Source organism: Veillonella sp. R32, assembly GCF_010093125.1.
In the GTDB taxonomy this organism is placed as follows: Bacteria; Bacillota; Negativicutes; order Veillonellales; family Veillonellaceae; genus Veillonella_A.
The window spans coordinates 1-57,671 of record NZ_NMZQ01000003.1 but is presented as its reverse complement, the minus strand read 5'-3'; the positions used below and the strand labels follow the sequence as shown (position 1 = coordinate 57,671).

Below are 57,671 nucleotides of genomic sequence, written 5' to 3'. Positions count from 1 at the left end.
AAACACTGGAGGTGTTTTTTTGTGGAAATGAATGGTTTGTATCTTGTAATCGCCTCGGCGTGTATCCTCGTCTTAGCGTATCGCTTTTACGGGGCATTCCTCGCGTCGAAGGTATTGGTGTTGGACCAATTCCGTCCTACACCAGCGGTCGTTCACAATGACGGCCACGACTATGTACCGACTAATAAGTGGGTAACATTTGGTCATCACTTTGCCGCTATTGCAGGCGCTGGTCCACTTGTTGGTCCTGTTATTGCTGCTCAATTCGGCTATTTACCAGGTTTACTTTGGATCTTAATTGGTTCTGTAGTAGCTGGTGCGGTGCATGATATGGTTATCTTATTTGCATCCGTTCGCTATGATGGTAAATCCATTGCGGATATTGCCAAAGAAGAAATTTCTAATTTAGCGAGTGTAGGCGCTATGCTTGCTACCTTGTTCTTGCTTATCATTACCTTAGCAGGGATGGCGGTAGTTGTGGCTAATGCCCTCCACAATTCTGCTTGGGGCTTCTTCTCCGTAAGTATGACAATTCCAATCGCTATCTTCGTAGGGATTTATTTACGTTGGTTACGTCCTGGTAAAATTCAAGAAGCCACTGTTATTGGGGTAGCCCTCATTTTTGCAGCCATTTTCTATGGCCCAGAAGTAGCAGCTTCTCAATATGCGTCTTGGTTTACTTATGATTTACAAACAATTGAAATCATGCTAGCTGTGTATGGTTTCTTTGCGGCTGCCTTACCAGTTTGGTTATTGTTAGCCCCTCGTGATTATTTATCCACTTATTTAAAAATTGGTACTATTGGCGCTTTAGCTCTTGGTATTATCATTGTAATGCCTGTAATTCAGATGCCAGCAGTTACTCAATTTATTCATGGTGGTGGCCCTGTCTTAAAAGGCTCTGTATTCCCATTCATCTTTATTACCATCGCTTGTGGTGCGTTGTCTGGGTTCCATACCGTTATTGCTACGGGTACGACGCCTAAGATGATTACCAACGAACGGGAAATTTTACCTATCGGTTATGGTGCAATGCTTACAGAAGCTTTCATTGCTATGATGGCTTTGATTGCCGCTACTGCATTACATCCTGATGATTATTTCGCTATTAACTCTACCGCTGAATCCTTCAAAGCTTTAGGCTTACAGGTTCACGAATTACCAGCCTTATCTGCTATGGTTGGGGAAGACTTAATGCATCGCCCAGGTGGTGCTGTATCCCTTGCTGTTGGTATGGCTCATATTTTCTCCAAATTGCCTAATATGGACCACTTAATGGGTTACTGGTATCACTTCTGTATCATGTTTGAAGCTTTATTCATCATGACCTTAATCGATGCTGGTACACGCGTAGGTCGTTACTTATTACAAGAACTATTAGGCCGTTTCTACAAACCACTTGAAAATGTTAACTGGGCACCTGGCGTATATGGCTGTGCGGCTCTTATCTGTATCATGTGGGGTTACCTCGTATTACAAGGTAACATCGGTATTATCTGGCCATTATTTGGCGTATCCAACCAGTTACTTGGCACTATGACCTTAGCTGTTGGTACTACCGTTATTATGCGCCTTGGTCACAAACGTTACGCTTGGGTAACGGGCGTGCCTTGCTTCTTCATGGCTATCATTGCTATTGCAGCGGACTTTGAAAACGTGTTCTACAGCTATATTCCTGCTGGTAAATGGACACTCGTTGCCTTCAGTGTTGTTATGTTCCTCATGATTGTTATCGTGTTGGTAGAAGCCGTACGTAGCTGGATTCGTTTGGCTAAGATGCCTCAAAGCTATCGTACACAGGCTGAAATCGAAGCAGAAAGCCTTAAAAAATATGGCACAGCTGCCAATGTAGAAGTAAAATAATATATTGGAAATTTGGTTTGAATGACAGTGTAAACTTGGTTTGAATGACATTGTTCATAGAAAGACTATCAGGGATTCTTAGGAGTCCCTGGTAGTCTTTTTTTGTTGTTTGTAAGCTAATTGTGAAATTTGCATAACAAATTTTGGAAGCGGAGCAAGAAGGAACGCCATAAGTATCTATTGAATTTGATTTTTAGTGCTGAAAATATAGTGTGTTGACGGACATAAAAATGAATAATGTATGAGTTAAAAGTATAGCTCTTTCAGAAAATACTGAAAAAATGTCTTGTGGGGGGGATTTTTGTGCTATTATTTTCTTGTAAAGCAGAGGACAAGCCCTGTGAGTGCTAAACAACCCTATCGGTAGATACGCCCCCCTAAATAATCGTTACGTGAACTAACGGTTAATACACAACACACACACAACACTTTGTGTATCTACTGACCCATACAGTGTTCACCTTGTCTTCTGTTTTCTAAATGTCGGCCATAGGTTTAGTTGTGATAAGGTGTATTGAATCGTAGAGGCTCCCATTTGTGAGACACCTCATGAATGGGCTTTTTTTGTAGCTGATAATATACTGTGTCACTATACTTTTGGCTTTATTAGAAGTATATAGCATGGATACTCTATGAGTGTTGATTGTAGAGCCGTGTTTATATAGTGTGTTTTGTAGTGAATCTTTTAAGGTGTAGGTACTGTACTACTATAAGGTTGTGACTGAGTAGGCAGGGCGTACGAGGAAAGGATGGATGAAGTGTGAATAAGATTTACAAGATTATTTGGAGCCGCACAAAGAACTGTTATGTGGTAGCTTCTGAGTTGGCTAAAGGGCAAAGCCGCAATAAGTCGGTCAGTGCTGTTAAGAAGTCAGCATTAGCGTTAGGTGTGGCACTGGCTCTAGTAGGTGTAATTCCAGTAGGACAAGTTGCTGCTGCGGGGAATTTTATTGACGATGAAAATGGGATTGCTATTGCAGGTCAACCAGCACTTAGCTACAAGATGGCAAAAGGTGAGAAATCAATTGCTATAGGTTGGACTGACCAATATGAGAATGTTACTTATCAGGTTCTTGCTAATGGTGATAACTCTATTGTATTAGGAAATGGTAGTCAGGCTAATGGTGACGAATCGTTAGCAATTGGTCGATATAGTGAAACACATTCTGATGGTGTTATTAGTATAGGTAAATGGGCAGGTTCGGGGACTGGTGGTACTTTTACAGATAAAGCTAAAAATTCTATTAATATAGGTACTGATTCGGGAGCTTTGGCTGAAAATGCAATCGCCCTAGGAACAGATACTCAGGCAAACAGTAAAAATTCTGTAGCGATAGGCTCATCTGCAATAACTAGAGGAAAAAATAGTACTGCTTTAGGCAATAATACAGTAGCTAATGGTGATAGTTCTGTTGCGTTGGGGAAAAAGGCCTTTGTTGTTGGTGCCTCTGGGATAGCAATAGGAGAGCACTCTTTGGCAGACGGTGAGCGATCCATGGCTCTAGGAGCGACAGGTGCAACGGAGTGGGATGCATTACTTGAACGAGAAGCAAATGGTGAAAAAATTTCTCCAGATGAGAAGGAAGCAGCTAGGTTGGTATGGCTTTCAGAAAGAACTACTGCAGAAGGCAAAGACTCACTTGCGATGATGAATGGTGCTAAGGCTGAAGGGGATAAATCCATTGCTATGGGAACTCATGCCAATTCTAAAGGAAATTCAGCGATTAGTATTGGTGATACTTCTAGTGCAGATGGTGAAGAGGCTATCGCTATTGGGAATAAGACTAAAACTTTATCAGGTAAAACTATTGCAATTGGTGGACAGTCTCAAAGTGATAATATTACACAAATTGGTACGAATTCAATTCTTTCAATGGCTATCGGTCAATCTGCTAATATCGGTAATAATGCACAAGGATCTATAGCATTAGGCCCTGATAGTAAAATTGATAATGGTGTTTCTTATGCTATAGCAGTTGGTAATAGTACGGTAGCTAGTGCTAGTTATTCTGTAGCTATTGGTGGTATAGCTTCAGTTGAGAATGCGTTTGGTACGGCGTTAGGTTATGGGGCGGTTGCTACTAAAGATAATGGTGTAGCTTTAGGTAATTATTCAGAAACAAATAAAGAGGCTGCTCAGATAAGTGATACAACGATTACAAAAGGTGAGGTAAGCAAGACTTTTGGAACGTATGCAGGTACAGCTGTTAGTGTAGTATCTGTTGGTGGTTCTAGTGATGTTTCTGAACGTCAAATTATTAATGTAGCCCCAGGGGAAGTATCGGCTACGTCTACAGATGCTATTAATGGCTCTCAATTGTATGTTGTGGCGGATCAAGTAGTACAAAATGCAGCGGATATTAAAGCCACTACTTCTACGGCTACATCTACAGCTACTGCAGTAGATACTAAAGGCATAACATTTGCTGGTGATAGCGGCACAGAGACTCTTAAAAAATTAGGCGACAAAATTTCTGTGACTGGTGGTAATACAACAGCCACTGCGTTAACTGACGGCAATATTGGTGTTGTAGCTGGTAGCGAAGGATTGGCTGTTAAGCTGGCTAAAAATTTAGATCTCACTGCTGATGGTGGCTTAACAGTAGGCACTACTACTATCAAAAACAATGAAGTGAAAGCTGCTGACACGACTATAGATGCAAGTGGAATTACAACCAATAAGTTAGCGATTACTAATGGTCCATCGATGGATGCAAATGGAATCAATGCAGGAAATAAAAAGATTTCTGGTGTAGCGAAAGGTGTAGCAAGTACTGACGCAGTTAATGTAGATCAATTAAATTCAACGGTTCAGAGCTCTGTTGCTAATATTAGCTTTGATTTTGCTGGTGATGTAGCTAATGCAGATGGTGGCAAAACAGAATTTACAAGAACTAATACACAAAAAATTACTGTTACAGGAGGCGCTAAGGCAGTTACCGCAAAATCTGATTTATCTGAAGGTAATATTGGGGTAGTCGTAGATGACTCAACGGGTACATTAGCAGTTAAATTAGCTAAAGATATTGATTTATCTGAAGATGGTTCCATTACTATGGGAAAAACAGTTGTTGACAAGGACCATGTAACGGTAGGCGATACAACAATTAATAGTAGTGGTGTTGCTACGAATAAAATCGCCATAACTGGTGGACCAAGTATGGATGCAACTGGAATTAATGCAGGAAATAAAAAGATTTCTGGTGTAGCGAAAGGTGTAGCAGGTACTGACGCAGTTAATGTAGATCAATTAACTTCAACGGTTCAGAGCTCTGTTGCTAATATTAGCTTTGATTTTGCTGGTGATGTAGCTAATGCAGATGGTGGCAAAACAGAATTTACAAGAACTAATACACAAAAAATTACTATTACAGGAGGCGCTAAGGCAGTTACCGCAAAATCTGATTTATCTGAAGGTAATATTGGGGTAGTAGTAGATGACACAACGGGTACATTAGCAGTTAAATTAGCTAAAGATATTGATTTATCTGAAGAGGGTTCCATTACTATTGGGAAAACAGTTGTTGACAAGGACCATGTAGCGGTAGGTGATACAACAATTAATAGTAGTGGTGTTGTTACGAATAAAATCGCCATAACTGGTGGACCAAGCATGGATGCTACTGGTATTAATGCAGGAGGCAAAAAGATTAGCGGCGTAGCTAAAGGTAAAGACGACTCTGATGCAGTTAATGTAGGCCAGTTAAAAGAGTCTTTAAGTACAGCTGTAGGAAATATTAGCTTGAATTTTGCTGGTGATATTGCAGATGAAGATGGGCATAAATTTTTTGCAAGAAAATCAGGCACAACGATTAAAATTACTGGTGGTGCTCAAGCGATTACAGATACTAGCCAATTGAGTGAAGGCAATATTGGCGTAGTAGTAGATGCTAAATCTGGTGAGTTAGCTATTAAATTGGCAAAAGACATTGGTTTAACTGATGGCAGTGTAACGACGTCTAATACAGAGGAGAAAACAAAAGGCGTACTAGCAGGAGATAAGTTAACCTTGACTGAAAATGAATCAGCTGATGGTGCATCTTTTGACAAGAAAGCGGAAATTAGCAGTGGCGAAATGAGTATGTCAGATAAAGATGGTAACAATACATCGATTAAATCTGATGGAATTAAAGTAAGTGCTGGCGATGATAAACCAAGTTCAAGTTTAGGTAATGATGGCTTACGCATTGAAAGTCCTGACGGCGATAAGAGCAAAGAAGTTTCCATTACAGATAAAGGTTTAAATAATGGTGGTCAGCAAATTAAAAATGTTGCAGCTGGCACAGAAACGTCTGATGCGGTAAACCTAGGCCAATTAACTGATAAGATTGGTGAAGCTATTGGCGATATTAGTTTAGGCTTTGTTGGAGATGATGGCAATAAAGTTGCTATTGGTGATGGTGGAATATTAGGTTTAGCCGGTGGCGTAACGGATAAAAAACAATTGTCTGATGGTAATATTGGAGTAATCAGTAATGAGACTGGTAATGGCTTTGATATTAAATTAGCTAAAGATTTAACTGGTTTAAATTCTGTAACCACTGGTAACACGACTATTAACAATGATGGTCTTGCCGTAAAAGGTAAAGATGGCAAAGATGGTGCTGTTATTACTAATGATGGCCTTGCTATTAAAGGTGAAGATGGTAAAGATAAAGTCGTTGTTAAAGGCGATAAGGTTGACATGGGTGGTAATGTAATCCACAATGTTGGCGCAGGGGAAGCGCCAAGCGATGCAGTAAATCGTGGTCAGTTAGATGCGGTAAGCGATCGTGTAGATGGGTTAACCGGTGATTTAGGTAATTTAAATGGCCGTGTGAACAAATTGAATAACCGTGTTAACGAAGTTGGTGCTGGTGCGGCTGCGTTAGCGGCGTTAAATCCATTAGATTTCAATCCTGATGATAAATGGAACTTTGCCGTAGGCTATGGTAATTATAAAAATGCGGATGCCTTTGCCATTGGTGCTTACTATCAGCCAAATGAAGATACTCGTTTCAGTATTGGTAGTACCTTAGGCAATGGCGATGAAATGATTAATGCTGGTGTAAGTATCCGCTTTGGTCAATCCAATGGCGTCTCTACGTCGCGCGTAGCGCTTGCTAAGGACGTAGAATCCTTGAAACGTATTGTTCAACAGTTAGTGGCTGAAAATGAACAATTGCGTCGTGGCGGTAATGGCATGACCTCGGGCTATCCAGATATTTCTGATCGTGAATTCCCAGATGTACCTAAGAACCATTGGGCTTATGAATATGTGGATACTATCACTAAGAAAGGCTTCACAATCGGCTATCCTGATGGCGAATTCAAAGGCGATCGTACCCTTACTCGTTATGAATTTGCAGCGGTTGTATATCGTGCCCTCAAAAATGGTGCTGAAATTGATGGTGGTATGGCTCGTGCTATCGATGAATTTGGTCCAGAGTTGGCTCGTCTTGAAGGCCTTGACCACAGTCGTGTTGACCGTGTGGCTGGTGAAGATAATGATCGCTTCAAGATTGAACGTCTTCGTGTAAATAACAAAGATAATGCAGAAACTGGTGATTATCGCGATATTTACGGAAGTAAAATTCAAAAAGAAGAAGTAGCTCAATAAGACGGCTATAATTTTTAGAAACGACTGCATAGAAGTGCCTTCTATGCAGTCGTTTTCTTATACCCATATATTGAAGTTCTTCTCATTTTGTGCTAGAGTAAGCATATAATGATATTCTATAGTATAGGAGATTTGTAACGATGAGTGCAAAACCAATGACAGTTTCGTATAATTGCCGTGAACAGCTTTGTATTGAAGCGGCGCCAGGACCAGGAGCTATTGTGATTTTTGGGGCTTCTGGTGATTTGACGAAACGAAAATTGTTACCTGCTGTATATGCTTTATTTCAGCGGAAATTATTGCCAGAAAAGTTTGCCGTAATTGGTGTAGCTCGTACGGAAATGAGTAATGAAGACTTCCAAGAGGAAGTTCGTGAGGCCATGTTGGCGAATGGTGATACCGTAACAGAGGAGTTCTTACATCGTTTTTCCTATGTGGCAGGGCAATATACGGAAGCAGATACGTTTAAGCGTTTGCAAACGGAGCTTACGCGTGTCAGTGAGGAACATGGCACAGAAGGGAATGCTCTTTTCTACTTGGCTATGCCGCCTACTATGTTTGAACCGATTGTAAAGGGGTTAGCTGAGCAAGGCTTGCTGGCTGAAGAGGATGCTTGGGCCCGTGTAATTATTGAAAAACCATTTGGTCATGACTTAGAAAGTGCTGTAGCTCTTGATAAGTCCTTAAAGCGTTATATTAAAGAATCGCAGACTTACCGTATTGACCATTATTTGGGTAAAGAAACGGTACAGAATATTTTGATGCTCCGTTTTGCTAATTCTATTTTTGAACCGCTTTGGAATCATACCTATATTGAAAAAGTAGAGATTACGGTAGCGGAAGAATTAGGCGTTGAAAAACGAGCTGGTTACTATGATAAGGCTGGTGCCTTACGGGATATGTTCCAGAATCACATGGTACAGATGTTATCTTTGATTGCTATGGAACCACCGGCCGTATTTGAAGCGGATGCGTATCGTGATGAAATTGCTAAATTAATTTCCTCGATTCGTCCGTTGGATGGGCAGGACTTAGGGCATATTTCTGTCCGTGGTCAATATGTGGAATCGGTAGATCCTGAGCGACCGGCAGCTGGGTATCGTAAAGAGGAAGGCGTTTCACCACGGTCACAAACAGAAACGTATGTGGCGTTAAAATTATTTATCGATAATTGGCGCTGGCGTGGTGTACCATTCTATATGCGTACGGGTAAGCGATTACCAAAGAAATCCAGTGAAATTGCCATTACCTTTAAGCCAATTCCCCATTCGATTTTCAAACCTATCCGCCCTAAAGATTTTAACCAGAATGTGTTGTTATTACGCATGCAGCCTCATGAAGGGATGGGCTTATCCATTGAAGTTAAGTCGCCTGGCTCTAAATTATGTGTGAATACGTTGGATATGGATTTCTCTTACAGCGATTTTATGCAAGGGGAAGATATTCCAGATGCGTACGAACGTCTTATTTTAGATGCTTTATTAGGGGACCAGACCCTGTTTGTACGCAATGATACGGTGGAAGCATCGTGGCAATTATTCATGCCATTATTGCGTGCGTGGGAGGCTAATTTAGAAAATGTGCCTCTTTGTTTCTATCCCGCTTTCAGTGAAGGACCTAAAGAAACAAATGAAATTTTGGAAGGAGGTTCCTTACAATGGCGCAAGATTTAATTCATGCTTTTGAAACGCCACAAGAAGTGGCTGAAGCGGTAGCTAATGCCTTTGTGGCTTTGACAAATCAATGTATTGCTCAGACCGGTTCTTGTGTAGTAGCCATTTCAGGTGGCACAACTCCTAATACTTTATTTGAATTATTGAATACTGATACCTATCGGACCCAATTGGACTGGGAACGCATTTATTTCCTATGGGTAGATGAACGATTTGTACCTCAAACAGACCCTGATAATAATTTTTTCCGTGCTAAAGAACGACTATTTGCTTATATTGGTGGCAGTAGCCATTTTTATCCAGTACCTACCAATGGCGGCACTGTAGAAGAAGCGGCCGAAGCGTATGAAAAAGAAGTGCTTATGGTGCTTCGCGCTTGTGAAAAAGACGGGGTTGATTTAGCGTTACTAGGGCTTGGTGATGATGGTCATACGGCCTCTTTATTTGCTCGTTCCCGTGCCCTTGATGAAACGAGCCGTGCCGTTATTCCTGTAACGGATGGCAAAGTATGGCAACGTGTGAGCATGTCGTTTCCGTTCTTAGCGAAAGCTAAACAGGTATGGTTTACGGTAGTGGGCGAGTCAAAAGCGGCTGCGTTGGGTCGTGTGCTACGGCAACGGGCTGATTATGCTGATGAAGCTTGGCAAAATCGGATTGGTCATGTCTTGCCTGGCGCTGTCCTATCTCAAGACGAAGTTGTATGGTATGTGGATAAGGCAGCAAAAAACTAATTTACTAAAGGTATATATATTTTGACAATTTGCTATGACTAATCTATAGCTATTTAGGCTCTTTTCGTGTTACACTGTAAAGAGAAACGATTGTATTGTAGCTAAACGAGGTGAAAATTATGTTTAATTTCGGAACACAAGAATTGATTTTAGTGCTAGTAATCGCACTGGTTGTGTTCGGACCAGGTAAGCTACCAGAAGTAGGCAAAGCCATTGGTAAGGGCATTAATGAATTTAAAGATGCAGTAAGTTCTGACAAGAAAAAAGAAGAAAAAGTATCTGATGTAGCCAAAGTGGAAACGATTGATGTGGAAGCGGGCGCTATTAACGATAAAAAGCATAAAGACGCAGAATAATGAATCTGTTAAGGCCTCCCTATGCCGTCAGGCCGAGGGAGGTCTTTGTGCCGTTAGCTAGGTAATATATTGTGAGCTGATTCATAGTTGAGAAGATGAATCAGAGATTGGAGGAACTTTTATGTGTAAAGATTGCGGCTGTGGCAGTACAGGCCATGCTCATCAACAAGTTTTCAATGTACCAGGGATGATGTGCAGTAACTGTGAAAATACAGTTAAAACAGCAGTGCTAGGTTTACCAGGTGTTATGTCAGCAGATGTGGATTTAAAATCTAAAGATGTAACAATTTCCTATGATAGTAATAAAGTAAATGCTGATGCTATTAAAGAAGCTATTGATGCTACTGGCTTTGAAGTGGCTTCGGTATCAGCAGCTACACATGCTCATGAGCACGGCGGTCTCATGGGTACGCTTAAACGTTTATTTAAGTAAGATGCGATGCGTCCGTTGCAGAACGGACGTATTTTTTTTGAGGTGAAGCGAATGATTAAAACCTTTGATGAAGAAAATTATACTTGGGACGGCGTGGATACCTTAGTGTATAAACAAGATGGCAGTCCTTTCAAAGATGTGACCCGTCAGGTCCTTTTCAATGGGGCCTTTGACATTCCTTGTCAGTTTCGCTATTTTGAAGTAAAGCCTGGTGGCTATTCTACCTTAGAACATCACGAACATACCCATATGGTTATGATTTTCCGTGGTCATGGTCAATGCTTATTGGGGGATGCCATTGTAGATGTAAAAGTAGGCGATTTCATTGAAATTCCAAGCCACACCATTCATCAATTCCGGGCCAACAAGGGGGATTATGTAGGCTTTTTATGTCTAGTGAATGTGGAACGGGACAAAGTAAAAATTCCGAGTGCTGAGGAAATTGAAGCATTAAAAGCTAATCCAGCGATAAAAGAATTTTTAGAAAGTTGTTAAAACCTATTCTTTGTGTTATAATTAAGCGTTATCACTGTAAGCTGTTTCAGGCAAAGGCTTGGCAAGGGCAGGGATAACGCTTTATACTGCTGCGTAATGAATCGTGCCTGCACGCTTCATTTCACACATATACTTTTGATTTGTAGCGAAACAGGAGGCATACATACATGATTCGCGAAGATATTCGTAATGTTGCAATTATTGCACACGTTGACCATGGTAAAACAACTTTGGTAGACGCTTTATTAAAACAGAGCCATATTTTTAGAGAGAATGAAAAAGTGGCAGAACGCGTAATGGACTCTAATGATTTGGAAAGAGAACGTGGGATTACCATTTTGTCTAAAAATACGGCTGTTATGCACAATGGTGTTAAAATTAATATCGTTGACACCCCAGGCCATGCTGACTTTGGTGGCGAAGTAGAACGTGTACTTAACATGGTTGACGGCGTATTATTATTGGTTGATGCTTTTGAAGGGCCTATGCCACAGACCAAATATGTACTTCGTAAAGCCTTGGAACAAAAATTAAAACCAATCGTAGTTATTAACAAAATTGACCGTCCAGATCAACGTGTTCATGAAGTAGAAGATGAAGTATTAGAATTATTCATGGAGCTTGAAGCTGACGATGATCAATTGGATTTCCCTGTAGTATATGCATCAGCTCGTGATGGCATTGCTAAAGCTAGCATGGAGGATGAAGGCAAAGATATGCAGCCTTTATTTGAAGTATTGCTTAAAGAAATTCCAGCGCCACAAGGCGATATTGATGGCCCATTACAGTTCATGGTAACAACCCTTGACTATGATGATTATGTAGGTAAAATTGCGGTTGGTCGTATCGTGCGTGGTCGCATGAAAACGAATCAACAAGTGGTTATCATGAATGGTGAAAGCACTCGCAAAGCTAAAATTGGCCGTGTATACACTTATAATGGTTTGAACCGTGTAGAAACTGACGAAATGGCTATGGGTGATATTACCGCTTTTGTAGGTATTGAAGATATTAACATTGGTGAAACTGTAGCTGATGCAGAACATCCAGAAGCATTACCAGCGATTACCATTGATGAACCTACTTTATCTATGGTGTTCTCTGTAAATAATTCGCCATTTGCTGGTCGCGAAGGGGATTATGTAACAAGCCGTCATTTACGTGACCGTTTGTACAAAGAAGTGGAAACCAACGTATCCATGAAAGTAGAAGAAACAGAATCACCAGATGCGTTCAAAGTATCCGGTCGTGGTGAACTTCATTTGGCCGTTTTAATTGAAACTATGCGCCGTGAAGGGTATGAATTACAAGTAGGTAAACCTCGCGTAATTTATAAACGCATCAATGATCAATTGTGCGAACCATTAGAATATTTAACCATTGACGTACCACAAGAATTTATGGGTACCGTTATGGAAAACTTAGGGGCTCGTAAAGCTGAATTGATTAACATGACGGAATTGGCTGGTTACTTACGTATGGAATTTATCATTCCAGCTCGTGGCCTTATCGGTTTCCGTGCTCAATTCTTAACAAGCACTAAAGGGAATGGTATTATGAACCATGTATTCCACGGTTATGCTCCATTTAAAGGGGAAATCCCAGGCCGTACCCGTGGTGCTTTAGTAGCTTTCGAAGATGGTGAAACTACACCATATGGCTTGAACTCCATTCAAGACCGTGGTACTTTATTCATCGGACCAAATGAACCAGTATATACAGGTCGTGTTATTGGTGAAAATGCTCGTGAAACAGATATGGACGTTAACCCATGTAAGAAAAAACATGTTACTAACATGCGTTCCAGCTCCTCTGATGAAGCGGTACGCTTAGTACCACCTCGTATTTTCAGCTTAGAACAAGCCTTAGAATGGATTAACGACGACGAATTGGTAGAAGTAACGCCTAAGAGCATTCGTATGCGTAAAGCTATCTTAGATCGCGCAGCTCGTGCTAAAGCGGCTAAAAACGCACGTTAAGCGATTGTTATGAATCGATGGTCAGGACGTTCGACGCGCAAGTCTGAGTCAAAGACCTATGAGTTGCGTTTAACAGGGGAAACCTTAGCCTATACGGTGACGTGGAAAGCTATTAAAAACATCAATTTGCGGGTCATGCCCAATGGCGCTGTAAAAGTATCGGCCCCTTGGCGCACGCCAGCGACGGTTATATCTCGGTTTGTTGATGAGCATAAGGGCTTCATTGCTAAGGCGCGACAACGGTTCGCAGCTTACCAGCGGCCCGAAGTCACTACCACCTATGAAACGGGTGAGCTATTTCACATTTTGGGGTATACAGCACGGTTACAAGTAGAACTGTGTGAACCACAACATGCGCCTTATGTGACTTGGAGCGAGTCTGAGCCAGAGCGGGTATATATGTATGTGAAACCGGGGAGTACCGTGATGGATAGGGCGCAACTGATGATGCGTTTTTGGTTAGACTTATGCGAATCGGCGGTGAAGGATATGTGCGATTATGTATATAATCGTTATATCGCTGCAGGCTATGATGTACCATATCCTAGTCTGCGGGTTCGCCAAGCCAAGACTCGTTGGGGTTCCTGTTCGTTGCGCACACAGCGCATTATGATTAATCAACAATTACTTAGGGGGCCTCGTCATTTCCTGGAATATGTAATGATTCATGAATTTGCTCATTTTATGCAACCAAATCATTCGCCTAAGTTTTGGCAAATTGTGGCTGAATTTATGCCACAGTGGCAGACTGTACGTCATGAATTGACAGCCTATTTCCGTGGGTATTAGGCTTATATAGCAACCATACATTTGGTGTATGTGATATAATTAAATAAGGTACAGAATTAGGACTGACCTCTTGGTCGGTCCTTTTTATATAAAATAAATCTAGCGTAAAGGAGGGAACCTATGAAACCATTTGTTCATTTGCATGGTCATACTGAATATAGCTTGCAAGATGGGATTAGTCGTTTACCCCAGATGGTAGCTCGCGCCAAAGAACTAAACATGCCAGCTTTGGCCATTACGGATCATGGGAACATGTGTGGGGCCATTTATTTTTATAAAGAAGCCGTTAAAGCGGGGATCAAACCTATTATTGGTTGCGAAGTGTATGTAACGACGGGGAGTCGTTTTGATAAAGACGCAAGTAATGCCAAGCAGGAGCGTTTGAAGCATTTAATTTTGTTAGCTGAAACGATGGAAGGGTATCAAAATTTAACGAAAATTGTATCCCGTGGTTTCACGGAAGGTTTTTATCGTAAACCTAGAGTGGATCATGAATTATTGCGTCAGCATAGCCAAGGGATTATTGCGTTGAGTGCTTGTATTCAAGGGGAAATTCCACAGTGTATTTTACAGGATAATCCAGAAGGGGCGCGCCGTGCTTTGGAAACATATCTTGATATATATGGGAAAGATAACTTTTTCTTAGAAATTCAAAATCATGGCTTACCGGCGGAAGTAAAAGCCCAAGAAGCCTTGGTAGCCTTGGCTAAAGAGTATGGTGTAGGCCTTGTTTGCTCCAATGATTTTCACTATGTCTTAAAAGAAGATGCGGATGCACAAGATATTAAAGTCTGCATTGCCACAGGGGCCAAAGTGGACGAACCGAATCGTTTAAAATTCCCTAATGACGAGTTTTATATGAAAAGTGGCGATGAGATGGCTGCTTTATTCGGCCATATTCCAGAAGCTATGGAAAACACCTTAGCCATTGCGGAGCGCTGTAATGTTACCTTCAATTTTGACGAGCATCATTTGCCACATTTTGATGTGCCGGAAGGGGAAAATGCAACTACTTACTTACGTCATTTGTGTGAACGAGAAATTCCACGCCTCTATGGGGTGGTGACCCCAGAGTTGCAGCAACGATTAGATTATGAATTGTCCGTTATTGCGCAAATGGGTTTTGATGATTACTTTCTTATCGTTTGGGATTATGTGCGCTATGCAAGGGAGCACGACATATTAGTAGGTCCTGGCCGTGGTAGTGCGGCTGGTTCGGTAGTGGCCTATTTGCTTGGTATTACGGGCTTAGATCCATTAAAATATAATTTGCTCTTTGAACGATTTTTGAATCCAGAGCGTATTAGCATGCCTGATATTGATATTGACTTTTGCTACGAAAAACGTGGCAAAGCCATTGAATATGTAACGCAGAAATATGGGCAAGCGCGGGTGGCACAGATTATTACTTTTGGTACGGAAGCCGCACGGGCCGTTATTCGTGATGTAGGGCGCGTGCTGAATCATCCGTTACCAGAAGTGAATCGTTTGGCGAAGATGATTCCTAATGAATTAGGCATTACCTTAGATAAGGCTTTAAAAGGTAAAGAATTGAAAGCGGCTTACGAAAGCAGTCCGCAGGTGAAACAGCTATTTGATTATGGCCGTAAGCTAGAAGGTATTGTGCGTAATGCATCTACTCATGCAGCGGGGGTCGTAATTTCAGCCGCCCCTTTAGAAGATCATGTGCCGATTCAAAATGCCAATGATAGTGGCTTTGTGACGCAGTATGATAAAGATAATATTGAAGAATTAGGCCTATTAAAAATGGACTTTTTAGGCTTGCGTACCTTAACGGTTATGGGCGACGCCCTAGCGTTAATTAAAGCTAATCGAGGTATTGATTTAGATTTAGATGCGATTCCGCTCGATGATAAGGAAGCCTGTGAATTGCTCACTAAAGGGGATACGCCAGGGGTGTTCCAGCTCGAATCGGAAGGAATTACTAAGTTGGTCATGGACTTACGGCCTACTCATTTTGAAGATCTAATTCCTTTAGTGGCTCTATATCGGCCAGGCCCTTTGGGCAGTGGCATGGTAGAAGACTTTATTAAACGCCGTCACGGTGAAATGGACATTACCTATTTACATCCACTGTTGGAGCCTATTTTGAAAGATACCTTTGGGGTTATTTTATACCAAGAACAGGTTATGCAGATTGCCTCCGCCATGGGCGGTTTCTCCTTGGGGCAAGCCGATTTAATGCGCCGTGCCATGGGGAAAAAGAAGGAATCGGTGCTAAAAGCACAGCGGGAATCTTTTATTGAAGGGGCCACGAAGAACGACATTGATCCAGCCATTGCGAATGAAGTATTTGATTTGCTCGTATATTTCGCAGGCTATGGCTTTAATAAATCCCATAGTGCGGCCTATGCTTATATTGCCTATCAGACGGCGTATTTAAAAGCTCATTATTATCCTGAATTTATGGCTGCTACCATGACTAGTTTTATGGCTAATGTGGATAAGCTAACCTATTACATTAATGATTGTAAGAAACATGGGGTTAAGGTCTTAGGTCCCGATGTTAACTATGGGGAACAAGCCTTTGCTGTACAGAATGGGGCTATTCGTTTTGGTTTAGGTGGCGTGAAAAGTGTAGGCGATAATGCGATTCAACAGCTTTTAATTGAACGGCAAAAGGGTGGTTTGTATACGTCTCTCTTAGATTTTTGTAAGCGCGTTGATTCAAAGGTTATTAATAAACGCTTATTAGAAAGCTTAATTCGTTGTGGCGCTATGGATAGTTTCAAGGAAAACCGTAATCAATTGTTAGCTATGTATGAAGGGGCGCAAAGTTTAGGGCAACGATTACAAAAAGAGGAAGCGCGTGGTACGATGAGTCTCTTTGGCGATGACGTAACTGTTGAGGAAACGATTGAGGTGCCTGACTTACCCGATTTGCCTTCAGAAGAAAAACTGCGTGATGAAAAAGAATATACTGGGTTCTATATTACGGGCCATCCGTTAAATGCCTTTGCTGAAGAATTAAACGGCTTGTTTGAATTAGGTAAGCTCAATGATAATCCCGAACAATACGATGGGCAGACAGTAGTTATAGGTGGTCTCATTGTGGAAAAATCCGATAAAGTTACGCGGCGTAATGATATTATGTCCGTTATACGGGTGGAAGATTTCTCTGGTTCGGCTGCTGTGGTAGCATTTCCACAGGTATTCCAGCAGAGTCAGGCCTATTTAGCCGTTGATATGGCGGTGCGTATTACAGGGCGTATTGATGCCGATGAAAAGGGCGTGCAAATTATTGCGGATTCAGTGAAGCCTTTGAAGGTGAATTATGAAAAGGCTAAGCAAGTCATTATTCATATTCGCCCTGGTTTTGATACGGCTGAAGCAAGTAATCGCTTAAAAAAAGTATTGCTTGAAACGGATGGGACGGTTCCAGTCTCTTTCTACCTACATCGACAGCGCAAACGAATTGATGTGGCGAAGGAATATTTTATTCAACCTGGGACTCAAATTTGCCAAGCTATCGAAAAAATTTTAGGCCCTGATAGTGTGGAAATTATGTAGAACACTGGTGTATAATGGGTATTATGAAGGGAAAACATAGGCTTTATATCAATCCATTATAAGTGAGGTATTCTACTATGAAGAAAACTAAGATTGTTTGTACTATCGGACCGAGCACAGACGCACCAGATGTGTTGGAACATATGTTGGAAGCGGGCATGAATGTGGCTCGTTTTAACTTCTCCCATGGCTCCTATGAAGAACATACGAAGCGTATGAATGCTGTGCGCGAAGCATCTCGCAAGACGGGGATTCCGGTAGCGCTTATGCTTGACACCAAAGGCCCTGAAATTCGCTTAGGTCATTTCAAAGACGGTAAAGTTATGCTAGAAGCAGGTAAACCGTTTACTTTGACTATGCGTGATGTAGAAGGGGATGCTACCATTTGCTCTGTCAATCATAAAGGCCTAGTTGATGATGTAACGGTAGGTTGTCAGATTTTGTTATCTGATGGATTGGTTACGTTGAATGTTGAAAAAATTGAAGGTACTGAAATTTATACAACGATTCAAAATAGTGGTCCTATGAGTGATCGCAAACGCGTTGCGGTGCCAGGGATTCCACTTAGTTTGCCACCTGTATCAGACAGTGATATGGCAGATTTGCGCTTTGGCTGTCAGCAAGGGGTTGACTATGTAGCGGCTTCTTTCATGCAACGGGGCAGTGATGTAGTAGCCATTCGTCGCATTTTAGAAGAAGAAGGCAAGGATATTAAGATTATTTCTAAGATTGAAAATGAAGAAGGTATCAATAACTTAGATGATATTTTACGCATGTCCGACGGCCTTATGGTAGCACGTGGTGATTTAGGGGTAGAAATTCCTGCTGAAGAAGTACCAGTGCTTCAAAAAATGATGATTAGCAAATGTAATAAGGCATCTAAGCCTGTTATTACGGCGACCCAGATGTTAGAGTCTATGACGAATAATCCACGTCCTACTCGTGCTGAAGCGAGTGATGTAGCTAATGCAATCTTAGATGGCACCGATGCAGTCATGTTGTCTGGTGAAACCGCAGGCGGTAAATATCCAGTAGAAGCGGTGCAGACTATGGCTCGCATTGCGGAAGTGACGGAGCATTCCACCTTGTATTGCAATATGGAACACCCATTTGTGGCTGATACGGTGCAAACTACGGAAGCTATTAGTGCTGCTACCGTAACCGTTGCTAAGAATTTGGATGCTGCCGCTATTATTACTTGCACAGAAACAGGTAAAACGGCGATGAGCATTTCTCGTAATCGTCCATTGGCAAAGATTTTAGCGGTAACACCACATGAAGAAACTGTACGACGTGTACAATTATATTGGGGCGTAGAAGCAGTGCAAGGCATGGCTCATGCTAATTCTGATGAAATGGTACACAGTGCGATTAGTGCTTCTTTAGCAGAAAATCGGATTGAGTCTGGTGATTTAGTAGTTATCACGGCTGGGGTACCATCTGGTACAGCAGGGACAACCAATATGATTCGCGTTCATGTGGTAGGGCAAGCCGTATTAGCTGGCAATGGTGTAGGCAAAGGAGCGGCTACAGGCCGAGTATGTATTGCCTATGAGGGCGCTCAAGCACAAGCTAAATTCCGCGATGGTGATATTTTAGTAGTTCGTACGTTAGAAGCGGACTTAATGCCATTTGCTAAACGGGCCAGTGCTATTATTGCCGCCGAAGATGGTTTTACATCAGCGGCTGCTATTGCAGGGATTAACTTTGGTATTCCTGTAGTATTGGGCGTGGCAAATGCAGAATTAACAATTAAAGATGGTGAAGTGATTACTGTTGATGGATCCCGTGGTAAAGTCTTTGAAGGAATTGCTAATGCTCGTTAGTTAGTTCATTGGAGTCAGTGTGCCATATATCCATGACAGTCAGAATTAAGGAGGTTTTTATGAATTACTCTATGCCAGTGAATGCTGAGCAATCGGTAGTTTCTCAAGTGGTAGCGCGTAAGTTGCGCAATTCTATGCTATGGATGGGGTGGGGGATTTTAACGACCTTTGTCACCTTATTAGCAGCTTTATTTAATCCTCAATGGCTCAATATGGCAGCGTCCAATTATAATATTATATTACTCATTGAATTGGGTGTGGTGATTCTATTTAGTGCTCGTCAGATGAGTGCTAGTTTGACCGCACTCAAAGCGATGTTTTTTGTGTATTCTATTCTTAATGGCTTAACCTTAGCCGTACTAAGTGTGGTCTATGGTAGCAGCGCCTTTTTCTACGCCTTTCTAGGTACTGTAGCCTTTTTTGGTAGCTTCGCTATTATTGGGGGCGTGATTAAAAAGGATTTGACCTCTTGGTCTACGTACTTAATTGGTGCGGTGGTAGCCCTTATTATTGTGAGCTTATTGAACATGTTCTTCTTCAATAGTGGCATTGTTAATTTAGGTCTAGGCGCCTTGGGGGTTATTATTTTCACCATTTTTACAGCGGTGGATGTAAACCGGATTAAAGGCTTATTGACCGTAGCTGCACTAGAAGATGATGATGTGTTGGAACGCATTGAATTAATCGGCGCTTTAATGCTATATTTAGATTTTATTAATATTTTCTTATCCATCTTGCGCTTTTTCCGCAGAGACTAAGGGGGCCTTGTTATGGATGAAAAAGAGTGGCAAACCTTTGTTACTGTTGTGGCGGAAGGGAATATTACCAAAGCAGCGGATAAGCTATTTCTCTCGCAACCAGCGCTAAGTTATCGCTTGCGCCATTTAGAAGAAGATTTAGGCTGTCCTTTGTTATTACGTACTAATGAAGGGATTACCTTGACGCCTCAAGGGGAAGTATTTCATGCTTATTGTCGGCGTATGCTAGAAGAAACGGAAAGTTTAAAGCAATCCATTGGTGAAATGAGCGGCGAGATTCAAGGTACTTTGAAAATTGCTTCGTCCATTAACTTTGCAGACTATCAATTGCCGCATTTATTGAGTTTATTTACTGAAAAATATCCTCATATTCATATGCAGGTAAAATCAGGTTATAGTTCTCATGTTAATAAGATGTTTAATGGGGGCGAAGTTATGATTGCCATTACTCGTGGTAATTTTAAAGAATCTACGAATTCTATTAAACTCTTTGAAGAGCCTTATTGTCTGGTCTACAAAGATAAGGTTAGTATCGATGATTTAGCCTCCTTGCCTTGGATTCAATATCGTACGGATGGCTCCATTTCGTCCATTGTAGAAAGCTGGCGCAGTGAAAACTTACCTACCAGTTTAGAACCGGCTATGGAGCTTGACTCCATGGTAACTTGCCGTCACTTTGTGCGGGAAGGCTTAGGCTGGGCTATTTTACCTTATTTAGGTCTAGGTTCTTGTAAAGATGAGGGCATCCATGTGGCACCGATTTATCACAAGGATGGAACTCCATTTATGCGTAGTACTTTATTGCATTTTAGTGAAGTCAGCACTAAGCTAATTGCCGCTAAAACCTTTATTGACTATGTGTGTGAACATTATAAGGATTACACACCCGTGGATATTGAATTTTAGTGCTGAGTTAATCAAGTTGTAATCGTGAATAATTACTTCATAAGTAAAAGCACTGACTTATGCTGATATTGCAAATTATACGATATATTTAAAGAATCTTTTCGAAAAAATCGAAAAGATTCTTTTTTTATGCTATTTTAAAGGGTATTACTCAAAGTAATGTAAAGCATGAAAAAATGTCGATAAAAAATTTATGCAGCGCATATAAGCTTTTTATTTTTCAGATGACTTATAGACCGATATAATGAGCTTACAGGTTGAGCAAGAGCATAACTTGCACGAACTTGTAGGTTGTGTTTTAAGTTTGTTATATGTATGAATTAAGGAGTTTTTACAGAATGAACAGCAGCAAATTAATTAAAATTGCAGTTATGGCGTTGATTCCGTTAATCATTTGGTTTACACCACCGCCAGAAGGACTTGAAGTAAATGCGTGGCGTTTATTTGGGTTCTATTTGACCGCCATTGTAGGCCTTGTTATTAAACCTTGGGGTGCTCCCGTAGTCTTATTAGTATCGATTGCAGCATCTTCTATTTTCTTGAATAATACGTCTGCCGTATTATCTGGTTACGCTTCTTCCACTTTGTGGTTGGTATTCTCGGCGTTTGCTTTGTCTGTTGCCTTTGTAAAAACGGGCCTTGGACGCCGTATTGCGTATCATCTAATTGGGATGTTTGGTTCTACTGTGTTACGTTTGGGTTATGTAACCGCTATTTTAGACTTTATCATCTCCCCAGTAACACCATCCAATACAGCTCGTGCTGGTGGTATCGTTTACCCAATCATCAATGCGACGGCTCGTGCGCTTGGTTCTGAACCAGGTGAAACGGCTAAAAAAGCGGGTGCTTACTTAAGTGCTAATACTTACATGGTAACTAAAGTTACATCCTTTATGTTCGCCACTGCTATGGCGCCAAACTTATTGGCTGCTGACTTCATGAATAAGATTTTAGGTGTTGATCTTAACTGGGGTGTATGGGCGTTAGCCATGGTTATTCCAGGTCTTGTTATGTTATTGGCAGTACCATTTGTTACTTACATTTTTGAACGTCCTACTTTGACTAAGATTGACAATCACACGATTGCTAAACAAGGTCTTGAAGATTTAGGGCCAATGAAATTAAGTGAAAAAATCTTGGTTGCTATCTTCATCCTTGCGTTACTTGGTTGGGCGATGCCTTCTATTTTAGAACAAGGTTTTGGTATTAAATTCTCCATCAATGCGACAGCTGTAGCGGTAGCAGCGATGTGTTTATCTATCGTATGTAATGTTATTAAATGGGATGATGTACTTAAAAGTAATGGTGCTTGGAACACGTTCATTTGGTTCGGCGGTATCATTGGTATGTCTAGTGCGTTGAGCAAAGTAAAATTCTTTGAATGGTTAGCTAAATTCATGGAAACCCATATTCACTTCGGTGAAAACGCATTCATTGCGCTTGTGATTATCGGCTTTATCAGCGTAGTAGTACGTTACTTGTTCGCTTCTGGTAGTGCCTATGTAGTAGCTATGTTACCAGTATTCTTAACAGTTGGTAAAGTAGCAGGTATTGATCCAATGGGGCTTGCACTTGTATTAGCAGCGACTAACTCTTATGGTGGTGCTTTAACTCACTACGGCGGGGCCGCAGCGCCAATTATCTTTGGTGAAGGCTTTAATGATGTTAAGACTTGGTGGATTGTTGGTGGCTTAGTAGCTATCGTATGTTTCGTATTAACGATGACAGTTGGTTACGGTTACTGGTCCGCTATTGGCCTCATTAAATAAGTTTTGTTATTAACTCAGGTGGAGCTTAGCTCCCCTTGAGTGTTAGTAAATTATATATTTTAGTTCTTTTTAGGTTTAGTGTTAGTTACTTTATTAGCTATGATTCGTTGAGAAAGGATGCGAAGCTATGAACAAATTAGTAAAAGCAGCGACAGCTGGTTTTGACGAAAAACAAGATTGTCTTGTAACCGTAGAACCAATCGCAGCTGGTATTGAAGTAGAGTTAACTTCAAAAGTAAAACGTCAGTATGGTAAACATATCGAAGAATTAATCGTAAAGACAGTAAAAGAAGCTGGTTATGATGGGGTAAAAGTTATTGCCGACGATAAAGCCGCTTGGGATTATGCTATTAAAGCTCGTGTATTGGGCGCGTTAGAACGTGGTTCTGAACCAAAACCAGCTGTTACTCATGACGAAACTCGTCCTGTAGAAGTTAAAAACTTACCTTTATCAGAAGCTGCTAAAGCTCGTATTTCTCGTAGCATGATGTTTGTGCCAGGTAATACACCTAAAATGATCAACAGTGCAGACATTCACGGTGCTGATAGTTTGATGTTTGATATTGAAGATTCCATTCCTGTAACAGAAAAAGATACAGCTCGTTTGATGACAGCGGAAGCTTTAAAAAGCATGACTTTCCGCTCTGAAACAGTAGTACGTATTAACCATCCAACGCAGACACCATATGGTTATGATGACTTGGATGTAATCGTACCAGCTAAACCAAACTTGATTCGTATTCCTAAAACTGAAGATGTATCTGAAGTTGAAATCGTAGCTCGTAAAATTGAAGAAGTAGAAAAAGCGAATGGTTGGGAAGAAGGTACCATTAATATTATCGTAGCTATTGAATCCGTTAAAGGTCTTTACAATGTGCGTGAAATCTGCCATGGTCCTCGCGTAGTAGGTATCGCTCTTGGCGCTGAAGATTATCGTGCTGACCTTCGTACTGGTAAATCTAAACCAGCCGTTGAATTGACTTTTGCTCGTCAGTCCATCTTATTGGCTGCTCGTGAAGCCGGTATTCGTTGCGTAGATACCGTATTCTCCGACGTTAAAGATCCAGATGGTTTCGTAGAAGAAGTACAATACATTAAAGCACTTGGCTTTGATGGTAAATCTTGTATCCATCCAAGCCAGATTAAATTGGCTCATAAAGTATTTACACCAGATGAAAAAGAAATTGCTCATTCCGTTAAAGTATTGAATAGCTATGCAGATGCTTTGAAAAACAATAAAGGCGTTATTGCTGTTGATGGTAAGATGATTGATGGTCCTATCGTAGTTCGTGCACAACGCATTGTAGATAAAGCACGTGCAGCCGGTATTAAAGTAGAAGTAGATGAAGGAGCTGAAATTAATGTTAAATAAAGCAAATCGCGAAATTCCAATGGATTTACCAGCTCTTGCGGGTCGTGAAGTATATCAAGGCGAGTTCGCTATTGAGCCTAAAGTACGTCGTGTAGGCCGTCCTGTTGCTAAATATAATCAAGGTGGCGCTGATAAATTATTATCTTCCATCGATGAAGCCATTGAAAAAACTGGCTTAAAAGATGGTATGACTGTTTCTTTCCACCATCATTTCCGTAATGGTGACTATGTTATGAAAATGGTTATGGAACGCATTCAAGCTAAAGGTATTAAAGATATTACTGTTGCTTCCAGTTCTCTTAGCCCTTGCCATGACTTCTTAATCGATATGATTAAAGACGGTACAGTAACGGCTATTGAAACGTCTGGTCTTCGTGATGCACTAGGCAAATTCTTAACGAAGAATCCTGGCGTATTAAAACGCCCTGTAGTTATTCGTTCTCATGGTGGCCGTGCTCGTGCTATCATTGCTGGTGAAGTGCATATTGACGTAGCCTTCATGGGTGCGCCTACTTGTGACCGCCGTGGTAATTTCACAGGCATGCAAGGTAAATCTGCTTGTGGCGCGCTTGGCTATGCTATGGTAGATTCCCACTATGCTGATAAAACAGTGGCTATTACTGACAACTTGGTTGACTATGTATATCCTTACTCCGTACCTCAAACAGATGTAGATTACATCGTTGAAGTAGAAGCGATTGGTGATCCAGAAGGCATTGCTTCTGGGGCCGTTGGTTTCACTAAGAACCCTGTACAGATTAAAATCGCTGAAATGGCTGCTGAATTCCTTGATCAAGCAGGCATTATTAAAGAAGGTTTCAGCTTCCAGCTTGGTGCTGGTGGAGCGCCTTTAACTGTGGCTAAATTTATTGGTCAAAAACTTAAAGAACAGGGTGTTAAAGCAGGCTTTGGTATTGGTGGTGCCACTGGTATCTTAGCAGGTATGTTAGAAGACGGTTTAATCAATGCTATTTATGATACTCAAACATTTGATACGGTAGCAGCTGCTTCTTTACATAAAAACCCAGCTCACATTGAAATGAGCGCATCCATGTATGCGGATCCTTGGACTGACAACATGACTAACTATCTTGATGTAGTGTTCCTTGGGGCTACTGAAATTGATACTAATTTCAATGTTAACTGTATGACTGACTCCAATGGGGTGCTTATGGGTGCTTCTGGCGGTCATAGTGATACAGCTGCTGGTGCTAAATGTACAGTTATTACTTGTCCATTAGTACGTGGCCGTTTGCCAATGATTTTAGATAGTGTTCAAACTGTTATTACGCCAGGTGAATCTGTTGACGTAATTGTAACAGAACGTGGTATTGCTATTAATCCTCGTCGTACTGACTTAATTGAACGTTTCAAAGATTCTAACTTACCAATTTACACAATTGAAGAATTGCAAAAATTAGCCTTTGATCTTGTAGGTAAACCAGAAGGTATTACTGTAAGTGAAAAAGATGAAGATGTAGTGGCTATCGTTGAATATCGTGATGGTACCATTATCGACGTTGTACGTAAACCATTAGATTAATTAAACTGAAGTAGTTAAGACAATTTAATTATTAAATCTGCGTTACGAAGCTTGACTAGAATTGCTAATAGTATTTTTGAAAAGGGATTGTTGCGGCAATCCCTTTTTCTTTGTATAGCGCAATAATAGGCAGGCTTACTAAATGAGAGAGAGTCCTTTGTTATGTAGCATCTGTATATTTGAAAGGAGCGTTCTTCTATGTTATTAGGTATTCTTGGCCTATTGATGATTGTCATCATCGTTTGGGCATTAATTCAGTCTAAGACAAATCCTGTACCTATTTTTGTTATCGTACCTATTATTGCAGCTGTTATTGCTGGCTTTGGCCCATCTGATATTTTTACATTTATTCAAACAGGTGTGTCCAAGACTTGGTCTACGGCGGTATTATTTGTATTCTCCATTGTATATTTCTCGTTAATGAGTGATGTAGGCCTTTTTGATCCATTAGTAAACTATTTAGCTAAAAAAGCAGGCAATAATATTATGTTAGTTACCATTGCTACCGCTATGATTGCTGTTGTAGGTCATTTGGATGGTGCGTTAGCATCCACGCTTTTGATTACAATTCCAGCTATGCTTCCAATTTATAAGAAGCTTCATATGCGCCCCGTAACCTTAGTATGTATTATTGGTGCCGCTATGAGTATTATGAACTTGGTACCATGGGGTGGTCCAGTTGCTCGTACTGGCGTTGTTTTGAATGCGGATGTAAATGCTTTATGGCAAGAATTAATCCCATTACAAGGGGTAGGCTTAGTTATTTTACTTGTATTTGCCGCTTATATGGGTATTGTTGAAAAACGTCGTGGTGCTGGCTTAAATCCAACTGGGGAAGCTGCTTTATTAGATTCCTCTTTAGTACCAACTGATGGCAATGTAACGTCTGAAGATTTGGAAGCGTTGAAACGCCCTAAATTATTATGGTTCAACGGTATTTTAACTTTAGTTGTTATTGGTTTACTTTGCTTTACTAAAATTCCGCTCTATGGGGCTTTTATGTTTGGTTTAGCTATTGCTTTGATTGTTAACTTCCCAGGTGCTAAAGCGCAATCTAAAGCTATTAAAATGCATGCTGATACAGCCTTAACTATGCCTATGATTTTATTGGCATCCGGTGTATTCTTAGGTGTATTAAGCGGTACTAAAATGATGGATGCTATGGCCACTATGCTTATTGCGTTAGTTCCAGACTTCTTAGGTGGTCATCTTCAAACTATCTTTGGTATTCTTGGGGTGCCAATTGGTATGTTACTTGGTACTGACTCTTACTTCTTTGGTTTAGTACCATTGGCTATTAGTGTAGGGGAACGCTTTGGGGTAAATCCACACGATATGGCTATGGCGATGTTGATTTCTAAAAACTATGGTGTACTTGTAACACCTCATGCAGCTACTACTTTCTTAGCTTGTGGTTTGGCTGGTATTGAAATCAAAGATTTATTAAAATTCTGTGCGCCTCGTTTATTCATCATGTCCTTGATTTCCTTGGCCTGTGGCGCTATGTTAGGTTTATTCCATATTTAAGGTTTATTCATTACGATTAAGATTTAATAGTTAAAATTTTAGTTTAATAGGTAAAATTAAGGTTTAATAGTTAAAATTAAACTTTCTAGTTTAATAGGTAAGCTGTTATAAAGGCTGTAAGTGAACGATGATCTATCGATTCGCTTACAGCCTTTTGTGGTAATAGTTTACAAAAATGTATAGGTCGTATAATTTACAAAATGAAAAGCCTATGATATTATATAAATAAAGATTGATAATTATTATCAACAAACTATTGAGACGGTATGGATATCAGTTAGGTACAGTGAAGTTAGGAGGTATTTTAGGGACAAGGAGGTAGCGTATATGGCAGTGTATAAGGGAAGAATCATGCGCTCCTTAGGGGCGCAATTAGCGATTATTGCGAGCCTGATTATATTGGCTAGTCGCTAATGTCGTGAGGGGAGCCCTAGCAAGGGCTTGTTAGGTTAATCAAAATATATAAGGGAATAAAAACACTCAACCTAGAGAGTTAGCCGTTATAAGGTAAGGCGTAACTTGGTTGAGTGCTTTTTATTTTATATATTGTTGTGTATGAAGACAACACCATAGCTGTGAGGTGTACTAAACTAAGGTGTTTCTTCATTGAAAATACTTTCGCCAGGTTGTAATGGCGAAGGTACTTTACCAGGATTGCTGTCAAAATCCTTTAAAGAAGGCACCGTTGGCGCCGCTTGTGGTACTGCTAACTCAGGGTGAAGCCATTCTAATTGCATAAGGCGCCACTGGAAGGCGTTGGCCTCTTTTTGCAAGTACCATATATCCTTTTCCGCAGCTTTTAAGCGAGCTGCATGAGCGTTACTAATATGCTCTAAGTTCGTAATGCGATAGTCAAAGCTATCCATATCGCTCATGTTGTATTGACCATAAACTCTAGTCGCTAATTCATCAATTTGCGCTTGCTGATAGGCTATATAACCGGCTAGGCAAAAGATGAGTAACCAAAGCCAAGTCGTTGTACGTTTACAAAGTTTTTTTAGCGTAGTTACGACCTTAAAACGGCCGTGGGGATGTTCTGAATTGCGAGGGCGTTCCTCACTCATGATACTTATTTCCCTTCTACAGAAATAGAACCAGTTGGTAATGGTAATTTAGCAGTAACAAAATCTAACCATAAGCGAGACGCATGGGAGAGATAGTGACCTTTTTTCCAAATTACATATAAGGTATGAGTAATTTCAGGACGCACTAATGGACGAACGACCACACTAGTACCAACTTTTGTGTTTTCTCCTTTTGTAGGGCAGAGGCGACTAGGCAATAAGGCGATAGCCAAGTGAGCACCTACGGTTTGTAACATTAAGTCACGTTGACTCGTTTCAAATACAATATGTGGTTGGAACCCAGCGTGTTTACAAGATTTAACAACTTCATCATGAAGATTGAAATCATCTTTGTGAAGTACAAAAGATTCTTCTGATAACATATCCAGAGAAATTTCTTTTTCTTTGGCCAATGGATTATCTCGCGGTAAAATAACGCAGAGAGGGTCACTGGTAAGATAGAAGGATTCAAATTCTTTTGGATTTGGTTTTGTACAAATAATACCAATATCAATAAGACCTTCTTGTACACTAAGCTCGATTTTCTTAGAACCATGTTCATATAATTCTAAATCGATTTGTGGGTAAGCTCGTTTAAATTCACCCAATAATTGAGCAAAAATAGGCGCATCGGTAATTGGTGGTAGACCAATTAAAATGGAACCTTGCTCTAAACGGAATTCATTCTCAAAATCTACTTTTAAGTGTTCAAACATGAATACGACACGTTTCGCGTGTGTTAAGAAGATGGTACCGCCGTCAGTTAATTCTACTGATTTAGCGTTACGCATGAATAAAACAACACCTAACTCATCTTCTAGGGCTTTAATCGTACGACTAATAGCGGATTGAGAGATGTGCAAGTTGCGCGCTGCTTTACTGAAACTTTTTTGATCGGCTACTTCTACGAAGTATTTTAAATGATGAAAATCCATAGTACACCTCAGCTAGTTAAATAATATATAAAAAACTCGAAACTACTTTTCAAGAATGCGTTAGACTCATGCATTGTCAAGGATGGCTCGAAAATGTTGAAAAATAACCTTATTGAAAAGCATTCGCAATATTGAGAACCTATGAAAAAATGTCAAGTTATTATCTCATAATTAGCAAATTAGATACGCCTGTTTCAGTTGCTATATGCAATCTATAATTGTATAATTAAGACATGAGGCTATATCGATTTGTTATTTTAGGAATGAAATAGGTCCTCCAAATGCAAAAGAGTTTTAATAGTATTATATTATTACATTTTTGCAAGATAGGCAATGCTTTTACGAAAAATACGACAAAGAATGCATTAAATTTTAACATCCTTTGTTGCTTATGTCGTGAAGTAGTGCGGTTTAGAAGCGATTTGCCAATATGTATGTCAAAAATTTATATGCAGTATAAAATCCTATAGTGTATTCAATATACTATAGGGTATTCACATGCTAAGACATAGATATGCGCTAGGTGCGGGGGAATTTGTTCCTGAGATAATAAGGGTAAGCAAGTGTAAAACTCATTCTTAATGCTTAAGGAGGCTTTTTTAACATGCGTAAAATGAAAACTATGGACGGCAACCAGGCCGCAGCTCACGTTGCATACGGTTTTACCGAAGTAGCAGCTATCTATCCAATCACACCGTCTTCTCCAATGCCAGAACACGTTGATGACTGGGCTGCCACTGGCCGTAAAAACATCTTCGGCCACAAAGTACAGGTTGTAGAAATGCAGTCTGAAGCTGGTGCTGCCGCTGCTGTACACGGTTCCTTACAAGCAGGTGCTTTAACAACTACATTTACCTCTTCTCAAGGTTTATTGTTAATGCTTCCAAACTTGTACAAAGTAGCTGGTGAATTATTACCAGGTGTATTCCATGTAGCAGCTCGTGCTCTTGCCGCTCACGCATTAGCCATTTTTGGTGACCACCAAGACGTTATGGCCGCTCGTGCAGCAGGTTGTGCAATGCTCTCCGAAGCTTCTGTACAAGAAGTTATGGACCTTGCTCCAGTAGCTCACTTAACAGCTATTAAAACACGCGTACCATTCATCAACTTCTTTGATGGTTTCCGTACTTCTCATGAAATTCAAAAAATTGAAGTTCTTGACTACGAAGAATTAAAACCATTAGTAGATATGGAAGCTGTTGAAGAATTCCGTAAACGTGCTTTAAATCCAGATGCACCTGTAACTCGTGGTACTGCAGAAAACCCTGATATTTACTTCCAGCATCGTGAAGCATCTAACCCATTCTATCTTGAAGTGCCAAATGTAGTAGAACATTACATGGCTGAAATCAACAAATTAACTGGTCGTAACTACCAATTATTCAACTACGTAGGTGCTCCAGATGCTACTGACGTTATCGTAGCTATGGGTTCTAGCTGCCAGGTAGTAGAAGAAACTGTTGATTACTTAAACAAACAAGGCCGCAAAGTTGGTTTAGTTAAAATTCACTTGTTCCGTCCATTCGCAACTGATCGTTTCGTAGCTGCTTTACCTAAAACAGTAGAACGTATTGCTGTGTTAGACCGCACGAAAGAACCAGGCGCATTGGCTGAACCTTTATTCTTAGATGTACAGGCTGCTTTAGTACAAAACGACATTAACGCTAAAGTATATGGCGGTCGTTATGGCTTAAGCTCCAAAGACGTTATCCCTGCAGACATCGTATCTGTATTCGATAACATGTTAGCAGATGCTCCTAAACGCTTCTTTACATTAGGTATCGAAGATGACGTTACGAACTTGTCCTTGAAACGCGCTGAAGGCGTTTCCATTACAGCTGAAGGTTTAACTGGCTGCAAATTCTGGGGCTTCGGTTCTGACGGTACTGTAGGTGCTAACAAATCCGCTATCAAAATCATCGGTGACTACACTGATATGTATGCTCAAGCATACTTTGACTATGACTCCAAAAAATCTGGTGGCGTAACAATGTCTCACCTTCGTTTCGGTAAGACTCCTATCAACAAACCTTACCTTGTAACGGAACCTGAATTCATTGCTTGTCATCGTCAGTCCTATGTTCATGAATATGACCTTCTTCGTGGTATCAAAAAAGGCGGCACATTCTTATTGAACTGTACTTGGACTCCAGAAGAATTGGAAGAAAAATTACCAGCAAGCTTACGTCGTACAATTGTTGAAAAAGAATTAAACTTCTACATCATCAACGCTGCTGAAATTGCTCGTGAAATCGGCTTAGGTGGTCGTATCAACATGATTTGTCAGGCTGCTTTCTTCAAATTGACAAACATCATCCCTGTTGATAAAGCTATTGAATACCTTAAAGATTCCGTAGAAAAAACTTACGGTAAAAAAGGTCAAAACGTTGTTGACATGAACAATGCTGCTATCGACAAAGGCGTTGACGCTCTTGTTAAAATCGACGTTCCAGCTTCTTGGAAAGATGCTGTTGACAACGCTGCTAAAGAAGAAAAACCAGGTTGCGCATCTTGCCCAAGTTATGTTGAAAACATCTGTAAACCTGTAAATGCTCAAGCTGGTTATGACTTACCTGTAAGTACATTCGCTGGTTATGAAGATGGTACGTTACCTGCTGGTACAGCTGCTTACGAAAAACGTGGTGCTGCTTTATTCGTTCCACACTGGATCAAAGAAAACTGTATCCAATGTAACCAATGTGCGTTCGTATGTCCACATGCTACGATTCGCCCTGTATTAGCAACTGCTGAAGAAGTTGCTGCTGGTCCAGATAACTTCGAAGCAATTCCAGCTCTTGGTGCTAAAGATCTTCAATTCCGTATTGCTGTATCTCCACTTGATTGCTTAGGTTGTTCCAACTGTGTTAATATCTGTCCTTCCCCTAAAGGCAAAGCTATTGAAATGCGTCCTATCGACGGCGAAATGGAATTTGCTGAAACTTGGGATTATGCAGTTAAATTACCAGTAAAAGCTAACCCAATGAAGAAAGAAACTGTTAAAGGTAGCCAGTTCGAAACTCCACTTCTTGAGTTCTCCGGCGCTTGCGCAGGTTGTGGTGAAACTCCATACGCTCGTTTAATCACTCAATTATTCGGTGACCGCATGGTGATTGCTAATGCTACTGGTTGTTCCTCTATCTGGGGTGCTTCCATGCCAGCTTCTCCATACACAACTAACCAACAAGGTCAAGGTCCTGCATGGGGCAACTCCTTGTTCGAAGATAACGCTGAATATGGCTATGGTATGTTCGTTGGTGCACAAAAAGTTCGTGCTCAATTAGCTGAAACAGCTCAAGTTGTTGCTGAAAAAGCAGCTCCAAGCTTAAAAGCAGCTATCGAAAACTGGATCGAAGGCAAAGACCAAGGTGAAGGTTCTCGTGAACGCGTAGCTGAATTGGTAAAAGAATTAGAAGCTGCTGAACAAACTGAAGAAGTTAAAGAAATTCTTGCTAAGAAACAATACTTAGTAAAACGTTCTCAATGGATCTTCGGTGGTGACGGCTGGGCTTACGATATTGGTTTCGGTGGTCTTGACCATGTATTAGCTTCTGGCGAAGACATCAATGTATTCGTATTCGATACTGAAGTTTACTCCAACACTGGTGGTCAGTCCTCTAAATCCACTCATACAGCTGCTGTAGCTCAGTTCGCTGCTTCTGGTAAACGTACTAAGAAGAAAGACCTTGGCATGATGGCTATGACTTATGGCTATGTATATGTAGCTCAAGTTTCCATGGGTGCTGATAAAAACCAATTAATGAAAGCTATCACTGAAGCTGAAGCATATCCAGGTCCATCCTTAATTATCGCTTACGCTCCATGTATCAACCATGGTATTAAAGGCGGTATGGGTAATGCTCAGGAAGAACAACGTCGTGCTGTAGCTGCTGGTTACTGGGATCTTTACCGTTACAACCCAGCTCTTAAAGAAGCTGGTAAGAACCCATTCAGCTTGGATTCCAAAGAACCAACTGAAAACTTCCGCGACTTCTTAATGAACGAAGTTCGTTATGCTTCCTTGAAGAAAGCTGCACCAGAAATGGCTGAAGAATTATTCGAAAAAACTGAAAAAGATGCTATCGAACGTCGTAAATCCTACGTTCGTCTTCAAAAAGGTTTTGACGAAGTACAATAATTCAAAAAAAATACATAGATATTTATGAGGTTAAGCTTACAATGAGGTAAGTAGTGACTATGAAGGTCTAAGTAGCCATAATGTCTAAACATAGAACCGCAAGGTTGCTCGTAAGAGTGCCTTGCGGTTTTTGTATGTACTACGATTTAAGCATTACGATTCGCTAATTGCCAATTTGAAAGACAAACACTATAATATGAGTAACAAGTAACAAGTAACAAGTAACAAGTAACCAGTAACCAGTAATCAGTACCCAGTTAACAGTTAATAGTTAGCAGTAACTAGGAGGTAGACCTATGAAAGTAACCAAACGTTCTAAAACCTTGTTAGTCGCGGCGGTATGCTCTTTTTGCTTGGGCATAAGCTCTAGTGAGGCGGCTATTTCAGAATCGATTAATTATTTACCTAATAGTGTATTACAAAGTGAAGGCGTAGATTTTGTACAAAATGGTACGCCCTTAGCTGTTTTGCCTAATAATGGTGTAGCTATTGAGGACAGCGCCGTAAAAGGGGAAGATCCAGTTCAATTAAAAACCTTGAATCGAGCGTTAGCCATTGTTGAAACAAAGGATAGCTATGGTTTAGTCGATTCTCAGGGACACACGGTAATAGAACCTAAATATAAACGCGTAGTGGCTCGCGAAAAAGGGCAAGCTATTGTATTTAATAATCCGAAAGCAAAAGAGGAAGGCTTTGTAGGTGTAAAATTAGCGAGTCCTGTTACGGAAGATATTAATTATGTGTCTAGTCAATATTATCCGTTTAAAGATAAACAAACGAAACGTTATGGATTTAAGAATCAAAACGATGATATTGTGATTGCACCTCAATTTAAAGATGTATTGACTGATTTTAGTGAAGATAGGGCGTTTGTAAAGAATAAAAATGGCAAACGAGTAGCTATTGATGGTACGGGCACTGAATTGTTTACTGTAGATGCGGATTACGTATATCCATACCATAATGGCTTGGCTGAAATTCAGCGTAAAGCTTCTGGGTTTAATCTGTTAGGTGCGATTGCTGGCGTAGCCCTAGGGGCCGGTTTTGGTGGGAGCCATGATACAGGGATTGGTATAAGCGTTGGCCGTGATGGAATTGGTCTTAGCGTTGGTTATGGCTACGGCTATGATGATTTCTGGGATTATGGACATCATTCGCATTTCTTCAGTGGAATTACCGTTGCTAAGGATAAAGTAAAACGTGGCTATATTGATCGAGAGGGTAAGGTAGTTATAGATAGTAAATTAGATCATGTATATCCTATGATGTCATTTGGCACTGTTGTGGAAAACGATAAAAAGTTGGCCGTTGTCGATCGACAAGGTAATTTCTTGATTCCTTATGGCGATTATGAATTAGAAAAAATAAGTTTAGCTGATCCATATATTGCACTTAAAGATAAGACTACGGAAAAACGTGGTGTTATGAATTACTTGATTAATACACAAGTTTTACCATTCCTGTATGAAAGTGTAGATTTTATGAATGATAGCTATGTAGTAGCTACGGCTGCTGATGGCAAACGAGTGTATAAAATGGAGCCAACTCGCAAAGAGATGTTCCGTTTATCGAAAACAGCTATGCAAAGTGCCTTCGGTGCTGAAGGCTTCGCGTGGGTGGTAGGTGACTCTGAACTGGGTGATGGTTTTACTGGCTATAAGATAATTAATCGTGAAGGACAGGTTGTATTTGAAGCTAAGGATATAGCGATTCAAGATGTAACTAATTTTTATGCGTACTATGCGGCTGTTCGTGTGGATGGTAAATGGGGCATTATGGATACAACTGGTAAATGGATAGTAGAGCCAATTTATAAAGATGTGAACTTTGTGATTCCTACAGGTAGTGGCATAATGCTAGGGAGATAAGGGATTAGACAAATAAGATTTTACTAAGGAAATCCTAAGTCACTTGTGAAGTTAATTGGAAATAGAATATGTAAATAAGAAAGAGCGGTTATTGCTGTAGGCAATGACCGTTCTTTTTCATATTATGAGGGATGGGGCGAGTTTAGGAGGATATAGAGCTAGAAGAGTATTTGCTTGAAAATTTTGAATAATAGCTAGAGGAAAACAAGAATGAAAATAAGATGAGGAAACATGGATAAATGTCTTGCGGGGGGGACATTAGTGATATAATTCAATATCATAAATATAGTATTCAAGTGAAGTGTTGTATTTAAGTAGAAGGTGTTTGAAATGAGTAACAAAAAAAGTAATCTTTTAAAAGGCTTTGTTTTATCTGCTTTAATGATGTCTAGTGTGACGATGGTGGTACAGGCTGATACTGTTAAGTTAGGTGATTCGGCAACAGTTGATAATTACAATAGTGTAGCGGTAGGTCATAATGCTAAGGCTAGTCATAATGGTATTGCCATTGGTAATGATGTATTTAATGGCACCAAGGATGATGGAAATAATGTTAGTCTTCATGCAGAAAATATTTCAATTGGTAATCGCGTACATGCATTATCTCCTGCTATTAGTTATTCTGTTGGTATTGGTAGTGATGTAACTTATGGGCTGAAAGCGGTAGCTATTGGTAACGCGGCTACGGCAGGTAGTACAGATAGTATTGCTATTGGTGATAATGCTAAGGCAAACGCTACCGCAGGTGAAAAAGGGGTAGCTATTGGTGCTAATACAGTGAGTGGTCTGTTTGGTACCTCCTTGGGTACGGGAGCTAATTCTAATTTTTGGGGTGTTGCATTAGGGAGTGATGCTGTTGCCAATAATAATTATACAGTAGCTTTAGGTAGTGGCTCAAAAGCTACGCGCGGTGCACTACTTTCAACTAATGTTACTTCCGTTACTACAAGTAGCTCCGCTTCAGATTCTAGTAAAGTATATGCGGCTGACGCAGCAAGTGATAAAGATAAAACAGCGATTGCTAATACCGTGAAAGGTACATATGGTGCCGTATCGGTAGGTAATGCAACGGCTACGCGTCAGATTACAAATGTAGCAGCTGGTAGTACATCTACTGATGCCGTTAATGTGGCGCAATTAAAATCTGTAGATAACCGTGTAACTGCATTAGATGGACGTGTGTCAACGATTGAAACTACCCTTGGTGATTTAGTAACTAATGGAAGCAGTAATTCTACGGAAATTACTAATATTAAAACTGAAGTAAATAATCAAGGTAAGACAATTGAAGATTTAGATAATCGTGTATCTGACAATACCCAATCTATTAACGATTTAGACGGTCGTGTAACAAACAACACCAATGCTATTACTGATTTAACAGATCGCATGAATAATAGTGATACAGCTATTTCTGGCTTAAATAATCGTGTAGATAAATTAAGCACACGTGTAAATAAAATTGGTGCTGGTGCCGCCGCTTTAGCAGGTTTACATCCGCTTGATTTCGATGATGACTCTAAATTAACCTTTGCAGCAGGTTTTGGTGCATATAAAAATGAACAAGCAGCCGCTCTTGGTGCCTTCTATCGTCCTAATGAAAACTTAATGGTAAGTTTTGCTACGGCAGTAGGCAACTCTGAAAATATGTACAATGCAGGTTTATCTTTCCGTTTTGGTCAATCTTCACCATACCAAGGTTTATCTAAAGCTGAATTAGTAAATGCTTTAGAAAATCAAGGTAAAGATATTGAAGCATTGAAAGCAAAAGCAAGTGAAGTAGATACTGTTAAAGCTGAAAATGCTGCCTTAAATGAACGGTTAGCAAAATTAGAAGCCTTACTAGCTGCTAAATAATTTTATAGTTATTTAACAGGCACAAGCCTAACCGCTATATGTTTACGTGCGTATAAATTGTCCTATAACTGCATAAATTAGTTTAACGACTATATAAAAAAGAGGCCCTAGGGCCTCTTTTTTATATGTTAGGTATTAAACTGTTTGTTTTATTCCATATATTTGTTACAAAATTTAATTTAGTTTACAAAATATGCATTTGTTGTGCTTCATCAAATTCATCGGTAATTTCTTTGGACGGTGGATTATCCAATAGGCTCACAATATAAATAGCGAGGGAAGATAAGAGGAAACCAGGAACGATTTCATATAATCCGAACCAAGCAAATTGTTTCCAAATAAGAACAGTTAAGCCACCTACAATAACACCAGCTACGCAACCTTTCAAGGTCATGCGACGCCAGAATAAGGAGAGTAGAATGGCCGGGCCAAAGGCGGCCCCAAAGCCCGCCCACGCATAGGCTACCATGGTTAAGATGTAGCTATTAGGGTCTAGAGCTAACCATAAGGCAATGGCTGAAATGATGAGTACAGTAATGCGACTGATTAATACTAATTCTTGGTCCCTTGTGCGATGACCGACAATATTTTTATATAGGTCTTGAGATACGGAAGAGGCTGTTACTAATAACTGGCCAGAAGCGGTACTCATAATAGCAGCTAGTACTGCAGACCAAATAAGACCAGCTACGAATGGTGGGAATAATTGCTCGTTCATCACTAAGAATACTTTTTCTACATCAGCCCCTGCTAATGGGGTGGTTAAATATACTTTACCTACTAGGCCAACAATAACAGCTGCTACGAGGGAAATAACTACCCAGACCATAGCAATATTTGTTGCTTTTTTTAGTTCCCGTGCATCAGAAATAGCCATGAAACGAACTAGGATATGGGGCTGCCCAAAGTAGCCTAGGCCCCACGCTAAGGAAGAAATGATTCCAATTGCTAAGGTAAAGGTATCTGATTCAGGCCCCCAGATGGATAAGCCTTGAGGAAATTCTGTGGCAATGAGCTGCGCCGTATTTACAGGTCCATTCATCATAATGGTAGCGGTAATAGGAATGATTAAGATGGCAAAGAACATCATGGTCCCTTGGATTAAATCAGTCCAGCTTACAGCTAAGAAACCACCTAGGAAGGTATAGAAAATAACGACTCCGGCGGTGATTAAGAGTGACGTGGTATAATCTAAGCCGAAAATAGTTGTAAATAGTTTGCCCCCGGCTACGAAACCTGAAGAGGTATAAATCAAGAAGAAAATAATGATAAAAATAGCAGATACAATTGGTAGAATTCTTGAGGTATCGCGGAAGCGATTTTTCAAGTAATCAGGAATGGTCAAACTATTGTTAGCCACTTCTGTATGATTTCGTAACCGTTTTGATACGAAGGCCCAATTGAGCCAGGTGCCACCAGCAAGACCTAAGGCAATCCAAATCGCTGAGATGCCAGTGCTGTAAGCGAAACCAGGTAAGCCCATGAGCATCCAACCACTCATATCGGAAGCTTCGGCACTCATAGAAGTGAGCCAAGGTCCTAATTTACGGCCCCCTAAAATGTAATCACTTAAATTGCGTGATTTACGATAATAATAGATGCCGATGTACATCATAAGTCCTAAGTAAAGTGCAAAGGCTATGATAATCGGAATTTGTGTGTGCATACGTAGATGCACCCCCTTTTCATTATAGATATATTGTTATATTTTATCATAAAATAGGTAAGCCTACTATACAGGAACTGAAAATTTCTATAGAAATTTTAGAAAAAATATAATTTATAGCTTGAATAATATAAATTTCATAGATAAGCTGAAAATTAGATAGACTATAAGCTAAAAGGTAGATAGGCTGAAAATTGTGCTATTTAAGTATTTCAACGCCCGTTTTAATTGGGAAGTTTGGATAGGTAACCCAATCACTAGAACTTCCCACATAAAGGGCTGATTCAATACCCACTTCACTCATGGCGAGCATGGTAAGGCAGGCTGTGATACCAGACCCACAATAGGTAACAATTGGCCTTGTAGTCGCGCTAATATCGGCAAACAACTTTTTCAGTTGAGCAGTTGGCAAGGGGCCATTGGCGTCGAAGCCGTCAGCCCAGAAGTGGTTGATAGCTGTAGGAATATGACCTGTCATGCCATCCATGGTATCGATATCAGTGCCAGCATAGCGTTCTGGTGCACGGACATCAATTATCACATGACTTTGGCTGTTGCTACTTTGTAAGACTTCGTCACGAGTCATTACCATGTGTGGTTGTAGGGTATAATGGAAGGGCGTTGGTATCGTTGGTAATGGGGGCGCTGTTTGGGTGAGGGGGAATCCTTCGCGGGTCCAACGTTCAATACCACCGGCTAATACTTTCACATGGGTAAAGCCCATATAGCGCAAGGTCCACCAAAGGCGACCGGCTAGAAATAGCCAGGAGTCGTAGATGACAATTTTACTTTGGGGTGTAATTCCGAAAGACGCTAATTTAGCAGCGAGTACGTCGAAATCTGGCAAAGGATGACGCCCACCGTGAGGTCCTACCACACCTGATAAGTCATCGGTTACATCTAATACAAAAGCATGGGGTAGATGGCCTGCTTCATAGGGCTTAGGGCCACGAATATCTAAGCATATATAGTCATGACCTTGTGTATTTAATTCAGTGGGGGTAATAAAATGTTTCATCTGAGTCACCTCGTTTGTGGATATACGCTGTATTAAGTCTAAATTAGGTTATGCTTACCTTATTAAGAATGCGTAAATACTATAGAATGTATATCTACTATTTTAACAGATATTTAGGTAATAGTGTATTTTTTTAGACATTTAAAGGTGCACCGTAATATTTCTTCAGTAGTATAATATTTCCTCAGTAGTATAATATTTCTTCAATAGAGTAGTAGTGTAATTTTTCGTAAATAATGTTAAAATAATATGATACACAATATGTGAGTGATGATTTTAGAAAGGATGTGAATGGTATGGCTCACCCTGCTGCTGAGGCGGCCTTACAACATTATTTTGGGTATGCCACGTTCCGTCCGGCCCAAGAGGTGCCAGTAGCTTCACTGCTTGCGAATAAAGATATTTTAGCGATTATGCCTACGGGAGCAGGCAAATCGATTTGTTTCCAAATACCGGCTCTTTTGAAACGGGGCCTTACTATTGTTTTTTCACCGCTCATTTCCCTTATGCAGGATCAGGTAGATGGATTGCGGATGCAAAAAATTCCGGCTGCCTATTTAAATAGTACGCAAGAGCAAGAAGAGTCGACTCAAATATTACGGGCGTTGCGTGCAAATCGAGTTAAATTATTATATTTAGCACCAGAGCGATTAAGTTCAGAATGGTTTCAGAATTTTTTGAAAGAATTACCTATCGAGCAAATTATTATTGATGAAGCCCATTGCGTATCGCAGTGGGGCCATGATTTTAGACCGTCTTATCAGTTGATTGCACCGTTTATTGATACCTTGCCTAAGAGACCTGTTATTGGTGCTTTTACGGCTAGTGCAACGCGCGAAGTAGAGGCCGATATGAAACGGCTACTAGGCCTGCAAGAGGCAACGGTTCATGTGACTGGTTTTGATAGGCCCAATCTGTCTTTTGAAGTGGTACAGCCAGAGCGTAAACTACCTTATGTATTGCAGTTTGTTGCACAACATAGCGAGGAGAATGGGATTATTTACTGCGCCACTCGTAAAGATGTAGAAAATGTATATGGCGAACTAGCTAAGCGCGGTGTGGAAGTGGGCTACTATCATGCCGGTCTTAGTGATGAGGTGCGGAAATTACAGCAAGAGCGTTATGCGTATGATAAAGTGAAGGTTATGGTAGCTACGAGTGCCTTTGGCATGGGCATTGATAAAAGTAATGTACGCTATGTATTGCATTATCAAATGCCACGTAATATGGAAAGTTATTACCAAGAAGCGGGCCGTGCAGGGCGTGATGGGGGGCCCTCTAAATGCGTGCTCTTATATAGTGGGCGGGATGTGATGATTCACAAATACTTAATTAATGAATCCGTCCATGAGCCTGAGCGCCGACGCATTGAAATGTCAAAATTACAGCAAATGATTAATTATTGCTTTACTAGCGAGTGTCTGCGTAAATATATGCTTACGTATTTTGGTGAAACGGTGTCTTGGTCTCGCTGTGATAATTGTGGTACTTGTCACCATAAAGGAGCTTTACGAGATTTGACAAAAGAAGCAAAGTATATTTTTAAAGCCGTACTAGATACGGAAGAACGTTATGGGGCGGCTATGATTACGGATATTGTAGGGGGCAATCGTACGGATCGAATTGTTCGTTATGGTTGGGATCGTTTACCCGTGTTTGGCGCTTTGCAAGATATGGAAGACCGAGAAATAAAAGGGTTAATTCGTCAGTTTACGTCGCTGGGATATTTAGCTTGTGCCACTGGTAAATATCCTATTTTAAGTATTACCCCAGCTGGTGAAGCGGTGCTTGATGGTAGTGCTAGGGTAACCGAAGTGCGCCGTCAATTAGTGACAGTACGCCCTGATGGTCCAAGGCAGGCCGTTTCTTCTGGCGGTAGTCGTTTCAGTAAAGGCTCAAATAGTAAAGTGGGAACTAATAAGCCTAATTTATTTGAAGCCTTACGTCAGCATCGCAAAGCGTTAAGTGCTCAATTAAAAGTGCCTCCGTATTTGATTTTTCCTGATACAGTGCTAATAGATATGGCTTCTATGAAACCGCAAACCTTAGCTGATTTGTATAAAATTAAAGGAATTGGGGAAACGAAATTACAACGTTTTGGTTTATCCTTTTTAAAGGTAATTAATACCTTTTCAAAAGAAGATTAACAGTTAGCTCGTTTGGTTTATTTTTGTTTTAATATAGAATTATTTTTGTTCTAATATCAATGTAAGTTATTTTACCTAGGAGGTTCTCATGAGTCGGGCAGATGATCAATACTTAGCCATTGTAGAACGAATTTTAAAAGATGGGTATTATGCCAATAATCGCACGGGTGTGCCAACGTATAAATTGCCTCATCAAGTGATGCAATTTGATTTGAGTAAAGAATTTCCTATTCTAACCACAAAATTCGTAGCCTTCAAAACGGCGGTGAAAGAACTGCTATGGATTTGGCAGAAGCAAAGCAATGATGTAAAAGAACTACAGGCTATGGGGGTTCATGTATGGGATGAGTGGATGCGTGAAGATGGCACCATTGGCAAGGCCTATGGCTACCAATTAGCTAAATATAAGCAAGTAGATAATTTATTGCGCATGCTCAAAGAGGACCCTCAAAGTCGTCGCATGATTGTGACACTTTGGAATATTGAAGATTTACCAGATATGGCCTTACAGCCTTGTGCGTATGAAACCTTATGGGACGTGGCTGGGGACAAGTTAAATTGTATGCTCGTACAGCGCAGTGGGGATATGGGCTTAGGTGTTCCTTTTAATATGGCTCAATATGCAGTGCTTGTGTGTATGATTGCACATGTAAGTGGTTTGAAACCAGGGCAGTTTACCCATATTATTAATAATGCTCATATTTATGAAAATCATGTAGAAGCGTTGCAAACACAATTAGCGCGTCGTGATGAGGCTAAAGCAGCACCTACCTTGTGGCTTAATGAATCGGTGCAGACGTTTTATGACTTTACGGCTGAAGATGTGAAACTCGAAGGCTATGAGCATCTAGGAAAGTTACCAATGGAGGTGGCTGTATAATGTTAGCAATGGTTGTGGCAAAAGCAAAGAACAATGTGATTGGCAAAGATAATCAACTTATTTGGCATTTACCAAAAGATTTACAATATTTTAAAAAATTAACCACCGGCCATGTGATTATTATGGGCCGTAAGACCTTGGAGTCGTTGCCATTTTTATTACCTAATAGAGAACATTGGGTAGTGACACGACAAGCAGATTATAAACCGCCATATGAAGGGGTTCGCGTATTTCATTCACCTGAGGAAGCCGTAAAGGTGGCAGAAGCATTAGAAGTAGCTTATTGTATTGGTGGCGCTCAGATGTATGAGTCATTTATGCCATATGCAGAAACTCTGTATGTAACGGAGATTGATAAAGAGTTTGAAGGGGATGCCCATTTTCCAACTATTGATTTAAACCAGTTTGAAGTGGTAGAATCTATAGCCGGTGAAGTGGATGAGAAAAATCCTTGGCCATTTAGTTTTGTTACGTATCGTCGGAAGGAGTAGTACATGTTAGAAAAAATGTCCCAATATATTGCCACAGAGTTAGGTGTTAAAGGGTGGCAAGTTAAGGTGGCAGTTGAATTGTTAGATGAAGGCAATACCGTGCCTTTTATTGCCCGTTATCGTAAAGAAAAGACCGGCGAGCTTAAAGATGAACAGCTCCGTGAGATTGAAGAACGCATTAAATATTTGCGTAATTTAGAACAACGCCGTGAAGAAATTATTCGTTCGATTACCGAACAAGAAAAAATGACGCCTGAATTGGCGACTGCAATTGAAGGAGCTATGAAATTACAAGAATTAGAAGACTTGTATTTACCATATCGTCCTAAGAAGCGAACCCGTGCCTCTATTGCCCGTGAGCAAGGGTTAGAGCCATTGGCTACGCTGATGTTAAGTGAGAGCGCTGACAATCCAGCCGCTAGTGCTGAAATTTTAGCGGCGCCGTTCGTTTCAGAAGACGTACCTACTGTGGAAGCAGCTTTGCAGGGGGCTATGGATATTGTAGCTGAAGATGTGAGCAATCGGGCTGATTTCCGTGCGTATTTACGTGACGCCATTTGGCAAGAAGGCAAAGTAAAAGCGGTGTTAGTAGAGGAAACGGCTGAGAATAAAGAAGTTCGTCAGGGATTCTTACAGTATGAAGACCATGAAGAACCAATTCATCAAATGCCGTCTCATCGTATTTTAGCTATTAACCGTGGTGAAAAATTAGGCGTATTGAAGGTGAGTTTAGTTGCACCTGATGATACATATATTGCGTATATGATTGGTAAATTACCAGTGCCAGCGGTTACCAGTTTAGTAGCCTATAAAGAAGCGGCTGTTGCTGATGCCTATAAACGGCTTATTTTCCCTGCGATGGAACGTGAAATCCGCAAGACGTTAACGGAGAATGCTGACGAACAAGCGATTAAAGTATTTGGTACTAATTTGCGAAATTTGTTATTGCAACCACCATTGGCGGGTCATGTGATTATGGGGCTTGACCCAGGGTATCGCATGGGCTGTAAAATGGCCATCATCGATGCGCAAGGGAATGTACTTGATCAAGGTATTTATCATCTTACGTCTGGTGAAAAAGGCAAAGAAGCGGCTAAAGTGGATATGGCCAATCGTATTCGCAAATGGAAAGTTACCTTATTATCGATTGGCAATGGGACAGCTTCGTATGAAACGGAACAATTTGTTTCACAATTGATTGAAGCGGAGCAATTAGATTGCCATTATATTATTACTAATGAAGCGGGTGCCTCTGTATATTCGGCTTCCAAATTAGCGATTGAAGAATTGCCAGATTTAGATGTGTCTATTCGTGGAGCTGTTTCCATTGCACGACGCGTTCAAGATCCATTGGCAGAATCTGTTAAAATTGATCCTAAATCAATTGGTGTAGGGCAGTATCAGCATGACGTTAATCAGAAGCAATTAAGTGCTACCTTAGACCAAGTGGTTGAAACCGTAGTAAACCATGTAGGGGTTGAATTGAATACCGCATCGCCCGCTATTTTGCAGCATGTGGCGGGCATTAGTAGTGCTGTAGCTAATAATATTGTAGCTTACCGCAAGGATAATGGAACTTTCCACAATCGTAAAGAATTGCTCAAGGTGAAACGGTTGGGGCCAGCTGCATTTACACAATGCGCCGGTTTCTTGCGTATTAAAGATAGTCAAAATCCATTGGACAATACACCAGTTCATCCAGAGTCCTATGAATTAGCGGAAACGATTATTAAAGATTTAGGTTTTACTTTAGATCAATTGAATGATAAAGCAACGCTAGCTCAGTTTCATGAAAAATTAGCCCTTGTAGATGCCGAAACAGTAGCTGCTAATTTAGAGGCTGGTGTACCAACGGTGCGCGATATTTTAGAAGCCTTAGCTAAGCCAGGTCGTGACCCTCGTGAGGATTTACCAGCACCGATGACACGTAAGCATGTAATGAGTTTAGAAGATGTAAAAGTGGGGACCGTAGTAAAAGGGACGGTTCACAATGTAGTAGACTTTGGGGCCTTTGTTGATTTTGGACTTAAAGTCAATGGCTTATTGCATCGCAGTGAATTCTGCCGTCGCAATGAACATCCTTCAGATGTGTTGGCAGTGGGTGATATTATTGAGGCAGAAATTATTTCCGTTGAGCCAGAACGAAATCGAATTGGCTTATCCATGAAATCTTTGCGGGATAAGACTAATGCTAATCAAAGGGAACACGCTGGGTCCAAAGTAGGCGCTGGCCGTGCTACCAAAGAAAACGATTCTTTGCGTAAGGTTAATGAGGGGCGCAGTGACAATTCGAGAAATAATCAGCGTAATGGGCAACGTAATAATAATCAGCGTAATTATAACCAGCGCAATAATGAACGAAATCAGCAAAAGCGTCGCAACCAGAAACGTAATGAGCCGGCACCTTTTGTAAATAATAATATTACTATTGTGTATAGTAAGAAAAAGTAGTATACTACACTAATAAGAAAATTCGTTGATATTTGATTAGGGTATCTGCATAAGATAGCTAAATTAGAAAATTTTCAATCTTCTGATTTGGCTATCTTCTTTTTTATGTGTTATAATATTAGAATGCGCCGACGAATCATAGAAAATAATTAAGGTTGATTTAATAAGGAGGACTCATATAGTTCATGCTTGAAAAATTTGAAGAATTACAGATTAGCGAGCCTATTTTACGGGCTTTAAATGATATGGGGTTTGAAGAACCTACGCCAATTCAGAAGGAAGCAATTCCAGTAGCTATGGAAGGTCTTGACATGATTGGTCAAGCTCAGACCGGTACTGGTAAAACAGCTGCCTTTGGTATTCCTGCCTTAGAACAGGTGGATGAACATTTACGAGCTGTGCAAGTATTAATCTTGTCACCAACACGCGAATTGGCTATTCAGGTAGCGGAAGAACTCAATAAAATGGCACAACATACGCATATCCAAGCGTTGCCAATTTATGGTGGCCAAGATATTCAGCGCCAATTCCGTAGCTTACGTAAAAATCCACAGATTATCGTCGCAACTCCAGGTCGTTTAATGGATCACATGGAACGTGGTTCCATTAGCTTTGATAAAGTGAAAGTGATCGTACTTGATGAAGCAGATGAAATGTTAAACATGGGCTTCATCGATGATATTAATAAAATTTTAGGGGCTGTGCCAGAAGAACGTCAGACTTTGTTGTTCTCGGCAACTATGCCACCAGCTATTCAGACGTTGGCTGAAAATTATTTAAAAGAACCTCGTTTGATTCGCATGAAACCAACTCAAGTAACGATGGATTTGATTGAACAGTACTATATTGAAGTACAGGATCGTCAGAAATTTGACTTACTTTGCCGTTTGTTAGATATGCAAGCACCAGAACTAGCCATTGTATTTGGTCGTACGAAACGTCGTGTTGACGAAGTGACGGAAGGCCTTAAAAAACGTGGCTACATGGCCGAAGGGATTCATGGGGATTTATCTCAGCAAAAACGGGATAGTGTAATCCGTCAATTCCGTGAAGGGACTATTGATATTTTAGTAGCTACCGACGTAGCGGCTCGTGGCCTTGATATTAGTGGTGTAACTCATGTATATAACTATGATTTGCCACAAGACCCTGAAAGCTATGTACACCGTGTAGGTCGTACTGGTCGTGCTGGTAAAGCGGGGATGGCTAATACCTTCGTTATTCCTCGTGAAATGGAACATTTACATGCTATTGAACGTTTGACGAAACGTAAAATTGCTCGTCGTAAAGCGCCATCTTTAGGTGAAGTATTGGAAGGTCAACAAAAATTAGCGGTGCAAAGCTTAATTAATATGGCTGATGATACAGAAAACTTAAAAGAGTATCGTGCTAGTGCGGAAGAACTATTGAATGATTTAGACTCTGTAACTTTAGTAGCTGCGGCTATTAAGCTCTTGACTAAAGAGCCAGATACAACACCAGTTAATATTACGGAAGAAGCGCCACTTCGAGTGCGTAAGAAACGCAACTTTAGTAAAGATGGCCGTCGTCGTGATGGTCAACGTAATAGCCGTAATGGTGACCGTCGTAGCAATGACCGCTCTTCGCGTAGTCGCAATAATCGTGATGATCGTCGTTCTAGTAGCAGTCGCCCTAAACGTCGCAATCAAGAAGGTCAAGGTCGTCGCAGTGGTCAAGAAAACCAAAAAAGCGGTGCTTTTAAACCGTACTTTAAAGATTAATTACATATAGTGAACGTAAAATTCGGTATGGCTTTACTTGCAAAACCATACCGAATTTGCTATAATTATTTAACTAATAATTATTATTGGTTGATAAATAGTTAGTAAGACTATATGAATAAGAATGTGCTGAGTAGCACAATAGGTAGATTAAATCCGAGTGGAGAGAGGATTGATTGCTATCGATATTGCACAAAAATTGCGTTCCGAAGGTTACAAAGTAACCCCACAGCGTATTGCGATTTATCAAGTGCTTTATGGTCAAAATGAACATCCGACGGCAGAAATGATTTATCAAAGTTTACGCCGTGACCATCCAACTATGAGTCTAGCAACCGTTTATAAGACAATGGAAATTTTTGAAAAAATTGGTCTTGTAAAAGTTCTCGATACGGGTGATGATTGCAGTCGTTATGATTGGGATACACATAATCACCCTCACATGCGTTGTGTAGTATGTAAACGCGTGGATGATTTAGATGGTATGGATATGGATGATACCTTGGCTAAGGTGGAAGCTCTTAGTCAATACAAGGTAACAGGACAACAGATTACCTTTGAAGGAATTTGTCCTGAATGCCAACGTAGAGAAGCGCATTAAGTAAAAAGAGCCGTCATGAACTGCAGGCCTAAAAGTTATACTTTTGGTAGTAGTTGGATGAGGCTCTTTTTTTGTACTTAGATGTTTAGTAAGTAAAGGAGAAGAATATGCTAACGATTGGTTGTCATTTATCGATTAGTAAAGGGTATTTACATATGGGTCAAGAAGCCCTGTCTTTGGGTGGTAATACGTTTCAATATTTCACGCGCAACCCGCGTGGCGGTAAAGCGCGTACCTTTGACGAAGGGGATATGAAAGCGTTGTTGGCATTTATGGAGGAACATAATTTTGGTAAAGTCTTAGGTCATGCACCTTATACTTTAAATGCCTGTGCCGCTGATCCGTCCTTACGTCAATTTGCTAAGAACATGATGCGTGAAGATTTAGAACGGTTAGAATATTTGCCAAATCAATTATATAATTTTCATCCTGGTAGTCACGTAAAACAAGGCGTTGACCTAGGGATTGAGTATATTGTAGAAGCGCTAAATGAAGTTTTATTTGAAGGTATGCAGACCACTGTTTTACTAGAAACGATGGCGGGTAAGGGAACGGAAGTGGGACGAACCTTTGAAGAAATTGCCCGGATTATTGATGGCGTTAAATTAAAAGAATATATTGGCGTTTGCTTGGATACTTGCCACATCCATGAAGGCGATTACGATATTATTGATGATTTAGATGGTGTTATGGAATCCTTTGATCACAGTATTGGCTTAGATCGTTTACATGCGATTCATTTGAATGACTCTAAAAATCCGCGAGGCGCTCATAAAGATCGTCATGAAAAAATTGGCGAAGGGCATATTGGTTTAACTGCTATTACGGCTATCATTAACCATCCAGCATTACGAGATAAGCCATTTTATTTAGAAACACCCAATGAATTAGAAGGTTATGCGAAGGAAATTGCTTTACTTCGCAGTGTATATCGCGAGGTGTAATATGCGCATTCTTCATATGGCTGATTGGCATTTAGGGCGTATTTTTTATGCTCGTCATTTAACAGAGGACCAAGCCTATGTGATTGAGCATCAGCTATACCCTTTGGTGAAAGAGGCGAAGCTGGATGCCATTGTATTGGCAGGGGATGTATTTGATCGAGCCGTGCCACCTGTAGAAGCAGTGGAGTTATGGGATGCTCTTATTACGAAGCTAACACTTGATTTTAAAATTCCCTTTTTAGTTATTGGGGGCAATCACGATAGTGCGGAGCGGCTTGAAGTGGGGCGTGATTTGTGGTCCCAGTCGGGGTTACATGTGTGGGGCCGTTTAGAACGAAGTTGGAATCCTTTATATTTGGAAGATCAACAGGGAGCAGTCGCTTTTTGTCCTATGCCATTTGCTGAACCTCGTACGGTGCTTACCCATCTATTAGAACAGCCGGCACCAGTGCAACAACGGGACGCTTGGCAAGAATTAACCGTAGCCTATGGGCCTATATATGATGCTTGGGCCACTTATTTGCGTAGTTTAGTACAACCAAAGGTGCGTACTGTTGCTATTGCTCACGCTATGGTAGCTGGTAGTGAAACCAGTGAATCGGAACGGCCTTTAGTTATTGGTGGTTCCGCTAATGTAGGGGTAGATGTATTCACATCTTTTAATTATGCCGCCTTAGGTCATATTCATCGGCCACAGCGCATGGGGGCTGATCATATTCGTTATAGCGGTTCCTTATTGAAATATTCCTTTGACGAAGCAGATCATAAGAAATCCTTTACTATTGTGGATATGGATGGTAAGGGGCAATGCGCCTTAGAACAAGTGCCCATTGAGGCCCTTCATGATGTAGTCAATATAAAAGGGTATTTTAATGATATTTTGCAAGATGAAACCTTGCATAAACAACATGCTAATGATTATGTACAAGTGCAGTTATTGGATACGGCACCTGTTATTGATGGTATGGCGCGTCTTCGTGAAGTATTGCCTTATGCGATGTCTTTAGAATTAACGGGGCGTATGGCAACAGAAGTAACGGATGTGAATACAGTGGCGTATAAACAATTGTCAGAGCGAGAATTATTTGAACAATTTGCAGCCGCTGTTCGTGAAAAACCTTTGAGTGAAACGGAAAAGTCTTATATGAATAAGTTGTGGGAGCGACTTTTAAAGGAGGCGGATTGATGAGACCTTTGACGTTAACAATGACAGCCTTTGGCCCTTATGCAGGGACGGTCCACTTAGATTTTAGTGACCTACGAGGGCAAAGTTTATTTCTCATTACAGGCTCTACCGGTTCTGGTAAAACGACGATTTTAGATGCTATGGTATATGCTTTATTCGGTGAATCCAGTGGAGGTCTACGCAGTGGTACTACTATGCGTAGTGATTATGCGACACCTACCGTCCCAACGGAAGTAGTGTTTACATTTGCAGTAGGGGACAAGCAATATAAATTGGAGCGCAGTCCTAAGCAACAAGTGAAGAAAAAACGAGGGGACGGCTTTCGGGAACAAGGGGCCCAAGCAAGATTATTAAGCTGGCAAGAGAATGACTGGGTTGAATATAGCACGCGGTCTCAAGCCATTAAAGATAAAGTCCATGAAATTTTAGGGTTTAGAGCGGAGCAGTTTTTGCAGGTTGTTTTATTGCCACAAGGGGAGTTTCGTAAATTATTAGTAGCCCCTACGTCAGAACGAGAAGACTTGATGCATAGTTTGTTTCGCACTGAAATTTATAGTCGTTTACAAGGGCTCTTAAAAGATGAATATGATTCGGTCAGTGCGGATGCGAAAGAAGTCATTGATCGACAGAGGTATTTATTGAGTAATGAAGAGGTCGTAACGATTGGTGAATTGCGCAAACAGGGGGTAAAGCAACAAGAGTTAGTAGAATTGGCTAATAAGGCCCTTGAAAAGGCTCAAGAAGAACAACGAAGCATTACGGAAGCGTATAAATTAGCAGAACAGCGCCAGGCATTAGCCACACAGCTTAAAGAACATGAGTCAAAGTTAGCTGATTTAAGGGCAAAACAAGAAGCTATAGGAGAGACTAAAACCGTATTAGCACAGCTGGCAGCTTATGAGCCTATTCAACGTCAGCAAGCGGCTTGGCAAGAGTTAGTGGCAAAGGAGCTTACAGCTCGTAAAGGGTATGAACAGGCTGTAGCGGTGCAACAGGAATTACAAGGCGCCTCACAGGTTTTAAAAGAAAACTTAGAAGAATTACAACAAGCTAAGGGCAAGCAAAGTGAATATGAATTGAATGTCAATAAAGCACAACAAATTGAGGAGCGCTTTGAACGAATCGGTCAATTAGAGGTGGAGCGGACGCAATTAGTTACTAAGTTAGAGGCGCAAACTATGCAGGAAGAAGCTCAAAGATGCTCCGTTTCAGAGTTGACTAGTAAAGTGGCTACTTTGAAAGAAAGTCTTATCGCGTTACGAGGAGCGTTAAGTCAACAACACGAATGGCTGCAACAACGTGAACTTGTAAAAGAAGCTGTTCGATTAGGGCAAGAGGCTTTAACGGCTTTGGCGACGTACCAAGCAGCCGTAGGTACTGTAGGGGTGAAACGACGAGCTTATGACTTGGCACAACAAGCGGAAATAGAAGCTCAGCTAGAGCGAACGCATCAGCTTCATTTACAAGCACAATATCAAGCGGCTACCTTGGGGCTTGCGTTAGAGGCTGGCGCACCATGTCCCGTATGTGGTTCTAAACATCATCCGCAAATAGCTAGCATGCCTGAAGATATGTCACAAGAAGGTTTAAGTAAAGCTGAGGTGGCATATAGTGAAGCTCTCAAAAAGAGTTCCATAGCTAAGACGGAGCTTGGTCAAGCCGAAATAGAGGAAGCTACGGCCCAGCAGCGACTTTCTGAAATAGACAGGGCTATTGATGAGTGGGTAACTCATAATACTGGACTGGGGATTACAGCGTGCACTCGTTCGGAGTTTTTGGCAGAAGCAGAAGTAAAGGATCAAGTCTTAGCTAGTGAATGGCAGCAATTACAACATAAAGAGAAAGAAGTACAAAAGCTGGATAGTAGCTTAGTGGAAGCGGAAAGCTCTTTGCAGACTGCTCAAAAAGCTTATCAAGAGATTATGTCTACCATACAGGCTTTGCAATCTGATTTAGGCCGAAAAGAAGAAGCGCTTACCGTCTTGCAAGGTGAAGTTGCTTCCATTGATAAGGAGACTTGGTTGGCGGAGCTGGCGACGCAAAAGGAATGGCTAGGTGCTTATGAAGTATCTAAGCGAGCGTACGAAGAAGCATATACTCAACATATTGAAGCGGTCAGTGCTAATGAAACTACGCTGGCAAATTTAAGGAAGCAACTGGCAGAGTTGGCTACTAGCATTGAGGAAGCCCAGGTTAGGTATGAAACTGCTGTGCGCCAATCTAAATTAACGGACACTGATATAGCAAATATTCAGGCCTTTACGGGGGACGCTATAGCATTAGCTAATGAAGTGCGTGCTTTTGAGGATATGTGGGGGCAGACCAACGCTTTATTAGAAGCGGCGCAAGCACAGTTGGCAGCTTTGCCTGCACCGAGTCGCATAGTAACGGAGGCGGATACAACGGCGGCGATGGTCGCTTATGCGGCAGCTGTTCGTGAGGCGGCTGTTCAAAGTAAGGAAGCAGAGCGCATAGCTAAGGTTATTGATGAGTATGAAACGTTAGCTACTCAAAATGAAGCGATTACTAAGCGGAGCACTTTTATTTTTAATTTATATGATTTGGCCATTGGCGGTGATACCGGTTTAAAAGGGGTTACCTTTGAACGCTATGTTTTGGGCGCTATTTTGGAAGAAGTAGTGGTGGCTGCCAATGTCCGTTTGCGACATATGAGTCGTGGTCGTTATAGTTTAGAACGAGCTGATTTAGAAAGTGTTCGTCGTGGTCATCGCGGTTTAGACCTTGCCGTTTTAGATACGTATACAGGCTATGCAAGACCGGCTAATACGTTATCAGGAGGTGAAACGTTCTTAGCGTCTTTAGCGTTAGCCATGGGATTGGCTGATATTATTCAAGCTTATGCGGGGGGAATCCATTTAGATACGATTTTCATCGATGAAGGGTTTGGTACCTTGGATCCAGATACCTTAGAGGTAGCCATGCAAACCTTAGTAGAGGTGCAGGCGTCTGGCCGTTTGGTGGGGATTATTTCTCATGTGCCTGAATTAAAAAGCCGTATTCCCGCCCACTTAGAAGTGCGGGCTACGGAGCGGGGGAGTGAAGCACAGTTTGTAGTGCCGTAACTAGGCCGAGGGATAGAGCAAAGTTTTTTCCCTTATATAGCCATATATCGAGATTTGTGATACTATTAAATAGCAGTATTAAGTAAATTGTAGAGGAGTTTTAGAAATCCTCTTATAGTATAAGTCTATTCACAGCTTGTGTAATGGTGAGTAGACTAGTTGATGGTTATACGTGAAAGGAGATGGCTCTATGAAATTTGTAATGGTACATAATAACTTTAATGTGCGTGATTTAGACAAAAGTTTAGATTTTTATAAAGAGGCGCTTGGTTTAACCCCAGGTCGTCGTATTGAACCAGAAGATGGTTCTTTTAAAATTGTGTATCTTGAAGATGGCGCTAGTAATCATCAGTTAGAATTAACTTGGTTGCGCGATTGGGATCGTCCTTATAATCTAGGGGATAACGAATTCCATTTAGCTTTTAAAGTGGATGACTATGAAGGGGCTTATAAAAAGCACAAAGAAATGGGTTGCATCGTATATGAAAACCCTAATATGGGCATTTACTTTATTGCTGATCCAGATGGATATTGGTTAGAAATTATTCCGTTACATCGTTAATATCATATTGAATTGGAGTTTTTCTGAATGGAACATATGTTAACCCGCTTAGAATGGTTAGTGGGGAAAGAGAAATTAGAGAATTTGGGGACGAAGTCAGTAGCCCTATTTGGTTGTGGTGGCGTTGGTGGCTTTGCCATGGAAGCCTTGGTACGTACCGGTATCGGCCGTTTAGTGCTAATTGATGGCGATAAAGTGACGGTAAGTAATTTGAATCGTCAATTAATTGCCACCCAAGCGACAATTGGTCGACGGAAGGTAGAAGTAGCTAAAGAACGTGCGTTGTCTATTCGTCCAGATATGCAAGTGGATACGTATGATATTGTGTATACAAAAGAAACGTATCCTAATTTTCTTAAAGATATTAAGGTTGATTTCGTTATTGATGCGATCGATATGGTAACAGCTAAGTTAGCCATTATTGAAACGTGTCAGGAATTAGAGATTCCTTGTATTTCGTCCATGGGGACGGGGAATAAGATGCATCCTGAATTATTGACCATTGCGGATATTAGTAAAACTCACACCTGTCCACTGGCAAAAGTGATGCGTCGTGAATTGCGTAAGCGTGGTATTAAAAAACAAACCGTTGTATTTTCAACAGAAAAACCTATGACTCCTAATCGTGATGATGATTCACGTAGCCCAGGGTCTTGTGGTTTCGTACCATCCGTTTCTGGTTTAATGTTAGCAAGTTATGTATTACGTACATTATTGGAGGTAGAATAAATGAAAAAAGCGATTATCCATATGGAAAAAGGCGATATTACGATTGAATTGTTTGATAAAGAAGCACCAGGTACAGTAGCTAATTTTGAAAAATTAATCAAAGAAGGTTTCTATGATGGTTTAACTTTCCATCGAGTGATTCCTGGTTTCGTAGCACAAGGCGGTTGCCCTAATGGGAATGGTACAGGTGGTCCTGGCTATACAATTAAAGATGAATTAATTGGTAACCCTCATAAACATGAACGGGGCGCCTTATCTATGGCTCATCGTGGACCTAATACCGGTGGTAGCCAGTTCTTTATTGTCTATGAACCACAGCCTCATTTAGATGGTGTTCATACTGTATTTGGTAAAGTTATTGAAGGTATGGATGTAGTAGATGCGATTCAGCAAGGTGACCGCATGACAAAAGTGGAAGTCGTAGAAGACTAAGCTTACGGGGGCTTTCTTTGCAAGGCATCTATTACTGCATTAACAGATTGAGTTTTTATAGTTAATAGTTAAGTAATAGAGGATTAAGAGATATATGGAGAGCTTGACAATCACACATCCCGAATGGTTGCAGGTGAAAAAAGACGGTCGTTTTTCTTATGGGTATAATCAAGAGTGGTATCATGATGATTGGCAGCGCTTAGCTGGTTGTGGGCCTACGACGGCTACCCAGTTGATTAGCTATGTACAATTTCGTGATGGCCTGTTAGATGCAGCTCATAGTGCCGATGGTGAAGCGGCTTTAAAACGTATGGAAGATGTGTTTGAGTATGTGCGACCTCGTTTTGGTGGTGGCTTATATAAAACACAGTGGCTGGAAGAAGGTTTAAATGCCTATATTAAAGATCATACATTACCTTATACTGTAAAAATGATGGGCATTTATCCCTTTGCAGTGTGCCGTCCACCGTTGCAACAAGTTGTAAAATTTATTAAGCAAGGGCTAGCTAGCGATTCACCAGTGGCGTTTTTAAATCGTCACCGTGGTCGTGAAAAAGAATTATCTACGTGGCACTGGGTACCTATTGTAAAATTAATGGAAAACAATGATGATATCCGTTGCGTGGTATATGATGAGGAGATTGAACGTACGTTTTCCTTGCAAAAATGGTTAAAAGATACTATGCTAGGTGGCGGTTTTGCCTATGTAGTGCGTAAATAATCGTACAAAGCAGGTATTGTGTAATTTAGGAGGCTAATTATGGCAGAGTGGCTTACAGAAAATCAGTCTGAAAATTTGAAATTAAGTGCAAAAATTGACAAAGTATTATATTCTGGTGCTTCTGAATTTCAGAAAATTGAAGTAGTGCACAGTTTAGAATATGGTAATATGTTAGCGCTTGATGGCGTATTTCAAACGTCTGAACGAGAAGAGTTTATCTATCATGAAATGATGTCACATATTCCATTGTTTTTGCATCCTAATCCTAAACATGTGCTAATTATTGGTGGTGGTGACGGTGGTGTAGCACGGGAATGCGTGCGCCATGAATGCGTTGAATCCGTTACTATGATTGAAATCGATGGTAAAGTAGTTGAATTAGCTAAAGAATACTTGCCATCCATTGCTGATGCTATGATTCGTAAAGATCCTAAATTAACAGTAACAATTGGTGATGGCATTGGTTATGTAGCAGACTGTGACAATAAATTTGATGTAATTATCGTTGACTGTTCTGATCCGATTGGGCCAGGGGAAGGTCTCTTTACGGAAGAGTTTTATGCTAATACCTACAAAGCGCTTAAAGAAGACGGCTTGTTTGTACAGCAAACAGAATCCCCTATGATGCATCAGCCATTAGTGGAAAAAGTATTTGGCTATGTAGCTAATCATTTTCCTATTACACGTTTATATACAGCGTATATTCCTATTTATCCAACTGGTATGCATTGCTTCACCATGGGGTCTAAAAAATACGATCCATTGACTTGGGAAGCTAATCGTAAGCAGGGTTTTGCTACTAAATATTACAATGATGATATTCAAAAAGCAGCCTTTGCATTACCTAATTTTGTAAAAGATTATTTAATTAAAAAATAGTTGTTGACAGTTGCCCCCGTTGAATGATACAATATCATTCAACGGGGGATAATTCCCCGACACAATCACAGTGGTGGGTATGGTGAAGCGGTTAACACGGCGGATTGTGGCTCCGTTACGCGTGGGTTCGATCCCCACTACTCACCCCACTTATAGGGGCGTCGCCAAGTGGTAAGGCAATGGACTTTGACTCCATTATGCGCTGGTTCGATCCCAGCCGCCCCTGCCAACATGACTCACTAGCTCAGTTGGCAGAGCACCTGACTTTTAATCAGGGTGTCCCGCGTTCGAGTCGCGGGTGAGTCACCATGTAAAAAGCACTGTCTTTTGACGGTGCTTTTTCTAACTCTTTTATTGAAATGTACTTGCTAGTTGGCTTTAACAAGCATAAAACTATGTTTGAGTAGTCAGAAAGCCTTTGTTTATAAGGGTTTTAGCTAGAAGGTACAAAATTAGTAAAAAAGTTGTAAAAAAGTGGTTGACATAATTAACATTCACTGTTAAACTAATTAAGTCGTCAGGCGATGAAAGTTGAAAAGCCTGATACACAGATCTTTGAAAACTGAACAATGTAAGGTAATCATTTCTAACGAAATGAACATAGCCAGAGTGCGGGTTTCAACAACGTTGAAACCAACCAAATAAATTCTAAGTTAGATAACTTCGGTTAAACTAACAACAACAAAAACGAGCTAGCAAATAGCTCCAAGATATCTTGGAGAGTTTGATCCTGGCTCAGGACGAACGCTGGCGGCGTGCTTAACACATGCAAGTCGAACGGAGAGCGATGGAAGCTTGCTTCTATCAATCTTAGTGGCGAACGGGTGAGTAACGCGTAACCAACCTGCCCTTCAGAGGGGGATAACAACGGGAAACCGTTGCTAATACCGCGTACGATTAAGCTTCGGCATCGAAGTTTAATGAAAGGTGGCCTCTATGTATAAGCTATCGCTGAAGGAGGGGGTTGCGTCTGATTAGCTAGTTGGAGGGGTAACGGCCCACCAAGGCAATGATCAGTAGCCGGTCTGAGAGGATGAACGGCCACATTGGGACTGAGACACGGCCCAAACTCCTACGGGAGGCAGATGTGGGGAATCTTCCGCAATGGACGAAAGTCTGACGGGGCAACG

Annotated in this window: 38 protein-coding genes, 3 tRNA genes and 1 rRNA gene; 38 read left to right on the top strand and 4 right to left on the bottom strand. The window is 40.8% G+C overall.

Annotation, left to right across the window (positions count from 1 at the left end):
* Positions 1-21 precede the first annotated feature (21 nt).
* The 17 genes from VER_RS00940 (at position 22) to VER_RS00860 (ending at position 27,150) form a co-directional block, all read left to right on the top strand.
* Positions 22-1,863, top strand: a complete 1,842-nt coding sequence (locus tag VER_RS00940) for a carbon starvation protein A (protein ID WP_162099019.1) — start codon at positions 22-24, stop codon at positions 1,861-1,863.
* Between the two features lie 760 nt (positions 1,864-2,623).
* Positions 2,624-7,462 (top strand): ESPR-type extended signal peptide-containing protein, encoded by a 4,839-nt coding sequence (locus VER_RS00935; RefSeq protein ID WP_162099018.1) that lies wholly within the window; start codon positions 2,624-2,626, stop codon positions 7,460-7,462.
* Between the two features lie 140 nt (positions 7,463-7,602).
* Entirely contained in the window at positions 7,603-9,135 is a 1,533-nt protein-coding gene (gene zwf, locus VER_RS00930) for a glucose-6-phosphate dehydrogenase (protein WP_162099017.1), read from the top strand.
* Complete coding sequence (gene pgl, locus VER_RS00925) at positions 9,120-9,866, top strand: 6-phosphogluconolactonase (protein ID WP_162099016.1); 747 nt, start codon at positions 9,120-9,122, stop codon at positions 9,864-9,866. The genes zwf and pgl overlap by 16 nt, the downstream gene beginning before the upstream one ends.
* Positions 9,867-9,985: 119 nt before the next feature.
* On the top strand, positions 9,986-10,222 hold the full coding sequence (locus VER_RS00920) for a twin-arginine translocase TatA/TatE family subunit (RefSeq protein ID WP_115310921.1): 237 nt from the start codon (positions 9,986-9,988) through the stop codon (positions 10,220-10,222).
* Between the two features lie 121 nt (positions 10,223-10,343).
* Positions 10,344-10,655 (top strand): heavy-metal-associated domain-containing protein, encoded by a 312-nt coding sequence (locus VER_RS00915; protein WP_162099015.1) that lies wholly within the window; start codon positions 10,344-10,346, stop codon positions 10,653-10,655.
* Positions 10,656-10,706: 51 nt separating this feature from the next.
* A complete protein-coding gene (locus VER_RS00910; RefSeq protein ID WP_162099014.1) occupies positions 10,707-11,150 on the top strand; it encodes a cupin domain-containing protein in 444 nt (147 codons plus the stop codon).
* Between the two features lie 167 nt (positions 11,151-11,317).
* Positions 11,318-13,129, top strand: coding sequence for a translational GTPase TypA (typA, locus tag VER_RS00905; RefSeq protein WP_162099013.1), 1,812 nt, complete (start codon positions 11,318-11,320; stop codon positions 13,127-13,129).
* Positions 13,130-13,138: 9 nt separating this feature from the next.
* The gene (locus VER_RS00900) at positions 13,139-13,918 is read left to right on the top strand and encodes a M48 family metallopeptidase (protein ID WP_162099012.1); all 780 of its coding nucleotides are present in this window, start codon (positions 13,139-13,141) and stop codon (positions 13,916-13,918) included.
* 120 nt (positions 13,919-14,038) lie between these two features.
* Positions 14,039-17,449 carry a DNA polymerase III subunit alpha gene (locus VER_RS00895; RefSeq protein ID WP_162099011.1) on the top strand — a complete coding sequence of 1,137 codons (3,411 nt, stop codon included), beginning with the start codon at positions 14,039-14,041 and terminating at the stop codon, positions 17,447-17,449.
* A 77-nt stretch (positions 17,450-17,526) separates the two neighbouring features.
* Positions 17,527-19,275 (top strand): pyruvate kinase, encoded by a 1,749-nt coding sequence (gene pyk / locus VER_RS00890; protein WP_162099010.1) that lies wholly within the window; start codon positions 17,527-17,529, stop codon positions 19,273-19,275.
* Positions 19,276-19,334: 59 nt separating this feature from the next.
* Positions 19,335-20,033 carry a Bax inhibitor-1/YccA family protein gene (locus VER_RS00885; RefSeq protein ID WP_162099009.1) on the top strand — a complete coding sequence of 233 codons (699 nt, stop codon included), beginning with the start codon at positions 19,335-19,337 and terminating at the stop codon, positions 20,031-20,033.
* Between the two features lie 12 nt (positions 20,034-20,045).
* Positions 20,046-20,939 carry a LysR family transcriptional regulator gene (locus VER_RS00880; protein ID WP_162099008.1) on the top strand — a complete coding sequence of 298 codons (894 nt, stop codon included), beginning with the start codon at positions 20,046-20,048 and terminating at the stop codon, positions 20,937-20,939.
* Between the two features lie 338 nt (positions 20,940-21,277).
* Positions 21,278-22,708 carry an anion permease gene (locus VER_RS00875; protein ID WP_162099007.1) on the top strand — a complete coding sequence of 477 codons (1,431 nt, stop codon included), beginning with the start codon at positions 21,278-21,280 and terminating at the stop codon, positions 22,706-22,708.
* 127 nt (positions 22,709-22,835) lie between these two features.
* Positions 22,836-24,080 (top strand): citrate lyase acyl carrier protein, encoded by a 1,245-nt coding sequence (gene citD / locus VER_RS00870; protein ID WP_162099006.1) that lies wholly within the window; start codon positions 22,836-22,838, stop codon positions 24,078-24,080.
* Positions 24,070-25,623 (top strand): citrate lyase subunit alpha, encoded by a 1,554-nt coding sequence (gene citF / locus VER_RS00865; protein ID WP_162099005.1) that lies wholly within the window; start codon positions 24,070-24,072, stop codon positions 25,621-25,623. The genes citD and citF overlap by 11 nt, the downstream gene beginning before the upstream one ends.
* 198 nt (positions 25,624-25,821) lie before the next feature.
* Entirely contained in the window at positions 25,822-27,150 is a 1,329-nt protein-coding gene (locus VER_RS00860; protein ID WP_162099004.1) for a CitMHS family transporter, read from the top strand.
* Positions 27,151-27,740: 590 nt separating this feature from the next.
* Here VER_RS00860 and VER_RS00855 read toward each other — a convergent pair.
* Both VER_RS00855 and VER_RS00850 read right to left on the bottom strand, forming a co-directional pair.
* The gene (locus VER_RS00855; protein WP_162099003.1) at positions 27,741-28,214 is read right to left on the bottom strand and encodes a hypothetical protein; all 474 of its coding nucleotides are present in this window, start codon (positions 28,212-28,214) and stop codon (positions 27,741-27,743) included.
* 5 nt (positions 28,215-28,219) lie between these two features.
* On the bottom strand, positions 28,220-29,149 hold the full coding sequence (locus VER_RS00850) for a LysR family transcriptional regulator (protein WP_162099002.1): 930 nt from the start codon (positions 29,147-29,149) through the stop codon (positions 28,220-28,222).
* A 604-nt stretch (positions 29,150-29,753) separates the two neighbouring features.
* Here VER_RS00850 and nifJ point away from each other — a divergent pair.
* The 3 genes from nifJ to VER_RS00835 all read left to right on the top strand — a co-directional run bounded on the left by nifJ (position 29,754) and on the right by VER_RS00835 (position 37,009).
* Complete coding sequence (gene nifJ / locus VER_RS00845) at positions 29,754-33,284, top strand: pyruvate:ferredoxin (flavodoxin) oxidoreductase (protein ID WP_162099001.1); 3,531 nt, start codon at positions 29,754-29,756, stop codon at positions 33,282-33,284.
* Between the two features lie 296 nt (positions 33,285-33,580).
* Positions 33,581-35,152 (top strand): WG repeat-containing protein, encoded by a 1,572-nt coding sequence (locus VER_RS00840; protein WP_162099000.1) that lies wholly within the window; start codon positions 33,581-33,583, stop codon positions 35,150-35,152.
* A 330-nt stretch (positions 35,153-35,482) separates the two neighbouring features.
* On the top strand, positions 35,483-37,009 hold the full coding sequence (locus VER_RS00835) for a YadA-like family protein (RefSeq protein WP_162098999.1): 1,527 nt from the start codon (positions 35,483-35,485) through the stop codon (positions 37,007-37,009).
* A gap of 184 nt (positions 37,010-37,193) precedes the next feature.
* Here VER_RS00835 and putP read toward each other — a convergent pair whose 3' ends face one another.
* Complete coding sequence (putP, locus tag VER_RS00830; protein WP_162098998.1) at positions 37,194-38,675, bottom strand: sodium/proline symporter PutP; 1,482 nt, start codon at positions 38,673-38,675, stop codon at positions 37,194-37,196.
* A 199-nt stretch (positions 38,676-38,874) separates the two neighbouring features.
* A complete protein-coding gene (locus VER_RS00825) occupies positions 38,875-39,693 on the bottom strand; it encodes a sulfurtransferase (RefSeq protein WP_162098997.1) in 819 nt (272 codons plus the stop codon).
* Positions 39,694-39,989: 296 nt separating this feature from the next.
* Here VER_RS00825 and recQ point away from each other — a divergent pair, with 296 nt between their 5' ends.
* The 18 genes from recQ to VER_RS00735 all read left to right on the top strand — a co-directional run.
* The gene (gene recQ / locus VER_RS00820) at positions 39,990-41,840 is read left to right on the top strand and encodes a DNA helicase RecQ (RefSeq protein ID WP_162099095.1); all 1,851 of its coding nucleotides are present in this window, start codon (positions 39,990-39,992) and stop codon (positions 41,838-41,840) included.
* A gap of 88 nt (positions 41,841-41,928) precedes the next feature.
* Entirely contained in the window at positions 41,929-42,720 is a 792-nt protein-coding gene (locus VER_RS00815) for a thymidylate synthase (protein ID WP_162098996.1), read from the top strand.
* Entirely contained in the window at positions 42,720-43,211 is a 492-nt protein-coding gene (locus VER_RS00810; RefSeq protein ID WP_162098995.1) for a dihydrofolate reductase, read from the top strand. The genes VER_RS00815 and VER_RS00810 overlap by 1 nt, the downstream gene beginning before the upstream one ends.
* Before the next feature lie 3 nt (positions 43,212-43,214).
* Positions 43,215-45,662 (top strand): Tex family protein, encoded by a 2,448-nt coding sequence (locus VER_RS00805; protein WP_162098994.1) that lies wholly within the window; start codon positions 43,215-43,217, stop codon positions 45,660-45,662.
* Between the two features lie 185 nt (positions 45,663-45,847).
* Positions 45,848-47,404: a DEAD/DEAH box helicase gene (locus VER_RS00800; RefSeq protein ID WP_162098993.1), complete on the top strand. Its 1,557-nt coding sequence runs from the start codon at positions 45,848-45,850 to the stop codon at positions 47,402-47,404.
* Between the two features lie 172 nt (positions 47,405-47,576).
* Positions 47,577-48,005 carry a Fur family transcriptional regulator gene (locus tag VER_RS00795; protein WP_238390105.1) on the top strand — a complete coding sequence of 143 codons (429 nt, stop codon included), beginning with the start codon at positions 47,577-47,579 and terminating at the stop codon, positions 48,003-48,005.
* A gap of 107 nt (positions 48,006-48,112) precedes the next feature.
* Positions 48,113-48,949 (top strand): deoxyribonuclease IV, encoded by an 837-nt coding sequence (locus VER_RS00790; RefSeq protein WP_162098992.1) that lies wholly within the window; start codon positions 48,113-48,115, stop codon positions 48,947-48,949.
* A gap of 1 nt (position 48,950) precedes the next feature.
* The gene (locus VER_RS00785) at positions 48,951-50,135 is read left to right on the top strand and encodes an exonuclease SbcCD subunit D (RefSeq protein ID WP_162098991.1); all 1,185 of its coding nucleotides are present in this window, start codon (positions 48,951-48,953) and stop codon (positions 50,133-50,135) included.
* Complete coding sequence (locus VER_RS00780; RefSeq protein WP_162098990.1) at positions 50,135-53,218, top strand: AAA family ATPase; 3,084 nt, start codon at positions 50,135-50,137, stop codon at positions 53,216-53,218. The genes VER_RS00785 and VER_RS00780 overlap by 1 nt, the downstream gene beginning before the upstream one ends.
* Before the next feature lie 190 nt (positions 53,219-53,408).
* A complete protein-coding gene (locus tag VER_RS00775; protein ID WP_162098989.1) occupies positions 53,409-53,780 on the top strand; it encodes a VOC family protein in 372 nt (123 codons plus the stop codon).
* A 27-nt stretch (positions 53,781-53,807) separates the two neighbouring features.
* Positions 53,808-54,509 (top strand): ThiF family adenylyltransferase, encoded by a 702-nt coding sequence (locus VER_RS00770; RefSeq protein WP_162098988.1) that lies wholly within the window; start codon positions 53,808-53,810, stop codon positions 54,507-54,509.
* On the top strand, positions 54,510-54,941 hold the full coding sequence (locus tag VER_RS00765; RefSeq protein WP_115310950.1) for a peptidylprolyl isomerase: 432 nt from the start codon (positions 54,510-54,512) through the stop codon (positions 54,939-54,941).
* Between the two features lie 94 nt (positions 54,942-55,035).
* Positions 55,036-55,662, top strand: a complete 627-nt coding sequence (locus tag VER_RS00760) for a hypothetical protein (RefSeq protein ID WP_162098987.1) — start codon at positions 55,036-55,038, stop codon at positions 55,660-55,662.
* Between the two features lie 39 nt (positions 55,663-55,701).
* The gene (gene speE / locus VER_RS00755) at positions 55,702-56,541 is read left to right on the top strand and encodes a polyamine aminopropyltransferase (RefSeq protein ID WP_162098986.1); all 840 of its coding nucleotides are present in this window, start codon (positions 55,702-55,704) and stop codon (positions 56,539-56,541) included.
* 73 nt (positions 56,542-56,614) lie between these two features.
* A tRNA-His gene (locus tag VER_RS00750) sits at positions 56,615-56,690 on the top strand.
* 5 nt (positions 56,691-56,695) lie between these two features.
* Positions 56,696-56,770 (top strand) — tRNA-Gln (locus tag VER_RS00745).
* Between the two features lie 4 nt (positions 56,771-56,774).
* A tRNA-Lys gene (locus VER_RS00740) sits at positions 56,775-56,850 on the top strand.
* 403 nt (positions 56,851-57,253) lie between these two features.
* Positions 57,254-57,671 (top strand): 16S ribosomal RNA (locus tag VER_RS00735); the annotation flags it as partial.

What these genes read in the sequence shown, in the direction of transcription:
- VER_RS00770 (WP_162098988.1), top strand. Translation starts at nt 53,808, where the DNA reads ATGGAACATATGTTAACCCGCTTAGAATGGTTAGTGGGGAAAGAGAAA.
- VER_RS00805 (WP_162098994.1), top strand. Translation starts at nt 43,215, where the DNA reads ATGTTAGAAAAAATGTCCCAATATATTGCCACAGAGTTAGGTGTTAAA.
- VER_RS00800 (WP_162098993.1), top strand. Translation starts at nt 45,848, where the DNA reads ATGCTTGAAAAATTTGAAGAATTACAGATTAGCGAGCCTATTTTACGG.
- VER_RS00765 (WP_115310950.1), top strand. Translation starts at nt 54,510, where the DNA reads ATGAAAAAAGCGATTATCCATATGGAAAAAGGCGATATTACGATTGAA.
- VER_RS00815 (WP_162098996.1), top strand. Translation starts at nt 41,929, where the DNA reads ATGAGTCGGGCAGATGATCAATACTTAGCCATTGTAGAACGAATTTTA.
- pyk (WP_162099010.1), top strand. Translation starts at nt 17,527, where the DNA reads ATGAAGAAAACTAAGATTGTTTGTACTATCGGACCGAGCACAGACGCA.
- nifJ (WP_162099001.1), top strand. Translation starts at nt 29,754, where the DNA reads ATGCGTAAAATGAAAACTATGGACGGCAACCAGGCCGCAGCTCACGTT.
- VER_RS00885 (WP_162099009.1), top strand. Translation starts at nt 19,335, where the DNA reads ATGAATTACTCTATGCCAGTGAATGCTGAGCAATCGGTAGTTTCTCAA.
- VER_RS00920 (WP_115310921.1), top strand. Translation starts at nt 9,986, where the DNA reads ATGTTTAATTTCGGAACACAAGAATTGATTTTAGTGCTAGTAATCGCA.
- VER_RS00785 (WP_162098991.1), top strand. Translation starts at nt 48,951, where the DNA reads ATGCGCATTCTTCATATGGCTGATTGGCATTTAGGGCGTATTTTTTAT.
- VER_RS00790 (WP_162098992.1), top strand. Translation starts at nt 48,113, where the DNA reads ATGCTAACGATTGGTTGTCATTTATCGATTAGTAAAGGGTATTTACAT.
- recQ (WP_162099095.1), top strand. Translation starts at nt 39,990, where the DNA reads ATGGCTCACCCTGCTGCTGAGGCGGCCTTACAACATTATTTTGGGTAT.
- VER_RS00835 (WP_162098999.1), top strand. Translation starts at nt 35,483, where the DNA reads ATGAGTAACAAAAAAAGTAATCTTTTAAAAGGCTTTGTTTTATCTGCT.
- VER_RS00910 (WP_162099014.1), top strand. Translation starts at nt 10,707, where the DNA reads ATGATTAAAACCTTTGATGAAGAAAATTATACTTGGGACGGCGTGGAT.
- VER_RS00825 (WP_162098997.1), bottom strand. Translation starts at nt 39,693, where the DNA reads ATGAAACATTTTATTACCCCCACTGAATTAAATACACAAGGTCATGAC.
- VER_RS00860 (WP_162099004.1), top strand. Translation starts at nt 25,822, where the DNA reads ATGTTATTAGGTATTCTTGGCCTATTGATGATTGTCATCATCGTTTGG.
- VER_RS00900 (WP_162099012.1), top strand. Translation starts at nt 13,139, where the DNA reads ATGAATCGATGGTCAGGACGTTCGACGCGCAAGTCTGAGTCAAAGACC.
- pgl (WP_162099016.1), top strand. Translation starts at nt 9,120, where the DNA reads ATGGCGCAAGATTTAATTCATGCTTTTGAAACGCCACAAGAAGTGGCT.
- VER_RS00855 (WP_162099003.1), bottom strand. Translation starts at nt 28,214, where the DNA reads ATGAGTGAGGAACGCCCTCGCAATTCAGAACATCCCCACGGCCGTTTT.
- zwf (WP_162099017.1), top strand. Translation starts at nt 7,603, where the DNA reads ATGAGTGCAAAACCAATGACAGTTTCGTATAATTGCCGTGAACAGCTT.
- VER_RS00880 (WP_162099008.1), top strand. Translation starts at nt 20,046, where the DNA reads ATGGATGAAAAAGAGTGGCAAACCTTTGTTACTGTTGTGGCGGAAGGG.
- VER_RS00760 (WP_162098987.1), top strand. Translation starts at nt 55,036, where the DNA reads ATGGAGAGCTTGACAATCACACATCCCGAATGGTTGCAGGTGAAAAAA.
- VER_RS00840 (WP_162099000.1), top strand. Translation starts at nt 33,581, where the DNA reads ATGAAAGTAACCAAACGTTCTAAAACCTTGTTAGTCGCGGCGGTATGC.
- typA (WP_162099013.1), top strand. Translation starts at nt 11,318, where the DNA reads ATGATTCGCGAAGATATTCGTAATGTTGCAATTATTGCACACGTTGAC.
- citD (WP_162099006.1), top strand. Translation starts at nt 22,836, where the DNA reads ATGAACAAATTAGTAAAAGCAGCGACAGCTGGTTTTGACGAAAAACAA.
- VER_RS00775 (WP_162098989.1), top strand. Translation starts at nt 53,409, where the DNA reads ATGAAATTTGTAATGGTACATAATAACTTTAATGTGCGTGATTTAGAC.
- VER_RS00810 (WP_162098995.1), top strand. Translation starts at nt 42,720, where the DNA reads ATGTTAGCAATGGTTGTGGCAAAAGCAAAGAACAATGTGATTGGCAAA.
- speE (WP_162098986.1), top strand. Translation starts at nt 55,702, where the DNA reads ATGGCAGAGTGGCTTACAGAAAATCAGTCTGAAAATTTGAAATTAAGT.
- VER_RS00895 (WP_162099011.1), top strand. Translation starts at nt 14,039, where the DNA reads ATGAAACCATTTGTTCATTTGCATGGTCATACTGAATATAGCTTGCAA.
- VER_RS00875 (WP_162099007.1), top strand. Translation starts at nt 21,278, where the DNA reads ATGAACAGCAGCAAATTAATTAAAATTGCAGTTATGGCGTTGATTCCG.
- citF (WP_162099005.1), top strand. Translation starts at nt 24,070, where the DNA reads ATGTTAAATAAAGCAAATCGCGAAATTCCAATGGATTTACCAGCTCTT.
- VER_RS00780 (WP_162098990.1), top strand. Translation starts at nt 50,135, where the DNA reads ATGAGACCTTTGACGTTAACAATGACAGCCTTTGGCCCTTATGCAGGG.
- VER_RS00850 (WP_162099002.1), bottom strand. Translation starts at nt 29,149, where the DNA reads ATGGATTTTCATCATTTAAAATACTTCGTAGAAGTAGCCGATCAAAAA.
- VER_RS00915 (WP_162099015.1), top strand. Translation starts at nt 10,344, where the DNA reads ATGTGTAAAGATTGCGGCTGTGGCAGTACAGGCCATGCTCATCAACAA.
- putP (WP_162098998.1), bottom strand. Translation starts at nt 38,675, where the DNA reads ATGCACACACAAATTCCGATTATCATAGCCTTTGCACTTTACTTAGGA.